The sequence below is a fragment of the Arthrobacter liuii genome, from assembly GCF_014639275.1.
In the GTDB taxonomy this organism is placed as follows: Bacteria; Actinomycetota; Actinomycetes; order Actinomycetales; family Micrococcaceae; genus Arthrobacter; species Arthrobacter liuii.
The window spans coordinates 220,511-277,743 of record NZ_BMFW01000005.1; the positions used below are offsets into that span (position 1 = coordinate 220,511).

General features: G+C 66.8%; 54 protein-coding genes, 2 tRNA genes and 1 riboswitch (2 of these 57 running past the window's edge). Of the genes, 44 read left to right on the forward strand and 12 right to left on the reverse strand.

Translation table 11 applies throughout. The annotated features are described in order from the left end of the window. The 4 genes in view from IEW19_RS08580 to IEW19_RS08595 are tightly spaced (at most 57 nt apart) and all read left to right on the forward strand, a layout consistent with a single transcriptional unit that may run on beyond the window. Positions 1–452 carry the 3' portion of an MBL fold metallo-hydrolase gene (locus tag IEW19_RS08580; RefSeq protein WP_188571227.1) on the forward strand. It extends 370 nt beyond the left edge of the window, so only the last 452 of its 822 coding nucleotides appear in the window; the start codon falls outside the window, past its left edge; the stop codon is at positions 450–452. A 10-nt stretch (positions 453–462) separates the two neighbouring features. After that, positions 463–1,239, forward strand: a complete 777-nt coding sequence (locus IEW19_RS08585; protein ID WP_188571228.1) for a fumarylacetoacetate hydrolase family protein — start codon at positions 463–465, stop codon at positions 1,237–1,239. Between the two features lie 57 nt (positions 1,240–1,296). After that, on the forward strand, positions 1,297–2,811 hold the full coding sequence (gene gltX, locus IEW19_RS08590) for a glutamate--tRNA ligase (protein WP_188571229.1): 1,515 nt from the start codon (positions 1,297–1,299) through the stop codon (positions 2,809–2,811). Continuing rightward, positions 2,811–3,551 (forward strand): HAD family hydrolase, encoded by a 741-nt coding sequence (locus IEW19_RS08595; RefSeq protein WP_188571230.1) that lies wholly within the window; start codon positions 2,811–2,813, stop codon positions 3,549–3,551. The genes gltX and IEW19_RS08595 overlap by 1 nt, the downstream gene beginning before the upstream one ends. A gap of 71 nt (positions 3,552–3,622) precedes the next feature. Here the strand turns inward: IEW19_RS08595 and IEW19_RS08600 are convergent, their stop codons facing one another. After that, positions 3,623–5,173, reverse strand: coding sequence for a hypothetical protein (locus IEW19_RS08600; RefSeq protein ID WP_229748386.1), 1,551 nt, complete (start codon positions 5,171–5,173; stop codon positions 3,623–3,625). 302 nt (positions 5,174–5,475) lie between these two features. On the opposite strand from IEW19_RS08600, the gene IEW19_RS08605 reads away from it, so the two are divergent. Next, positions 5,476–5,547: transfer RNA gene (locus IEW19_RS08605), tRNA-Gln, on the forward strand. Positions 5,548–5,675: 128 nt separating this feature from the next. Then, positions 5,676–5,751 (forward strand) — tRNA-Glu (locus IEW19_RS08610). Positions 5,752–6,012: 261 nt separating this feature from the next. Here IEW19_RS08610 and IEW19_RS08615 read toward each other — a convergent pair. Beyond that, positions 6,013–6,558, reverse strand: a complete 546-nt coding sequence (locus tag IEW19_RS08615) for a DUF1697 domain-containing protein (RefSeq protein ID WP_188571231.1) — start codon at positions 6,556–6,558, stop codon at positions 6,013–6,015. A gap of 42 nt (positions 6,559–6,600) precedes the next feature. Further along, positions 6,601–7,320: an IclR family transcriptional regulator gene (locus tag IEW19_RS08620; protein WP_009356552.1), complete on the reverse strand. Its 720-nt coding sequence runs from the start codon at positions 7,318–7,320 to the stop codon at positions 6,601–6,603. 113 nt (positions 7,321–7,433) lie between these two features. On the opposite strand from IEW19_RS08620, the gene leuC reads away from it, so the two are divergent. The 6 genes from leuC (at position 7,434) to IEW19_RS08650 (ending at position 13,975) form a co-directional block, all read left to right on the forward strand. Further along, positions 7,434–8,906, forward strand: coding sequence for a 3-isopropylmalate dehydratase large subunit (leuC, locus tag IEW19_RS08625; protein WP_188571232.1), 1,473 nt, complete (start codon positions 7,434–7,436; stop codon positions 8,904–8,906). 9 nt (positions 8,907–8,915) lie between these two features. Next, positions 8,916–9,518 carry a 3-isopropylmalate dehydratase small subunit gene (leuD, locus tag IEW19_RS08630; protein WP_188571233.1) on the forward strand — a complete coding sequence of 201 codons (603 nt, stop codon included), beginning with the start codon at positions 8,916–8,918 and terminating at the stop codon, positions 9,516–9,518. 148 nt (positions 9,519–9,666) lie between these two features. Beyond that, a complete protein-coding gene (murA, locus tag IEW19_RS08635; RefSeq protein ID WP_188571234.1) occupies positions 9,667–10,992 on the forward strand; it encodes a UDP-N-acetylglucosamine 1-carboxyvinyltransferase in 1,326 nt (441 codons plus the stop codon). A gap of 9 nt (positions 10,993–11,001) precedes the next feature. Beyond that, on the forward strand, positions 11,002–11,766 hold the full coding sequence (locus IEW19_RS08640) for a lysophospholipid acyltransferase family protein (RefSeq protein WP_188571235.1): 765 nt from the start codon (positions 11,002–11,004) through the stop codon (positions 11,764–11,766). Continuing rightward, positions 11,763–12,824: an NAD(P)H-dependent glycerol-3-phosphate dehydrogenase gene (locus IEW19_RS08645; RefSeq protein WP_229748387.1), complete on the forward strand. Its 1,062-nt coding sequence runs from the start codon at positions 11,763–11,765 to the stop codon at positions 12,822–12,824. The genes IEW19_RS08640 and IEW19_RS08645 overlap by 4 nt, the downstream gene beginning before the upstream one ends. A gap of 2 nt (positions 12,825–12,826) precedes the next feature. After that, positions 12,827–13,975, forward strand: a complete 1,149-nt coding sequence (locus tag IEW19_RS08650; RefSeq protein WP_188571236.1) for a D-alanine--D-alanine ligase family protein — start codon at positions 12,827–12,829, stop codon at positions 13,973–13,975. Between the two features lie 141 nt (positions 13,976–14,116). On the opposite strand, the gene IEW19_RS08655 is transcribed toward IEW19_RS08650, so the two are convergent. After that, complete coding sequence (locus tag IEW19_RS08655) at positions 14,117–14,620, reverse strand: DUF3515 domain-containing protein (protein ID WP_188571237.1); 504 nt, start codon at positions 14,618–14,620, stop codon at positions 14,117–14,119. 69 nt (positions 14,621–14,689) lie between these two features. On the opposite strand from IEW19_RS08655, the gene thiL reads away from it, so the two are divergent. Genes thiL through rsmD form a run of 4 tightly spaced genes read left to right on the forward strand, consistent with a single transcriptional unit; the run spans position 14,690 to position 19,671 of the window. Next, positions 14,690–15,736 (forward strand): thiamine-phosphate kinase, encoded by a 1,047-nt coding sequence (thiL, locus tag IEW19_RS08660; RefSeq protein WP_188571238.1) that lies wholly within the window; start codon positions 14,690–14,692, stop codon positions 15,734–15,736. A gap of 22 nt (positions 15,737–15,758) precedes the next feature. Then, complete coding sequence (locus IEW19_RS08665) at positions 15,759–16,739, forward strand: DAK2 domain-containing protein (RefSeq protein WP_188571289.1); 981 nt, start codon at positions 15,759–15,761, stop codon at positions 16,737–16,739. Continuing rightward, the gene (locus IEW19_RS08670; RefSeq protein ID WP_188571239.1) at positions 16,729–18,999 is read left to right on the forward strand and encodes an ATP-dependent DNA helicase RecG; all 2,271 of its coding nucleotides are present in this window, start codon (positions 16,729–16,731) and stop codon (positions 18,997–18,999) included. Before IEW19_RS08665 ends, IEW19_RS08670 begins: the two co-directional genes overlap by 11 nt. Before the next feature lie 42 nt (positions 19,000–19,041). Then, a complete protein-coding gene (gene rsmD, locus IEW19_RS08675; protein ID WP_188571240.1) occupies positions 19,042–19,671 on the forward strand; it encodes a 16S rRNA (guanine(966)-N(2))-methyltransferase RsmD in 630 nt (209 codons plus the stop codon). Here rsmD and IEW19_RS08680 read toward each other — a convergent pair. Together IEW19_RS08680 and IEW19_RS08685 are read right to left on the reverse strand one after the other, a co-directional pair. Further along, a complete protein-coding gene (locus IEW19_RS08680) occupies positions 19,668–20,456 on the reverse strand; it encodes a spermidine synthase (protein ID WP_188571241.1) in 789 nt (262 codons plus the stop codon). The two genes, rsmD and IEW19_RS08680, sit on opposite strands and share 4 nt — an antisense overlap. After that, a complete protein-coding gene (locus tag IEW19_RS08685) occupies positions 20,456–21,685 on the reverse strand; it encodes an aminotransferase class I/II-fold pyridoxal phosphate-dependent enzyme (RefSeq protein WP_188571242.1) in 1,230 nt (409 codons plus the stop codon). The genes IEW19_RS08680 and IEW19_RS08685 overlap by 1 nt, the downstream gene beginning before the upstream one ends. Positions 21,686–21,728: 43 nt before the next feature. Here IEW19_RS08685 and coaD point away from each other — a divergent pair, with 43 nt between their 5' ends. The 7 genes from coaD to IEW19_RS08720 all read left to right on the forward strand — a co-directional run bounded on the left by coaD (position 21,729) and on the right by IEW19_RS08720 (position 27,262). Next, entirely contained in the window at positions 21,729–22,229 is a 501-nt protein-coding gene (coaD, locus tag IEW19_RS08690; RefSeq protein WP_188571243.1) for a pantetheine-phosphate adenylyltransferase, read from the forward strand. A gap of 164 nt (positions 22,230–22,393) precedes the next feature. After that, positions 22,394–22,876, forward strand: a complete 483-nt coding sequence (locus tag IEW19_RS08695; RefSeq protein WP_229748388.1) for a YceD family protein — start codon at positions 22,394–22,396, stop codon at positions 22,874–22,876. A 36-nt stretch (positions 22,877–22,912) separates the two neighbouring features. After that, positions 22,913–23,116, forward strand: coding sequence for a 50S ribosomal protein L32 (rpmF, locus tag IEW19_RS08700; protein ID WP_009356569.1), 204 nt, complete (start codon positions 22,913–22,915; stop codon positions 23,114–23,116). A gap of 20 nt (positions 23,117–23,136) precedes the next feature. Beyond that, positions 23,137–23,865, forward strand: coding sequence for a ribonuclease III (rnc, locus tag IEW19_RS08705; RefSeq protein ID WP_188571244.1), 729 nt, complete (start codon positions 23,137–23,139; stop codon positions 23,863–23,865). A 6-nt stretch (positions 23,866–23,871) separates the two neighbouring features. Further along, complete coding sequence (gene mutM, locus IEW19_RS08710) at positions 23,872–24,840, forward strand: bifunctional DNA-formamidopyrimidine glycosylase/DNA-(apurinic or apyrimidinic site) lyase (RefSeq protein ID WP_188571245.1); 969 nt, start codon at positions 23,872–23,874, stop codon at positions 24,838–24,840. Between the two features lie 134 nt (positions 24,841–24,974). After that, positions 24,975–26,255 (forward strand): MFS transporter, encoded by a 1,281-nt coding sequence (locus IEW19_RS08715; RefSeq protein ID WP_188571291.1) that lies wholly within the window; start codon positions 24,975–24,977, stop codon positions 26,253–26,255. Then, positions 26,252–27,262, forward strand: coding sequence for a TolB-like translocation protein (locus IEW19_RS08720; protein ID WP_188571246.1), 1,011 nt, complete (start codon positions 26,252–26,254; stop codon positions 27,260–27,262). The genes IEW19_RS08715 and IEW19_RS08720 overlap by 4 nt, the downstream gene beginning before the upstream one ends. On the opposite strand, the gene IEW19_RS08725 is transcribed toward IEW19_RS08720, so the two are convergent. From IEW19_RS08725 to IEW19_RS08735, 3 genes are read right to left on the reverse strand one after another with little or no spacing between them, the layout of a single operon-like run. Beyond that, complete coding sequence (locus IEW19_RS08725; RefSeq protein WP_188571247.1) at positions 27,259–28,230, reverse strand: NAD-dependent epimerase/dehydratase family protein; 972 nt, start codon at positions 28,228–28,230, stop codon at positions 27,259–27,261. The genes IEW19_RS08720 and IEW19_RS08725 overlap by 4 nt on opposite strands. After that, on the reverse strand, positions 28,227–30,917 hold the full coding sequence (locus tag IEW19_RS08730) for an alpha/beta fold hydrolase (RefSeq protein WP_188571248.1): 2,691 nt from the start codon (positions 30,915–30,917) through the stop codon (positions 28,227–28,229). Before IEW19_RS08730 ends, IEW19_RS08725 begins: the two co-directional genes overlap by 4 nt. Continuing rightward, positions 30,911–31,963 carry a 3-oxoacyl-ACP synthase III gene (locus IEW19_RS08735; RefSeq protein WP_188571249.1) on the reverse strand — a complete coding sequence of 351 codons (1,053 nt, stop codon included), beginning with the start codon at positions 31,961–31,963 and terminating at the stop codon, positions 30,911–30,913. Before IEW19_RS08735 ends, IEW19_RS08730 begins: the two co-directional genes overlap by 7 nt. Positions 31,964–32,162: 199 nt before the next feature. On the opposite strand from IEW19_RS08735, the gene smc reads away from it, so the two are divergent. Together smc and ftsY are read left to right on the forward strand one after the other, a co-directional pair. After that, complete coding sequence (smc, locus tag IEW19_RS08740; protein ID WP_188571250.1) at positions 32,163–35,747, forward strand: chromosome segregation protein SMC; 3,585 nt, start codon at positions 32,163–32,165, stop codon at positions 35,745–35,747. A 111-nt stretch (positions 35,748–35,858) separates the two neighbouring features. Beyond that, a complete protein-coding gene (ftsY, locus tag IEW19_RS08745; protein WP_188571251.1) occupies positions 35,859–37,064 on the forward strand; it encodes a signal recognition particle-docking protein FtsY in 1,206 nt (401 codons plus the stop codon). A 9-nt stretch (positions 37,065–37,073) separates the two neighbouring features. Here ftsY and IEW19_RS08750 read toward each other — a convergent pair whose 3' ends face one another. Beyond that, a complete protein-coding gene (locus IEW19_RS08750) occupies positions 37,074–38,315 on the reverse strand; it encodes an MFS transporter (RefSeq protein ID WP_188571252.1) in 1,242 nt (413 codons plus the stop codon). A 225-nt stretch (positions 38,316–38,540) separates the two neighbouring features. Between IEW19_RS08750 and IEW19_RS08755 the strand changes: the two genes are divergently transcribed. Both IEW19_RS08755 and IEW19_RS08760 read left to right on the forward strand, forming a co-directional pair. Then, positions 38,541–39,893: an ammonium transporter gene (locus tag IEW19_RS08755; RefSeq protein WP_188571253.1), complete on the forward strand. Its 1,353-nt coding sequence runs from the start codon at positions 38,541–38,543 to the stop codon at positions 39,891–39,893. Beyond that, positions 39,890–40,228: a P-II family nitrogen regulator gene (locus IEW19_RS08760; protein ID WP_188571254.1), complete on the forward strand. Its 339-nt coding sequence runs from the start codon at positions 39,890–39,892 to the stop codon at positions 40,226–40,228. Before IEW19_RS08755 ends, IEW19_RS08760 begins: the two co-directional genes overlap by 4 nt. A gap of 111 nt (positions 40,229–40,339) precedes the next feature. Here IEW19_RS08760 and IEW19_RS08765 read toward each other — a convergent pair whose 3' ends face one another. Continuing rightward, complete coding sequence (locus IEW19_RS08765) at positions 40,340–41,773, reverse strand: glucose-6-phosphate dehydrogenase (RefSeq protein ID WP_188571255.1); 1,434 nt, start codon at positions 41,771–41,773, stop codon at positions 40,340–40,342. A gap of 84 nt (positions 41,774–41,857) precedes the next feature. On the opposite strand from IEW19_RS08765, the gene ffh reads away from it, so the two are divergent. Then, complete coding sequence (gene ffh / locus IEW19_RS08770) at positions 41,858–43,438, forward strand: signal recognition particle protein (protein WP_188571256.1); 1,581 nt, start codon at positions 41,858–41,860, stop codon at positions 43,436–43,438. Between the two features lie 99 nt (positions 43,439–43,537). Continuing rightward, the gene (locus IEW19_RS08775; protein WP_188571257.1) at positions 43,538–44,272 is read left to right on the forward strand and encodes an alpha/beta fold hydrolase; all 735 of its coding nucleotides are present in this window, start codon (positions 43,538–43,540) and stop codon (positions 44,270–44,272) included. Here the strand turns inward: IEW19_RS08775 and thiC are convergent. Continuing rightward, on the reverse strand, positions 44,269–46,092 hold the full coding sequence (thiC, locus tag IEW19_RS08780) for a phosphomethylpyrimidine synthase ThiC (protein ID WP_188571258.1): 1,824 nt from the start codon (positions 46,090–46,092) through the stop codon (positions 44,269–44,271). The two genes, IEW19_RS08775 and thiC, sit on opposite strands and share 4 nt — an antisense overlap. After that, positions 46,088–46,195: riboswitch (TPP riboswitch) on the reverse strand. Its footprint overlaps the gene before it by 5 nt. Before the next feature lie 79 nt (positions 46,196–46,274). Between thiC and IEW19_RS08785 the strand changes: the two genes are divergently transcribed. From IEW19_RS08785 to dprA, 15 genes are all read left to right on the forward strand, one after another. Further along, positions 46,275–47,357 carry an amidohydrolase family protein gene (locus IEW19_RS08785; RefSeq protein ID WP_188571259.1) on the forward strand — a complete coding sequence of 361 codons (1,083 nt, stop codon included), beginning with the start codon at positions 46,275–46,277 and terminating at the stop codon, positions 47,355–47,357. 99 nt (positions 47,358–47,456) lie between these two features. Next, positions 47,457–48,332, forward strand: coding sequence for a VOC family protein (locus tag IEW19_RS08790; protein ID WP_188571260.1), 876 nt, complete (start codon positions 47,457–47,459; stop codon positions 48,330–48,332). A 141-nt stretch (positions 48,333–48,473) separates the two neighbouring features. After that, positions 48,474–48,929, forward strand: a complete 456-nt coding sequence (locus tag IEW19_RS08795; protein WP_188571261.1) for a hypothetical protein — start codon at positions 48,474–48,476, stop codon at positions 48,927–48,929. Between the two features lie 265 nt (positions 48,930–49,194). After that, entirely contained in the window at positions 49,195–49,617 is a 423-nt protein-coding gene (gene rpsP, locus IEW19_RS08800; RefSeq protein ID WP_018768286.1) for a 30S ribosomal protein S16, read from the forward strand. Between the two features lies 1 nt (position 49,618). Next, the gene (locus IEW19_RS08805; RefSeq protein WP_188571262.1) at positions 49,619–49,861 is read left to right on the forward strand and encodes an RNA-binding protein; all 243 of its coding nucleotides are present in this window, start codon (positions 49,619–49,621) and stop codon (positions 49,859–49,861) included. 116 nt (positions 49,862–49,977) lie between these two features. After that, the gene (gene rimM / locus IEW19_RS08810) at positions 49,978–50,526 is read left to right on the forward strand and encodes a ribosome maturation factor RimM (protein ID WP_188571263.1); all 549 of its coding nucleotides are present in this window, start codon (positions 49,978–49,980) and stop codon (positions 50,524–50,526) included. Further along, entirely contained in the window at positions 50,527–51,339 is an 813-nt protein-coding gene (trmD, locus tag IEW19_RS08815) for a tRNA (guanosine(37)-N1)-methyltransferase TrmD (RefSeq protein ID WP_188571264.1), read from the forward strand. 234 nt (positions 51,340–51,573) lie between these two features. Beyond that, the gene (rplS, locus tag IEW19_RS08820; RefSeq protein WP_188571265.1) at positions 51,574–51,933 is read left to right on the forward strand and encodes a 50S ribosomal protein L19; all 360 of its coding nucleotides are present in this window, start codon (positions 51,574–51,576) and stop codon (positions 51,931–51,933) included. A gap of 85 nt (positions 51,934–52,018) precedes the next feature. Further along, complete coding sequence (gene lepB / locus IEW19_RS08825; protein WP_188571266.1) at positions 52,019–52,693, forward strand: signal peptidase I; 675 nt, start codon at positions 52,019–52,021, stop codon at positions 52,691–52,693. Next, complete coding sequence (gene lepB / locus IEW19_RS08830) at positions 52,694–53,518, forward strand: signal peptidase I (protein ID WP_188571267.1); 825 nt, start codon at positions 52,694–52,696, stop codon at positions 53,516–53,518. A 2-nt stretch (positions 53,519–53,520) separates the two neighbouring features. Then, positions 53,521–54,306: a ribonuclease HII gene (gene rnhB, locus IEW19_RS08835; RefSeq protein WP_229748389.1), complete on the forward strand. Its 786-nt coding sequence runs from the start codon at positions 53,521–53,523 to the stop codon at positions 54,304–54,306. Positions 54,307–54,354: 48 nt separating this feature from the next. Beyond that, positions 54,355–54,681, forward strand: coding sequence for a DUF2469 domain-containing protein (locus IEW19_RS08840; RefSeq protein WP_056335405.1), 327 nt, complete (start codon positions 54,355–54,357; stop codon positions 54,679–54,681). A gap of 99 nt (positions 54,682–54,780) precedes the next feature. Next, positions 54,781–55,137: a YraN family protein gene (locus tag IEW19_RS08845; RefSeq protein ID WP_188571268.1), complete on the forward strand. Its 357-nt coding sequence runs from the start codon at positions 54,781–54,783 to the stop codon at positions 55,135–55,137. Then, a complete protein-coding gene (locus IEW19_RS08850) occupies positions 55,137–56,681 on the forward strand; it encodes a YifB family Mg chelatase-like AAA ATPase (RefSeq protein WP_188571269.1) in 1,545 nt (514 codons plus the stop codon). Before IEW19_RS08845 ends, IEW19_RS08850 begins: the two co-directional genes overlap by 1 nt. A 65-nt stretch (positions 56,682–56,746) precedes the next feature. Beyond that, positions 56,747–57,233 carry the beginning of a DNA-processing protein DprA gene (dprA, locus tag IEW19_RS08855; RefSeq protein ID WP_188571293.1) on the forward strand. The gene runs 689 nt beyond the window's last position, so 487 of the gene's 1,176 nt are visible here — the first part of the coding sequence; it begins with the start codon at positions 56,747–56,749; its stop codon lies off the right edge, out of view.

A 57,233-nucleotide genomic window follows, 5' to 3' on the forward strand; every position in this document is an offset into this window, starting at 1 on the left:
TGCTGGCCACTCCGGGCCACACCTCCGACTCCGTCTGCTTCCACCTGCCGGCGGATGGCCCGCACGGTTCGGTGCTGACGGGCGACACGGTGCTCGGCCGGGGCACCACCGTCCTGGATTATCCGGACGGGACCTTGGGCGACTACCTCGCGTCCCTGGACAGGCTGGAGTTGCTCGGCCCTGCAACCGTCCTGCCGGCCCACGGTCCGGTGCTGCCTTCGCTGGAAGCCATCGCCCGTGACTACCGGACACACCGGGAGGAACGCCTGGCGCAGGTCCGTGCCGCGCTTGCCCTTTTGGGTCGGGACCCCTCCGTAGGCGAGGTTGCCGACGCCGTCTATGCCGACGTCGGCCCTTCCGTCCGGCGCGCCGCCGAACTCTCCGTGGCCGCGCAGCTTTCCTACCTGCGCGGCGGCGGGGGCGAAGGGCAGGCGGCGCCGGCGGGACGGTAGGGTAGGAGCCATGCGTATTGCCAGGTTTGTCGTCGCTTCCGATCCCCTGTACGGCGTTGTGGAAGGTGCACCGGGCAGTGAGGAAATCACTGTCATCCACGGCGACCCCTTCTTTAATGGTGTGGAGCGTACCTCCGTGCGCCACAAGCTGGAGGACGTCCGGCTGCTGGCGCCCATCATTCCCCGGAGCAAGGTGATCGGCGTAGGCCGGAACTTTGTGGAGCATGCCCATGAGTTGGGCAACGAGGTGCCTGCCCAGCCGCTGCTCTTCCTGAAGCCGAACACCGCCGTCGTGGGTCCCAATGATCCCGTGGTGCTGCCGGAATTCTCCGAAGAGGTTTCCTTCGAAGCTGAACTCTGCGTGGTGATCGGCCGCATCTGCAAGGACGTCCCGGAAGACCGCGTGGACGACGTCATCTTCGGGTACACCTGCGGCAACGACCTCACCGCCCGCGACGTCCAGAAGACAGACCTGCAGTGGACCCGGGCCAAGGGCTTCGACACCTCGGCGCCGCTTGGGCCCTGGATCGAAACCGAGCTGGACACGGAAGACCTCCAGATCACCGGCAGACTCAACGGGGAGGTGCGCCAGGACGGAAGCACCAGCCAGATGATCCGCGGCGTGCGCGAACTGGTGTCCGTGGTGTCGCAGGCGTTCACCCTGCTGCCCGGTGATGTCATCATGACCGGTACGCCCGCCGGCGTCGGCCTGGTCACGGAAGGTGACCGCTTCGAGGTGGAAATCGAGGGCATCGGACGGCTCTCCAACCCCATCGTCCGCCGCTAGGCCGCCCCCGCCCGGCGGGAGGCCTGACCCGGCGGGGCGGGTAAAGTTGAAGCCACTATGAGTATCGCTTCTTCGTCACCCGCCGCCGCCATCCCGCCCGTTACCGCCGAAACGCCCGTCAGGGTCCGTTTTTGCCCCTCACCCACGGGCACCCCGCACGTCGGGCTGATCCGGACGGCCCTGTTCAACTGGGCCTACGCGCGGCACACCAAGGGCACGCTGGTGTTCCGGATCGAGGACACGGACGCGGCGCGTGACAGCGAGGAAAGCTACCACCAGCTGCTGGACGCGCTGAAGTGGCTGGGCATCGACTGGGACGAGGGCGTGGAGGTTGGCGGCCCGCACGAACCCTACCGGCAGTCCCAGCGCGGCGACATCTACCAGGACGTGATCAAGCGGCTGCATGAGGCCGGATTCATCTACGAATCCTTCTCCACCCCGGAGGAGATCGAGGCACGCCACCGTGCCGCCGGCCGCGACCCGAAGCTTGGCTACGACGGCTTTGACCGGCACCTGACGGATGAGCAGCTGGCACAGTACCGGGCAGAGGGCCGGCAGGCCGTCCTCCGCTTGCGCATGCCGGACGAGGACATCACCTTCACCGACCTGGTCCGTGGCGACATCACCTTCAAGGCCGGCTCCGTCCCCGACTTTGCCGTGGTCCGGGCCAACGGAGCGCCGCTGTACACGCTGGTCAACCCCGTGGACGACGCGCTGATGGGCATCACGCACGTGCTTCGCGGCGAGGACCTCCTCAGTTCCACGCCGCGCCAGGTGGCCCTGTACCGTGCGCTGTACGCCATCGGCGTCGCCGAGTACATGCCGGAGTTCGGCCACCTGCCCTACGTCATGGGCCAGGGCAACAAGAAGCTTTCCAAGCGGGACCCGGAGTCCAGCCTCTTCCTCCACCGCGAGCGGGGCTTCATTCCGGAAGGGCTGCTGAACTACCTGTCCCTGCTGGGCTGGTCGCTCAGCGCCGATGAGGACATCTTCACCGTTGATCAGCTCGTGGAGCATTTCGACATCCACGACGTCCTGGGCAACCCGGCGCGCTTCGACCTCAAGAAGGCCGAGGCCATCAACGGCACCCATGTCCGGATGCTCAAGCCCACGGTGTTCCGGGACCGGGTGGCCCACTACCTGCGCGAAGCCGGCCTGGTGGGGGAGATCCTGACCGACCGCGAGGAGGAGATCCTCACCGAAGCCGCCCCCCTGGTCCAGGAGCGCATCACCCTTCTGGGCGAAGCGCCCGACATGTTGGCGTTCCTGTTCAAGGCGGACGACGCCGTCGATATTGCCGATGACGCGCGCAAGGGCCTTCCGGCCAACCTCACCGAGGTGCTGGACGCCGCCCTTGCCGCCCTGGAACCACTGGACGATTGGACGGCGGAGGGCATCCAGGCTGCACTTAAGCAGGCACTCGTGGAAGACATGGGCATCAAGCCGCGGCTCGCCTTCGGCCCTGTGCGGACGGCTGTTTCCGGGCGACGGGTTTCGCCGCCGCTGTTTGAGTCCATGGTGATCCTGGGCAAGGAGTCCTCCCTGCGCCGGCTCCGCGCCTTCCGCGGCTGATGACGGCTCCCAGCGAAGCGGCACGCGCCGGCGGGCTGAAGACGCCTTTCGGACTGGTCCGGGGCATCCTGTTCGACATCGACGACACCCTGGTTGACCTCGAATATTCGATGACCACCGCCCTGCGCGAGGTCAGCGAACACCTCCTGCCCAGCCTGGACCAGACCGGCTGGGAACGGTTCGGGCGCATCTTCACCCACGAAACCACGCACTACTACGACCGCTACCTGGCTGGCGAGCTGACGTTCAACGAACAGCGCCTGCTCAGGGGACGGGCAGCCCTGGGGCACTTCGGGGTTGAACTGGCCGACGGCGAAGAGTCCCGCCGGTGGCTGGCGGCCTACATGGAGAAGCAGCCCGCTTACGTGAAGCCATTTCCCGACGTGCTGCCACTGCTGGACCTCCTGGACACTGCAGGCATCCCCTATGGCGCAGTGAGCAACAACGTCCATGACTACCAGCGTGCCAAGCTCGACGGCGCCGGGCTGGACCGCATCACCCACCTGGTGGGCACCGACACGCTTGGCGTGGCCAAGCCAGACCCTGCCATGTACCTCGAAGGCGTCAGGCTCCTGGGCACTGCCCCCGGGGAAACGCTCTATGTGGGCGACAACCGGCTGCTGGATGCGGAGGGTTCGACGGCGGCGGGCCTGGTGGGCGTTTGGCTCAACCGGGTGGGTGAGGTCGTGGAAGGTTTCGAGGGCGGCATGGTGGCTTCCCTGGAGGAACTGCTGCAGTAGGAACCACCCCGCAGTGGCCGCGGCCCTCCTTTGAGGACCGCGGTCACCGAGTGGACGCCGGTGCTCCCGCGTCAGGCCGCTACGGGACGCAGGGCACGCCGGCGGAGGACCAGGTAGGCAGCGACGGCGGCGGAAACCAGCAGTGCCACCAGCAGCAGTGCGATTAGGGGGTTGTCCAGCCAGGACGACGGCGACACGGCCGCCACCTTCGTGTGCAGCTCTTCCGTCCCGGCGGCGATCCTGGCGTTGCCGTCCGCCAGTTTGCCGGCGCCGTCGGCCAGTCTGCCCGAACCATTGTCCAGCTTGCCGTTTCCCTCAGCCAGCTGTCCGGTGCCGTCAGCGAGCTGGGCGGACCCTGACTGCAGCTGGCCGGTTCCGCCGGTGAGCCTGACGGTGCCGTCCGAGAGCGCCTGCGTTCCGGCCAGCAGGCCTGGGTTCGCCGGATCGCCGTCGCCGTTGATGCCGGCGCTGAGCCTGGTGGTGCCGTCCTGGAGGTTGTTGGCTGCGTAGATCAGGCCGGGGTGGTCCGGGTCGCCCGGCACACCGTCCATTCCCACCCGGATTTTCGCGGTGCCCTCAGCCAGCATGGAAGTGCCCAGCACCACGCCGGGGTTCTGCGGGTCCGTTGAGTTGAGCTTTTGTGCCAAGGTGGCGAACCCTGCCTTCAGCCGCCCCGCGCCGTCATCCAGCTGGCCGGCTCCCGTGTTCAGCTTGCCGGTCCCGGCCTTCAACTGCCCCGCGCCGTCGTTCAGCTTTGCCGCTCCCGCGTCGAGCTGCGCTGCCCCTGCGTAGGCCCGGCGGCCGCCGTCGGCCAGCTTGGCAATCTGGTCCTTGATCACGGTGAGTGGAACCAGCCCCTGGGGTCCGTTCGCCGCCGCTTCAAGCTGGTCCAACCCCTGGCTGAGCGCGGCGAGCCCGTCGCCCTTGGTGGGATCGTTGCCTGCGCCGGGGTAACCCTTCAACTGGCCTGTTCCATTCTTCAAGGCCGTAGTCCCGGCGCTCAGGGCAGTGGCGCCTGCGTCGAGTTGCCCGGCGCCGGCAGCCAGTTGGCCTGTCCCTGCTGCAAGCTGCCCCGCGCCGTCGGCTAGGTTATCCGGCGCGGTTCCGGAAGCCGTAGGGGTCAGGGCCGCGGAAAGAGCGACGGCGCCCGCCTGAAGCTTCCGGGCGCCGTCATCCACTTGGTAAACGCCCGGGACGAGTTTGTTCAGGACGTCATTCTGCAGCTTGCTGGTACCGGCATGCAGCTTGTCCACTCCTGGCGCGAGCTGGTCGCGCACTCCGGAGAAGATCCTGCCGGCGCCGGACTGCAGGGCCGTGGCCCCGGCATTCAGTTCAGAGCTGCCGTCCTTGACCTTGACCGCGCCGTCCTTCACCTGCACCGCGCCCTTGTTCGCTGCGCCGGCACCCGTGGCGAGCTGACCCGAGCCGTCCTTGAGCTGGGCAGCACCGGCAGCGGCCTGTTCGGCTCCGTCCATCAACTGGGCGGCGCCATTGGAGATCTGGCCCGTGAGGTAGGTGTAAAAGGCAAGGAAAAGGGTCAGTAACAGGGACAGGGCAATGATTGCTATGGACTGGGACCGGGGTCTGGGCGTGGCTGCTGTGCGGGTTGTCAACGCTGACACTTCCTAACTTTCCGCCGGACGACGCTGCCCGGGGGCGAAAACCGTGGGTGGTAAGGCGTTCCCATTTCCTCGTGGGTGCCCGCATGGGCGGGACAGGGAGATTGTTACTGATGGGTAACTTACTCGAGAGTAACCACATGACTGGAAGGTGGGCAAGGGTTTGGGCGGATTGGTCCGTGCGACTGGCCCGCGCCTCCACCGATCCCGATTTGTGCGAGCCGAAAGTCTCGGGTAAAGTAATTTCTCGTGCTGAGGCGCACGGAGCAGGGAAAATGCCCTGAAAACCGGCCCGAAAGTACCATTGGGATATGGTGTAATTGGCAACACTACGGTTTCTGGTACCGTCATTCTAGGTTCGAGTCCTGGTATCCCAGCTCTGGTTTGAAGGTTGAATTCAGCCGCAAACCAGCAGGTGTCGACTCGGTTATCCGATTTGAAACCACAGCAGAGTGTGTGAAATACTCACTGAGCTTGCGCAGCGGAAACGCTGCTCGAAGTACACGGCCCCATCGTATAGCGGCCTAGTACGCTGCCCTCTCACGGCGGTAACGCGGGTTCGAATCCCGCTGGGGTCACCATCGAAATGGTCCCGGGCAACAGCCCGGGGCCATTTTTGTTTTCTCAGTTTCTGGAATCTCCCCGCTGAATGGACAGAACCCCTCATCGTTACGCGGGGAGTTGGCTCCCCGCGGGGGAATTTCCAGCTCTTGCCGACTCGCCGCGGCGGGCGCTTCATTGCAGCAGGAGCTGGTGGTGGAACCCGTGGAGCGGGAGATTGCCAGGCTGGGGGCATTCAACAAAGCACTGAAGAAAGCTGGTCCGGCATAAAGGGCTGTCGATCAGCCCGCTGCCAGGGCCCGCGCGGCGTCGCCGACCTTTATTAACGTGCGCAGGTTGCGGGTGGTGGTGGCGGCTTTGAACTTCGCCTTGGCACTGATCTTGCTGAACGGACTGTCCAGGGTTCCGCCCACGGGGGCCAGCCAGGCAAGCGCCTCCGGCCCCAGCCGCTGCTGGTCCTGGCGTTCCAGGGCTGCCCCGGCCGCCTCCAGTTCATCAAGGACAGCGGTGTCCGAGGAGAGGGTGATGTAGGTGTGGGTGGCCTTATTGTCTTCAGGGTAGGGACAGGCATCCACCAGGCCGGCCACCCTCCCGGCCTCCAGGACCACCACCCATGCCTCGTAGCCGAAGGCTGCGCGGAGGCACTTTTCGCACTCCTGCTTGACGCCTGCCGCGTCCAGGCTGCTGGAGAGCACCACGTTCCCACTGGCCAACAGGGTTGTCGCGTCCAGGAAACCGCAGCTCTTCAGCGCGTCCCGAAGGTCCGCCATTTTGATATTGATTCCGCCCACATTGATGCCGCGGAGGAACACTGCATAGCTGCCCATGGGCACAGCCTAGCGGCCTGGGCAGCCGCCGGCCGGAAAACCCTAGTCGTTGTTCTTGCGCAGCGCCTCGGTCAGGATGCGTCCTGCATTGCAGACCACTTCCGCGTGCAGGCGTCCCGGCTGGCGGGTCAGGCGCTCGATGGGACCGGAAATGGAGACGGCGGCAATCACCCTGCCGGACGGACCACGCACGGGTGCCGAGACTGACGCGACCCCCGGCTCACGTTCGCCCAGGCTCTGTCCCCAGCCCCGGCGTCGTACTCCTGCCAGGACGGTGGGCGTGAAGCGGGCGGACTGCAGGCCCTCAAGGAGCCGGTCGTGGTCCTCCCAGGCGAGCAGGACCTGGGCAGCGGAGCCTGCCTTCATGGACAGCTGCGTGCCCACGGGGATGGTGTCGCGCAGGCCAATGGGGCGCTCAGCCGACGCGACGCACACGCGCCAGTCGCCCTGGCGCCGGAAGATCTGGGCGCTTTCGCCGGTGGCGTCGCGCAGCTGCATGAGGACGGGCCCTGCGGAGGCGATCAGTCGGTCCTCGCCGGCGGCAGAGGCGAGTTCAACGAGCCTGCTGCCAAGCACGAACCGGCCCTGGATGTCGCGGCTGACCAGCCGGTGGTGGACCAGTGCCAGGGCGAGGCGGTGGACAGTTGGCCGGGCCAGGCCTGTAGCGGCCACCAGCTGCGCCAGCGTGGTGGGTCCCGCCTCAAGGGCATCGAGTACCTGGGCCGCTTTGTCAATGACACCGACTCCACTAGAATTGTCCATGTAATGATATTGCCGTCTCAATATCTGAGATGCAAATCTTTCGGCTGGCGCAGTGCGGAGCCGTCCTGATTCAGTTGGACTCATCAGCCACACAGCAGTGAAGGGAGATGGCCATGGCAAAGACATTGGCCGAGAAAGTCTGGGACGCACACGTGGTGCGCAAAGGTGACGGCGATGGTGCCAACGCCCAGCCAGACCTTCTGTTCATCGACCTCCACCTGGTCCACGAAGTCACGTCCCCGCAGGCGTTCGAAGGCCTGCGGCTGGCCGGGCGAAAGCTCCGCCGGCCGGACTTGACCATCGCCACCGAGGACCACAACACTCCCACCCTGGACATCGACAAGCCCATTGCCGACCTCACCAGCCGTACCCAGATCCAGACCCTGCGCAACAACTGCGCGGAGTTCGGTGTCCGCCTGCACAGCCTGGGCGACGCCGAGCAGGGGATTGTCCACGTTGTGGGTCCACAGCTGGGCCTCACCCAGCCGGGCATGACCGTTGTGTGCGGCGACTCGCACACCTCCACCCACGGCGCTTTCGGGGCCTTGGCCATGGGCATTGGCACCTCCGAGGTGGAACATGTCATGGCCACCCAGACCCTGTCGCTGAAGCCGTTCAAGACCATGGCCATCAACGTCGAGGGCACCCTTCGCCCCGGGGTCACCGCCAAGGACATTATCCTCGCCGTGATTGCCAAGATCGGCACCGGCGGCGGCCAGGGCTACGTCCTGGAATACCGCGGCTCCGCCATCCGGGCACTGTCGATGGAAGCGCGGATGACCATCTGCAACATGTCCATCGAAGCCGGCGCCCGTGCCGGCATGGTGGCGCCGGACCAGACCACCTACGACTACATGGAGGGGCGCCCGCACGCGCCGGAGGGCGCTGAGTGGGACGCCGCCGTCGAATACTGGAACACGCTGAAGACCGACGAAGACGCCACCTTCGACGTCGAGGTGGACCTGGACGCGGACACGCTGGAGCCGTTCGTCACCTGGGGCACCAACCCCGGCCAGGGCGTATCCCTGTCCCAGTCCGTGCCGTCCCCCGAGGACTTCGGTGACGAAAACGCCAAGGCCGCGGCCGAGCGTGCCCTGCAGTACATGGGCCTCGAGGCCGGCACGCCGATGAAGGACATCCGCGTTGACACCGTTTTCCTCGGTTCCTGCACCAACTCCCGGATTGAGGACCTGCGCGCGGCGGCGGACATCATCCGCGGCCGGGAAAAGGACCCGCAGGTCCGCATGCTGGTGGTGCCCGGCTCGGCCCGCGTCCGGCTCGAGGCCGAGGCGGAGGGGCTGGACCGTGTATTCAAGGATTTCGGCGCCGAATGGCGGTTTGCCGGCTGCTCGATGTGCCTGGGCATGAACCCGGACCAGCTGGAACCGGGAGAGCGGTGCGCTTCCACCTCAAACCGCAACTTCGAAGGACGCCAGGGCAAGGGCGGCCGGACCCACCTCGTTTCCCCGGTGGTGGCGGCAGCCACTGCAGTGCGCGGCACGCTCAGCTCGCCGTCGGACCTTGAACCGGCTCCCGAGCCGGTGGTTGAACCTGTCGAAACCCCTTCCGCCAGCCACGCAGCCTAGGACAACACCATGGAAAAGTTCACCAAGCACACCGGCGTTGGCGTCCCGCTGCGCCAGAGCAACGTCGACACCGACCAGATCATCCCCGCGGTGTACCTCAAGCGCATCACCCGGACCGGCTTCGAGGACGCCCTGTTCTCCGCCTGGCGCAAGGACCCCTCCTTCATCCTGAACCAGGAACCGTTCAACGCCGGTTCCGTGCTCGTGGCCGGCCCGGACTTCGGTACCGGATCCTCCCGCGAGCACGCGGTGTGGGCCCTGAAGGACTACGGTTTCAAGGCCGTGCTCTCCTCCCGGTTCGCCGATATCTTCCGGGGCAACTCCGGAAAGCAGGGACTGTTGGCCGCGCAGGTGGCCCAGGATGACATCGAGCTCATCTGGAAGGAACTCGAGAACGCGCCGGGCACCCAGGTCACGGTGGACCTCGAGTCCAAGACCGTGGTCTGCGGCAACATCGTGGCGCCGTTCGAGATCGACGACTACACCCGCTGGAGGCTCCTGGAGGGCCTGGACGACATCGGGCTGACCCTGCAGCACGAATCCGACATCACGGCCTACGAGGCGACCCGTCCCAGCTTCAAGCCCAAGACCCTGCCGGCAAAGCTTTCCTAGCCCAGGGGCCATCATTCCGGCGGCGGGCGCCGGTCCCGCCACGCCCCGCCGCCGTCGCCCCTTATTTCGGTTCGGTAACGCGACCTCCTATGCTTGGTTGGAGCCTTTGCAAGGTTTTGGGGGCTAGTGATCGTGAGGAAACCGGTATATGAGTAGTGTTCTGACAATCCGCGGCGGAGTCCCGCTTACAGGCCGCGTCAGCGTCCGGGGGGCAAAGAATCTTGTCCCCAAGGCAATGGTGGCGGCGTTGCTGGGCAACGAACCCTCGGTGTTGCGGAACGTGCCGGAGATCAAGGACGTGGAGGTAGTCACCTCCCTGCTTCAGCTGCATGGCGTGACTGTGGAGAAGGACCCTGCCACCGGTGACCTCACCCTCGATCCCAAGGCTGCAAAGACGGCGTCGAGCACCGCCATCGATGCCCACGCCGGTGACTCCCGGATTCCCATCCTGCTGTGCGGGCCGCTGATCCACGCGATCGGTGAAGCCTTCATTCCGGACCTGGGCGGCTGCAAGATCGGCGACCGTCCCATCGACTACCACCTGGATGTCCTGCGCCAGTTCGGCGCCGTCGTGGAGAAACGCCCCGGCGGCATCCACATCTCGGCACCCAAGGGCCTGCACGGCGCCAAGATCTCGCTGCCGTACCCGTCCGTGGGAGCTACAGAGCAGGTCCTGCTGAGCGCCACCCGCGCCGACGGCATCACGGAGCTTTCCGGGGCCGCAACGGAACCTGAAATCGTTGACCTGATCGCCGTTCTGCAGAAGATGGGCGCCATCATCAGCGTCCAGACCGACCGGACCATCCGCATCGAGGGTGTCCGCGACCTGGGCGGCTACAACCACCGCGCCCTTTCGGACCGCAACGAATCGGCGTCCTGGGCGTCGGCCGCGCTGGTTACCCGCGGTGACATCTTCGTTGAGGGCGCGTCGCAACGCGACATGATGACCTTCCTGAACACCTACCGGAAGGTGGGTGGCGGAATGGACATCGGCGAGGACGGCATCCGGTTCTACCACAAGGGCGGAAAGCTGAACCCGCTGGTCCTTGAAACGGATGTCCACCCAGGATTCATGACGGACTGGCAGCAGCCGCTCGTGGTGGCGCTGACCCAGGCCGAAGGCGTCTCAATCGTCCACGAAACGGTGTACGAGAACCGCTTCGGCTTCACCGACGCCCTGATCCGCATGGGCGCCAGCATCCAGGTGCACCGGGAGTGCCTGGGCAGCGTTCCGTGCCGGTTCGGCCAGCGCAACTTCCTGCATTCCGCGGTGATTTCCGGCCCCACCCAGCTCAAGGGAACGGATATCGACGTTCCGGACCTGCGCGGCGGATTCAGCCACTTGATTGCCGCCCTGGCCGCCACCGGCACCTCGCGCGTCACCGGCATCGACATCATCAACCGGGGCTACGAGCGGTTCACGGAAAAGCTTGCTGGCCTCGGCGCCGACTTCGACATCACCACCGCGAAGTAGAGCGGAACCGTGAAGGAAACGGCCAAGAGCCACGCCACCTTTGTCATCGTGGCTTCAGTCGTCCGGCCTGCGATGAATCTGCTGATGAACAAGAAGTGGCTGGGCTTGGAAAAGCTCCCCGCCGGCGGCTTCATCGCGGCACCCAACCACTGCACCGAGATCGATCCGCTGGTGTTCGGGCACATGCTCTACAACCAGAAGCGGATGCCGCACTTCCTGGCCAAGGGCAGCCTGTTCAAGGTGCCGGTCCTTCGTTCGGTGCTCCGCAACACCAAGCAGATTCCAGTGGAACGGTCGACGGCGGGCGCGAACCACTCGCTCCAGGTCGCCAAGGAAGTCGTGAATGAAGGCGGTGCAATCATCATTTATCCCGAGGGAACGCTCACCCGGGATCCGGACCTATGGCCCATGAAGGGACACACCGGCGCGGCCAGGATGGCGCTGGAAAGCGGCATCCCGGTGGTCCCGATGGCCCACTGGGGAGCGCACGAAGTCTTTCCGCGCTACGCCAAGCGGTTCCACGTCTTCCCCCGGAAGACATCGCGCGTGATCGTAGGGGATCCGGTGGATTTGAGCGCCTTTTCCGGGCGGCCGCTGGACCGGGCCACACTGGCCGAAGCGACAAACGTCATCATGGATGCCATCACGGAACTGCTCGTGACCCTGCGCGGCGAACAGCCGCCGCTGGTTCGATGGGATCCCGCGGCGCACAACCAGTCCACGCACGGGCGCTTCGTTGAACGTGGCGACGGCCCCGCGGAAGATGCCACGTGACAGCGGAGCTGCCAGGTACGGGCTCCGCCACTTCAGCCGTGGGCGTCGCAGTGCTGGGCGCCGGCTCATGGGGGACCACGTTCGCGAAGATCCTCGCAGACGCCGCCATCGCAGGGGGCACGCCGCGGGAAATCAGGTTGTGGGGCCGCCGCGCCGAAGTGGTGGAAGAGATCAACAGCAGCCACCGCAACAGCGACTACCTCAAGGACATCGTCCTGCCGGGGAACATCACCGCGTCCACCGACGTCCGCGACGTACTGGCAGGAGCTGAGCTCGTAGTGGTGGCCGTCCCGGCCCAGTCCCTGCGCCCGCAGCTGCGGGAATGGAAGGACATGATTGCCCCCGGCGCTGTTGTGGTGTCCCTGATGAAGGGCCTGGAGCTGGGGACGGACGCCCGGATGAGTGAGGTCATCAGCCAGGAACTGGATCTGCCGCTGGAGCGTATCGCTGTCGTCTCCGGGCCCAACCTGGCCATGGAGATTGCGCGGGAGGAGCCCACGGCATCAGTTGTGGCATGCACCGATCCCGCCGTGGCCGGCTGGCTCGCCAGGACGTGCACCGCCCCCTACTTCCGCCCGTACACCACGGCGGATGTCGTCGGCGTCGAGATCGGCGGCATCGTCAAGAACGTGATCGCGCTGGCCGTGGGCATTTGCGAGGGCAAGCAGATGGGGGACAACACCAAAGCCTCGGTGATCACCCGTGGCCTGGCGGAAACGTCGCGCCTCGCACTGGCGCTTGGCGGCGAGGCGAAGACCATGGCCGGGCTCGCCGGGCTCGGCGACCTCGTGGCGACCTGTTCCTCCGCGCTGTCCCGGAACCACACCGCCGGCAGGCTGCTCGGCCAGGGCCTGACGCTGGACGAAGTGGGCCGGAAGATGACCCAGACCGCCGAAGGCATCAAATCCGGCCAGGCCGTCCATGAACTTGCCGGTAAGCTCGGCGTCGAGATGCCCATCACTGCCGCCGTCGTCGCGGTGCTGTCAGGCAAGCTGTCCGTTGACCAACTGGGGCCGGTTCTGCTGTCCCGGGAATTGAAACCTGAAGGCGATTACTGACCATGTCCCAAGACACACCCACCACAGGGGAAACCGCCAACACCAGGAAACCGCGGGTCGCCGTGCTTTTCGGCGGCCGCTCCAGCGAGCATGCCGTGAGCTGCGTAACGGCAGCAGGCGTGCTGGGGGCCATCGACAAGGACAAGTACGAGGTGATCCCCATCGGGATTGCCAAGACCGGCCAGTGGGTCCTCGCGCCGGCTGAAACGGCCCAGTGGTCACTCGCGGCGTCAGCCCTCCCCGAAGTAGTGCCTTCGTCCCGGACCGTCACGCTGGCCGAGATCGGCGGCGAGCACCAGCTGATCGTGGCATCGCCCAACGAGGTACCGCAGGAACTGGGCACCGTCGACGTGGTCTTTCCGCTGCTGCATGGCCCCTTTGGCGAGGACGGCACCATCCAGGGGCTCCTTGAGCTCTCGGACACCCGGTACGTCGGCGCCGGAGTCCTCGCGTCAGCCGTGGGCATGGACAAGCACTATATGAAGGTGGTCTTTGAAGCTGCCGGGCTGCACGTTGGACCCTATGTGGCCGTGACCGACAGGCAGTGGCGCAAGGACCCCGAGGCCGTCCGGAAACAGGTGGACCGGCTGGGGTTCCCCGTCTTTGTCAAGCCGGCACGTGCAGGCTCGTCGATGGGTATCTCCAAGGTCGATTCCCTCGAGGACCTGGACGCAGCCATTGAAGAAGCCCGCCGCCACGACCTTAAGCTCGTGATCGAAGCCGGGATCGTCGGACGCGAAATCGAGTGCGCGGTCCTGGAAGGCAGGGGCACCGACGCCCCCCGGACCTCGATGCCGGGCGAAATCTCGGTAGCAGGAGGAACACACGAGTTCTACGACTTCAATGCCAAATACGTCGAGGACGATGCAGCAGCCCTGAGCTGTCCCGCCAACATCCCCGCGGAAGCGATCTCCCGGGTCCGCGAGCTGGCTGCCACCGCATTCGACGCCGTGGGTGCCGAGGGACTGAGCCGCGTGGACTTCTTCTACACCCCAGAGGGTGAGCTGATCATCAACGAGATCAACACCATGCCCGGCTTTACGCCCAAGAGCATGTATCCGCAGATGTGGGCAGCCTCGGGACTGGGCTACGCCGACCTGATCGACGAACTCATCCACCTGGCCCTGAACCGCAAAACCGGCCTTCGCTAGCCCCACCGGCACCCTAACCTCGCTTCGCTCGGCCGGGGAACCCTGCCGGCGTGGGCCCATCCACCGGCACCCTAACCTTCTCTCCGCCAGGGAACCCTGCCGGCGTGGGCCCTCCACCGGCACCGGCGGAATCTGCCGAAGCTACTGGCTCTTCGGCAGGTACTGCAGGTCTTCCTGGCCCACGCAGCTGCGCGACGGCGGGATCTTTCCGGCCGCTGCCGCCAGGTCCGCGAGGACTGTTGCGGAGCTGATCTTGTCCGGGTCCATCAGGATTTCAGTTGCCGGTTCACGGCCATAGGTGGTCAGCGTCCACACCGGGTCGCCTTCCTTGATGACCCAGTCGACGCCGTTGACGGTGACACACCGGTCCGTCGTAGGCCCCGGCACATTGACGCCGCAGCGAAGAATGACAAGCGAGGGATCGCCCCAGGCGGCGGTGGCCTGGCTGTTGGTCTTCCGCAGTTGCGAATCGCCGATGGCGTCCGGCAGGGCCACCATCATGGGCGCACACGCAGGGTTGGCCGCGTCCTTGGCGGCGGTGACGTCCACTGCAGGGGAACAGGCAGTCAAGGAAAGGGCGGCAATTCCCCCAACCACTGCCATCCTGGCGGCACGGGCGGACAGGGGCAGCTGGGGATGGTGCATGGTTCCAGCCTATCGCCGCCGGCATCCCCACCCGGACACGATGTCGGCCAGGCGCGGTAGCGTAGTGGCGTGCCTGAAGACCTCCGTAACCGCGTTGTCCGCCAGCCTACTGTCGCCGGCCTTTCCGAAGCAGACCTGCTGGCCCGGATCTTCCCGCGCCTTCGGATGGAGGACTCCCACACCTCAAACACGCTGCTGGGGCCCGGCGACGACGCCGCCATCGTCGCAGCCCCGGACGGTAAGGCCGTCATCAGCATCGATACGCAGGTCCAGGACCAGGATTTCCGGCTCCTGTGGCCCAACGGCTACCGCACCACCGGGTTCGACGTCGGATGGAAGGCTGCGGCGCAAAACCTCAGCGACATCAATGCGATGGGCGCACGTGCCACGTCGATGGTGGTCAGCCTCACCCTCCCCGTCGACACGCCGGTCAGCTGGGTGGAGGACCTGGCGGACGGGCTGACAGCCGGCATCCGGGAGCTCGGGGCAAGCCACTGCTCCGTGGCCGGCGGTGATTTGGGGCGCGGCCACGAGATTTCGGTGACGGTGGCGGTCCTGGGAACGCTCGACGGCGGCAGCCCGGTCCTGCGGTCCGGCGCCCGGCCGGGGGACATCATCGCATTGGCCGGAACAGCCGGCCACGCCGCGGCGGGCCTGGCCCTGCTTGAATCCGGCATTGCCGTGGAGACCCTTAGCCCCGCGGGGCGTGCCTTCGTTGACCTGCAGTGCCGCCCGCGTCCGCCATTGGCTGCGGGGCCGGCAGCCCGTGCTGCGGGTGCAACGGCGATGCTCGATATTTCGGACGGACTCCTGCGCGACGGCCAACGGCTTGCCACGGCCAGCAATGTCGCCGTGGCCCTCGATCCAGCGCTGCTGACCCAACTGGCGGATCTCCTGCGCCCGGCGGCGGCACTGCTGGGCGCAGATGCCGCGCAATGGGTGCTGGCCGGCGGTGAGGACCATGGGCTGCTGGCCACATTCCCTGCGGGCGTTCAGCTGCCACCCGGATTCACTGCGATAGGCTCGGTACATGCACTCGGTGCCGACGACGGCCCGGGTGTCCTGATAGCGGGCCGGCCCGCGGACGCCGGGGGATGGGATCACTTTGCACACTAAGGTTGCCGCCAACGCGCTGGCGATGAAGAGGTGGCTGGGCAAGGCTGAAACGGCCCTGGGAAACCACAGCGACCGGCTCAACGCCATCAACATCTTCCCGGTGGCTGACGGCGATACCGGTACCAACCTCTACCTCACCGTCCGCGCAGCAGCCCGTTCGCTGGTGCTCCGCGAGGACCAGCCGGCCCCGGTAGACGTCGGAGAAGTCCTCTCCATGGCCGGGCAGGCAGCCATGGAGGAAGCCAGGGGAAACTCCGGCACCCTCTTTTCGGTGTTCCTGTGCGCCGCGGCCGAGCCACTGGCCGGACACACCCGGTTGACGTCCACCCTCCTGTCGGCAGCACTGAACCGTGCCCAGATCCGCGCCTGGTCTGCGCTGAGTGACCCTGTTCCCGGAACCATGCTTTCGGTCATGGAAGCTGCGGCCCGTGCTGCTGCCGCCGTGGACGCCGGCCAGGACGGCGATGACAGCAACCATGCGCTGGGCCTGGCCCTGGACGCAGCGGTTGAGGCTGCGCTGGCCGCTGTGATCCACACGGAGGAGCAACTCGACGCGCTGCAGTCCGCACACGTGGTGGATGCAGGAGGCGTGGGCATGCTGCTCATCCTCGACTGCCTCCGCTCCGCCGTCCTGGGCGAGGAACTGCAGAGCGAACTCCTCGACGGCCTGCACGGCTACGACGTCTCCGATCCCCACATCCACGCCTCCATGCCCGATGACGACGGCGTGGAAGTCATGTGCACCATCAGTCTTTCGCCGTTGAACGCCGCCACCCTGCGGCAGCGGCTGGATGAGATCGGTGAGTCCGTCATCATGAGCCAGGTGGGCAACGGACCGGACGCCGAAGGCAACTACCGGTGGCGGGTCCACGTGCACGTCCCGGATGCCGGCCCGGCCGTAGGGATCATCCGGTCCCTGGGCGAACCGTCCCAGATCAGCATCAGCGAACTGTCACTGCCGCGGGACCCGGATGCGGTGAACACCGGCGGGCATGAACGCTGAGCTGGAACTGGCCCTGGAGCGGCGGATCGGGAAGCGTTCGGCGGCGGTCATCGAGAAACACCTCGGCATCACCACCGTCGAAGGCCTCCTTACCTACTTTCCCCGCCGCTACCTCATGCGGGGTGAGCTGACACCCATCAGCGAGCTCCCGCTCAACGAGGAAGTCACCCTTATTGCCCGAGTGCTGTCCAGCAGTACCCGGCACATGCAGGCACGTCGCGGGACGATCACAGACGTCATAGTTTCCGACGACGACGGGCAGCAAGGGCTTCGGCTGGTAGGAGGCCGGGACTACCGCGGCAAGGTGCCCGGGACCCTCAAAATCAGCTTCTTCAACGGGTTCAAGGCAAAGAACGAACTCCTGCAGGGCCGCCGGGCCTTGTTTTCGGGAAAAGTTACCAGCTTCAAAGGAAAGCTTGGCCTCACCAACCCCGATTTCCAGCTCCTGGACGAAGATCCGTTCAGCGAAGCCGGCCAGGATCCGGAGAAACTGGCGGCCATGCCCATCCCGGTCTATCCGGCCACGGCCAAGCTGCCCAGCTGGAAGATCCAGAAGGTGATCGCCACCCTGCTTGAAACCGCGGACCTCGGTTCGGTGCCGGACCCGGTTCCAACGGCAGTCGCAGCGAGGGAAGGCTTCCTGCCCGCGGCGGACGCCTACCGGCTCATCCATGCGCCCCAGACAACCGCGGACTGGAAACGTGCCCGGGACCGGTTCCGTTACCAGGAAGCCCTGGTGCTGCAGTCCGCGCTCGCCAGACGGCGGGCGCAGCTCGCCGCGGAGGAAACCACCGCCCGGCGCCCGGTCCCTGGAGGTGTCCTGGCCTTCTTCGACCAAAACCTGCCCTTCACGCTCACTGCCGGGCAGGCCGCCGTCGGCAGGACCCTCGCGGCGGAACTGGCTGAGGATACACCCATGAACCGGCTGTTGCAGGGCGAAGTGGGCTCCGGAAAGACCGTCGTGGCGCTGCGGGCCATGCTCCAGGTGGTGGACTCCGGAGGGCAGGCCGCGCTCCTGGCGCCCACCGAAGTGCTCGCCGCCCAGCACTACGATTCCATCCGCCGCACCCTGGGCCCGCTCTCCAGCGACGGACTCCTGGGCGGCCTGGCCGGGGGCAACGGACCTTCCGTCCAGGTCACGCTGCTGACGGGATCCATGCCCACGGCGGCACGGAAACAGGCCATGGTGGACGCCGCGTCAGGGACGGCAGGAATCGTCATCGGCACCCATGCGCTGCTCAGCGACAATGTATCCTTCTACGACCTCGGCCTGATCGTGGTGGACGAGCAGCACCGCTTCGGCGTGGAACAGCGCGATGCCCTGCGGGCCAAGGCCCGCAAGCCGCCACACCTGCTGGTCATGACCGCCACGCCGATTCCGCGCACCGTGGCCATGACCGTCTTCGGTGACCTGGAGACCTCCACCCTCGACGAACTGCCCAAGGGCCGGGCACCGATCACCACCCACCTCGTTGGCCTTGCCGAGAACCCTGCCTGGGCGGGGCGGATCTGGGCGCGCGCCCGGGAGGAGATTGACGCCGGCCACCAGGTGTACGTGGTCTGCCCCAAGATTGGAACGGACGACGACGGCGACTTCAGCCCCGGGGAGGCCGCACCTCCGGGCGTGGAGGCAGAGGAGGCCCGGGAGCTCGCGTCAGTCACCGGCGTCGTGGACCATCTGCTGGCTGAGCCCTCGCTGGCAGGGGTCCCGCTGGCCCCCCTCCACGGGCGCCAGGACCCGGACCTGAAGACGGACACCATGGCCGGGTTCACCGCCAACAGCATCAAACTGCTTGTCTCCACCACGGTGATCGAGGTGGGGGTGGACGTGCACAACGCCACCCTCATGGTCATCCTGGATGCCGACAGGTTCGGGATCTCCCAGCTTCACCAGCTCCGCGGCCGCGTGGGCCGCGGCGGGCTGCCCGGGACCTGCCTCCTGGTCACGGCCCTCGAACCCGGCCACCCCAGCCGGCGGCGTTTGGACGCCGTGGCAGCAACCACGGACGGTTTTGTCCTCTCGCAGGAGGACCTCAAGCTCCGGCGGGAGGGCGATATCCTTGGCGCTTCCCAGTCCGGCGGCCGGTCCACCCTGAAGCTGCTGCGGGTCCTTGAACACGAAGACGTGATTGCCCGGGCCAGGGAGGACGCCCAGGCAATCGTTGCCGGGGACCCGCTCCTCTCCGGCCATCCGGAACTCGCTGATGCCATCGAGAAGTACCTTAATCCCGAGAAGGAGGCGTTCCTTGAACGCGGATAGCAACGAGAACGCACGGGGCACCTGCGGATTCCGGTGGGTGCCGTGACACGGATTATCGCAGGCGCCGGCGGGGGCACGCCGTTGACGGCGGTCCCGGGGTCCTTGACCAGGCCCACCACCGACCGGGTGAAGGAAGCACTGTTCTCCCGCCTCGACGCCTTTGACGTAATTGCCGGAGCCCGGGTGCTGGACCTCTATGCGGGTTCGGGTTCACTGGGGGTGGAAAGCGGCAGCAGGGGAGCCCAGGCAGTGGACCTGGTGGAATCAGATGCGAAGGCCAGCGGGGTCTGCCAGCGCAACGCCGACCTCATCAACGGGATCCTGGGCCGCAAGACGGTCACGGTGCACCGCTCGAGGGTAGAGCCGTTCCTTGACCGGGCCGCCGAAACCGCAGCCTGGGACCTGGTGTTCCTGGACCCGCCCTATCCGCTGGAAGAGCCGGGCGTTTCCTCCGTACTGCAGAAGCTTGCCGCGCACCTGGCCCCGGGGTCCGTAGTGGTGGTGGAACGCTCCTCGCGCTCCCCGGAGCCGGGGTGGCCGGACGGGATGACGAGGTTCGCGGAGAAGAAGTACGGGGAGACGCGGTTGTGGTTCGCCGAGCCGTTCGTGCCCGATGCGATCGCCGCCGACGACCTTCCGGAAGCTGACGCGCCCGGTTCCCAGGGGGATTAGTCCGAGAAGGGGTCCAGATCCATTCCGGCCACCACCCGCGCCGGGTGGGGGCCCCGCGCAGCCAGTTCAACTGTCCATGATTCCTGCCAGGGGCCCTGGGTCCCCGCCAGGATGATATTGCCCGGATACCTGCCCTCGAACATGCCTTCTTCCGCGAAAGCGGCCACATCCGCCATGGCCGCCCGCATCGCAGCGACCTGGCTCCGGACCAGCGTGAGGGCCGGTTCGTCGCCTACATTGACGATCAGCAGCCCGCCCGGCCCCAGGCGTTCCCTGGCCTCACGGTAGAAGCCGGCGGTAGCAATATGGGCCGGCGCGTCCGGCCCGGAGAAGATGTCAAGGATCACGACGTCGAACGTTAGGCCGGGCTCAAGCGCGCCGAGCGCTTCACGGGCGTCGCCGATGATGGTGGTCAGGTCTGTTCCCTTGGGCATGGGAAGGTTCCGGAGGACAAAGTCCAGCAGCTCGCGTTCCAGTTCAACCGCGTATTGAGTTGAGCCGGGGCGGGTGGCCTGGATGTACCGTGCCAGAGTCAGCGCCCCTGCTCCGAGATGCAAGGCCTTGATCGGTTCGCCGGGCGGTGCCACGAGATCCACCAGGTGCCCGATCCGGCGAAGGTACTCGTAAAAAATCTCCTCCGGGCGGTCCAGGTTCACGTGGGACTGTTCGGCTCCGCCGATGCTGAGCACGTAGCCCCCGTCAGTAAACGCATCGGCCTCGATGGTGGCGTGCCGGCCCGTGGTCCGCAGGAAGCGGCTTGCAGTTCCACCGCTGCTGCCGGACATCAGAGCCTGCCGCGCAGGGTTGCCAGCCGCGCGGCAGCCTCCTCCAGGACTTCCGTCTTTTTGCAGAACGCAAACCGGAGCAGGCTTCGGGTCCGTTCCGCGCCTTCCGCATGGCAGAAAACCGGAACCGGGATGGCCGCGACCCCCACCAGTGCCGGCAGGCGCCGGGCGAGGTCCAGCGCGTCGGTGATGCCCAGCGGCGCGGTGTCCACGTTGACGAAGTAGGTTCCCTGCGGCGTGAACACCTCAAAGCCGGCAGCCCGCAGTCCGGCACTGAGGATGTCGCGCTTCTGCTCCAGGGCAGTGGCGATGCCGGTATAGAAATCGTCCGGCAGGGCCAGGCCCGTGGCGATCGCCGCCTGGAAGGGAGTGCCTGAGCTGTAGGTGAGGAACTGCTTTACCGTTCGGACGGCGGAGACCAACTCCTCGGGGCCGGTCAGCCAGCCGATTTTCCAGCCGGTCAGGGAAAACGTCTTGCCGGCCGAGGAAATCGTGATGGTCCTGCCAGAGGCGCCCGGAAGGGTGGCCACGGGAGTATGGCGCACACCGAAGGTGAGGTGCTCGTACACCTCGTCGGTGATGATGATGCTGCCGTGCTTTTCTGCAAGGTCCACCACGCGCTGCAGGACGGCGGGCGGAAAAACGGCGCCGGTGGGATTGTGCGGGTTGTTCAGCAGCACCACCCGAGTCCGTTCACTGAAGGCCGCCGCCAGTGCCGCAGGGTCCGGCATGAAGTCCGGGGCGGCGAGGGGCACGGTGACGTGCGAGGCGCCGGAGAGCCCAATGACCGCTCCATAAGAGTCATAGAACGGCTCGAACGTCAGGACCTCGTCGCCCGGCCCGGCGAAGGCCAGCAGGGAGGCGGCGATGCCTTCGGTTGCCCCCGTGGTGATGATGACCTCGGTTGCGGGGTCCGGTGCCAGACCGTAAAAGCGTTCCTGGTGCGCGGCCACCGCGTCCCGCAGTTCGGGGAGGCCCTTGCCCGGGGCGTACTGGTTGGCGCCGGCAGCGATGGCTGCCCGGGCTGCCTCCCTGATTTCGGCCGGCCCGTCCTCATCGGGGAAGCCCTGTCCCAAGTTGATGGCGCCGGTCTGGACCGCCAGGGTGGTCATCTCTTCGAAGATGGTGACTCCCAGTCCGCCGTCCGGCGCCAGGAGGTTGGCTCCGAGCGCGGTGCGTTGCCAGGGAGCAGGTGCCAGGGGCGTGGAAAGTTCCCGTGGTGGATGCATCCAGCCATGGTATCCCGGCCTTTCCATGAGGTATGTTCGGAGCATGAGACGCGCTGTGTGCCCCGGATCCTTCGACCCCATCCACAACGGCCATCTCGAAGTCATTGCAAGGGCTGCCGGTCTCTTCGACGAGGTCATCGTGGCCATCTCCACCAACTACGCCAAGAAGTACATGTTCAGCCTCGAAGAGCGGCTGGAGATGGCGCGCGAAACCCTGGCGTCGCTCCAGGGCATCGTGGTGGAACCCGTGGGCGAGGGGCTCCTGGCGGAATACTGCCGCCAGCGCGGCGTGTCCGCCATCGTCAAGGGGCTCCGGTCGTCGTCGGACTTTGACTACGAGCTGCCCATGGCCACCATGAACCGGCAGTTGAGCGGGGTGGAGACGGTCTTCCTTCCGGCCGAGGCGAGCTACCTCCACCTGTCGTCCACCCTGATCAAGGAAGTGGCGGTCCTGGGCGGCAACGTCTCGGACTATGTGCCCCGGTCCGTGCACCGGCGCATGGTTGCCGGCGAGCCTTCGCCGAATCAGCAGCCAAGACGGTAGGCTGGATCGGTACTTCGGCGCTGCCTCCTGCCGGTTTGAGTCCCCAAGGCTCTTCAGGCTAAGATGGTACGTCGGTCATATGTTCAACAGGAGTTCTCATTAACAGAGATGCTGGTTCGCCCCTGGCGTTCGACGTCAGGGACCTCGGGCGCAGCCCGGGAAGCATGCGGACGCTGAAGGAACATGTACCCGCACCGGATGATCTTGGTGTGGCGCTCATTGGTGTTCAGGAAGGCTCGGATGTCGAGCTGGACCTGAGGCTGGAGGCCGTACACGAAGGAATTCTGGTATCAGGAACCGTTATCGCCGAAGTAACCGGCGAGTGCGGCCGATGCCTGGATCCCCTTGCGTATGACCTTGAGGTCAATGTGCAAGAACTTTTCTTCTACGAGGGCGCTGAGTTCTCGGACGGAGAAGAAGATGAAGAGCAACGTCGAGTCGAGCACGATGTAATCGATCTTGAACCGGTGTTGCGGGACGCGGTTGTCACCAATCTGCCGTTCCAGCCGGTGTGCCGGGAAGACTGCCAGGGCCTTTGCTCCGAATGCGGAGTTCGCCTGGAAGACGAGCCGGAGCACCACCACGAGGTCCTGGATCCTCGCTGGGCTGCCCTAGCTGATATGGCTAAGCCTGACCGGCAAAATTGATTTGTACGTGTTTGTCTAGAGAGAAATGAGTTAGCCGTGGCTGTTCCCAAGCGGAAAATGTCTCGCTCGAATACCCGCGCCCGCCGCTCGCAGTGGAAGGCGACCGCCCCCCACCTGGTGAAGACCGTTGAGAACGGCCAGGTCACCTACAGCCTGCCGCACCAGGCAAAGGTCGTTACCGACTCTGCTGGCACTGCGCTGTTCCTTGAGTACAAGGGCCGCAAGGTCGCTGACGTCTAATCGGCCCAACAGGCTGACTGATGTCTTCAACTGAAGAGCTTCTGAAGCGTCTCGGTGTCTCTATTGACGCCGGGACGCTTCGTCTTGCGCTCACCCACCGCTCGTATGCCTACGAGAACGGCGGCATACCCACCAATGAGCGGCTCGAGTTCCTCGGGGACTCCATCCTTGGATTCTCCGTAACCGACGCCCTCTACCGGGACAACCCGGAGCTGCCCGAGGGCGAGCTCGCCAAGCGCCGGTCCGCCGTCGTCAGCACCAGGGCGCTGGCCGGCATCGGGCGCAGCCTGGGCATTGGTGAGTTCATCTACCTGGGCCAGGGCGAAAAGCTCACCCACGGGAAAAACAAGGCCTCCATCCTCGCGGACACCATGGAGGCCCTGATCGGGGCAACCTACGTCTCCAACGACATCGAGACCGCGCGCCAGCTGGTCATGCGACTGGTCGGGCCGCTGCTGAAGGACGCCGCCGTCCTGGGCGCCGGCACCGACTGGAAGACCAGCATCCAGGAACTCGCGGCCAGCCGGCAGCTGGGCAGCATCCACTACGCGGTGGACGGGGCAGGTCCGGACCATGCCCGCACCTTCACGGCCGTCCTCAACATCGGCGGCACGGCGTACGGCAAGGGCTCCGGGCACTCGAAAAAGGAAGCGGAGCAGGAAGCCGCGGCGGACGCCTGGCGGGTGCTTTCCGGGGCCGACACCCAGGGTGCCGCCAGCACTTCCGCAGCCTCCGTAGCCGCCAAGTAGTGGTCCATGCCTGAACTGCCCGAGGTCGAAGTGGTGCGCCGCGGCCTGGTGAACTGGGTCCGCGGCAGGACCATCAGCGCCGTCGAAGTCCTCGATCCACGTTCCGTCCGGCGCCATGCCCTCGGAGCCGGGGACTTCATCGGCAACCTCCAGGGCGCCGCTGTCTCCGACGTCGTGCGCCGCGGCAAATTCCTCTGGATGCCGTTGGTGGACGGCGCCGCTTACGCGCCGGACAACCAGCACGCCGCCCCCGTGCCCGAAGTGGCACTCATGGCGCATTTGGGCATGAGCGGCCAGCTGCTGATGCAGGACCCCGGCGTTCCCGATGAGAAGCACATCAAAGTCCGTATCCGGCTCAGTCCCCGGGAGGGCATGCCGGACCAGCTGCGGTTCGTGGACCAGCGGATCTTCGGAGGCCTCTTCGTCACCGCCTTGGTTCCCACGGACGACGGCGGCCCGGGCGGCCTCGCGGAATCGCCCCTTCCGCTGATCGCCGGCGAAGCAGCACATATTGCGCGCGACCCCCTGGACCCTTCCTTCTCCTTCGACCTCTTTTACCAGCGCCTTCGAAAGCGCAAGACCGGGCTGAAACGGGCACTGCTGGACCAGGGGCTGGTCTCGGGAATCGGAAACATCTATGCCGACGAAGCGCTCTGGCGCGCCCGGCTGCATTACGCCCGGCCCACCGATACCCTCCGCCGGAGTGAGGCCCAGCGCGTCCTCGACAGCTCCCGCGAGGTGATGCTGGACGCCCTGGCGGCCGGAGGAACCAGCTTCGATTCGCTGTACGTCAACGTCAACGGCGCCTCAGGCTACTTCGACCGCTCCCTCAACGCCTACGGCCGCCAGGGCGAACCGTGCAAGCGTTGCGCGGCAGCAGGAATCCAGGCGATCATCCGCCGCGAGCAGTTCATGAACCGTTCGTCCCATACCTGCCCGGTGTGCCAGCCGCGGCCACGCAACGGCCGCTGGTAGGTTTCCACAAAAGGTCTGCGGATTCTTCGGTTCCGCCGGTATGGGCCACACTGCAAGACTGACCGCAACAGAACGTCGGGTGGAGCCTGCTGCAAGTGCACCGCCTGCCCGCCGCCGAGCAGGACGGTCAGCCCTTGTACATATCGATCTCGGACCGCAAAGGCGGCCGGCAAGACCAGCCAACTACAGGTCCCGCCGCCGTACGGCCGGCCTTCCGGTTGTCGCCGGTGATCATTTGGCTCGGCCTGGTGAGCATGATGACGGACATATCCTCCGAGTCGGTTGCTGCCGTACTCCCGCTGTACATCACCGGGTACCTCGGATTGACCACCATCGCGTTCGGAGTCATCGACGGTATTAACCAAGGGGCCAGCGCCATCGTCAGGATCGGCGCCGGCTGGGTCTCGGACCGCACCGGGCACCCGAAATACGTGGCTGTGGCCGGTTATGGGTTGTCCATGCTGGCCCGGATCGGGTTCCTGGCAGCCGGCGGCTTCTGGGCCATCGCCGGGATTGTCACCGGCGACAGGATCGGCAAAGGGATCCGCACAGCGCCCCGCGACGCGCTGATTTCCGCCGAAGCCCAGCCGGAGTACCTTGCGCGGTCCTTCGGCGTCCACCGGATGCTTGACAACATCGGCGCCGCCGCCGGCCCGCTCATCGCCTTCCTGGTCCTGACGCTGATCCCCAACGGCTTCAGCACCGTTTTTGGGGTTTCATTGGCCTTCGCCGTCATCGGCGTCGCGGTACTGCTCCTGGTGGTGCCGGACCGGATCAGCCCGGCGCGGCGGGAACGCAGCACGTCCCGTCGGGCTTTTCGCTGGTCGCAGTTCCGCTGGTCGCGACTCACTGAGCCTGGCCTCGGGCGCCTCATGTTTACGGCCGGTCTGCTGGGCGCCCTCACTATCGGCGACGGCTTCATCTACCTCCTGCTCCGGGACCGCGAGTCATTCGGCATCCAATGGTTTCCCCTCCTGTTCGTCGGAACCAATGCGGCGTTCCTGATGTTCGCCGTGCCGGTCGGCAGGATGGCCGACCGGTGGGGCCGGATACCGGTCTTCCTGGCCGGCCACGTCTCCCTCCTGGCCTGCTGCTTGCTGGCCGGGCTGCCCTTCACCGGGACCGTCGCCACCGCAGGGTGCCTTCTGCTCCTGGGCCTGTTCTACGCCGCCACCGACGGGGTTCTGGCCGCACTGGTCAGCCAACTGGCCCGGCCGGAAAACCTTGGCACGGCCCTTGGCACGGCGCAGACGGTCGTCGCCGTGAGCCGGATGGCGGCCGCGTCCGGATTTGGCGTGCTTTGGTACGCAACCGGCCCGGGCACCGCCGTCGCCATCGTCTCCGGCCTGCTGGCGGCGGCCGTTGCAGTCGCAGCAACCCTGCTTCGCCGCACCGCCCTCGTGGCCGCGCCATGAGGAAACGGCTGCTCCTGCTGCTGGCGGTTGTGGTGGCCACGCTCACCGCCGCCGGGGCCCAGGCATATACTGCCTTCCAACAATCGAACGCCAGCCAGGCGGCGGCTCCGGAGGTAGAGGTCGCCTTTGCCGGCGCACTGCCCGCCGCGCCGTTCGTGATCTTCAGGAACACGGCGGAAGGCCACGGCTTCGGCCAAGCAGCCACGGCAAGCCTGGCAGAACCAAACGGCCAGCGAACCCTGCTTGGGACGTCCTGCGACCGGGTCTACGCGGCCCGGAACCTGATCAGCTGCCTGTCAACAAAGAACGGAATACCCACCACCTTCGAGGCAGCCACGTATAACGGCTCACTCCAACAGCAGGCGGGGTGGGCGCTTGGCGGAATCCCCAACAGGACACGGGTCAGCACTGACGGCTCCCTGGTGGCCACCACAGTCTTTGTAGCGGGCCACTCCTACGCGTCGTCAGGATTCTCCACTCAGACGGTCATCAGCCCCGCGGATGGCAGCGCGCACACCAACCTGGAAGACTATTCACTGATCGACAACGGCGCACGGATCAAGGCCTCCGACCGTAATATCTGGGGCGTGACGTTCAGCCCGGGCAAGCCTAACGAGTTCTACGCCACCGCATCTTCCCAGGGCAACATCTGGCTGGTGCATGGAGACATTACCGCGCGAACGCTCTCCGTTGCGGCCACCGGCGTGGAATGCCCTTCGATCTCACCTGACGGGCAGCGGATCGCATTCAAGAAGAGTACCTCCGGAACACTGGCCGGAAGCAGGGAACCCGCCGTCCTGGACCTCGCTACCGGAAACGTCACGGTCCTCGGGGAGCGGCGCGACCTGGACGACCAGATTGAGTGGCTGGACAACGCCACCATCCTGTACGGCATTCCACGGAATGACGCCGGCAAGGACAGCGATGTCTGGTCCCTTTCCATCGCTGCCGACGCGGCACCGCAACTCTTTATCGAGCACGCCTGGTCGCCCGCCGTCGTCCGTTAGCGGCGGCCGTAGTGTTCGGCCAGCTTTGCCAGGCCTTCGTCGATCGACACAGCCGGGGCCCAGTCAAGAAGCTTCCGGGTCTCCCGCTGGTCGAACCAGTGCGCCGTGGACAGCTGCTCGGCAAGGAACTTCGTCATGGGCGGTTCGTCCTGCTTCCCAAGCGTGAGCCACGCCTTCTCCACCACCGAGCCCGCAATCCGGGCAAGGGTTCCCGGCACGGACCACGACGGAGCGGGCACGCCGCCGGAAGCGCAGATCCCTGCAATCAGTTCGCCTACCGGCCGCGGCTCCCCGTTGCTGACAACCAGCGCCCTGCCGTGGATGTGGCCGATGCGCTCCAATCCGGCCACGATCGCTGCCGCCGCGTTGTCCACGTACGTGGTGTCGATCAGCGCAGCGCCCGCATCCAGCAGCGGCAGGCGGTTGCGGGCCGCCCGTGCCAGCACCCGTTCCACCAATTGGGTGTCACCGGGACCCCAGACCACGTGGGGCCGCACGGCACCCACCCGGAAGCCCGGGGCATCGGCTTCAAGGGCCAGCTGTTCCGCCTTGGCCTTGGTGCGGGAGTAATCGCCATGGGCATGCTCCGGGTCAGCAGGCCCGGCGCCACGTCCTGCGATGGCGGCGCCCGAGTTGGCCACGGACGGGGAAGAGACAAAGACCAGGTCCCGTACCCCGGCTTTGCGGGCGGCGAGGAGCAGCCGCCGGGTGCCCTGGACATTGACCTCGTCAAACTCCGCGGCGCGGCCGGTAAAGGAGACTTTGGCGGCCAGGTGGATGACTGCCTCAGCATCCCTGACCGCAGCCCTGACCGCCGCATCATCCGTGAGGGAGCCGCAGTGGTCCGCTGCGCCGTCGACCCCCGAGGGACGTCGCTGGAAGGTGGTGACGGCATGGCCCCTGCGCACCAGGAGTCCGGCGACTTCCCGGCCCAGCAGGCCGCTGGCACCGGTGACGAGGACTTTCACGGCGTTCCCGGGCGGCCGCCGGCCAGTACCGACGAGGCCCAGCGGGAAAGGCGTGTCCTGTCGATCTTGGCATTGTGGCGGATGTCGGTGGGCTGCGCGGGAACAACCAGGACTGCCGCCACCGACACGCCTGCGCTGCGGGCGGCGTCCCGCACCTTCCCGGCGAGTTGCATGCCGGCCGGCCCGGCTTTGCGGGTGGGCGGGTCGGTTTCGACGACGGCGGCGACGGCCTGCGTGCCTGCCGGACCCACCCCTACGACGGCGGCCATGCGGATACAGTCCAGGCGTTCAATGGCCTGTTCGGCGCCTACCGGGGTCACCAGCGCGTCCGGCGCCGTAACGACGTGCGCAAGGCGCCCTTCCACCCAGAGCCGGCCGTCGACGTCGAAGTGCCCCACGTCGCCTGTGCGGTGCCATCCGGCCGGGCCGGCGCTTACCTGGTCTGTCAGCCATAGCCGGTCGTAAGCCTCCTTGACGTGCGGCGCGCTGACCAGGATCTCTCCCGTTGTCCCGGCCTCCGTCACCGGCGTGGCGCCCGGCGCCGTGCCGTCCGGTGCCAGGGGGATGACAGCTATGCGGGCGCCGTGGACGGGCCAGCCTACGCAGACACCGTTGCCGGCCCCGGGCATCGTTCCGGATTCGGCGTCGGCCGCGGCGGCCTGGATTTGTTCGAGGCTGATATCGGTGACAGGCAGGGCCTCGGTCATTCCGTAGGGGGTATGCAGCGAGGCGGCAGGCAACAGTTGCTGCACTTCGGCAAGGAGCGGTTCCGGGACGGGTGCTCCGGCAGAGAGCAGCAGCTTGATGCGTCCGAGTGCTTCAGTGCCCTCAGCGCTGAGGGCGCTGCGGGTGGCAACGACATTGCGCAGGGCGGCAGGTGAGGCGAAGACCACCGTGGCGTCGATCGCTGCAGCGGCGTCCGCGAGGGCGCGCGCCGTCAGGGTGCGGGGTGCCGTGACATCCATGGCCGGCGTCACGGACACGGTTCCCAGTGCCGGCCCCAGCAAGGCGAAGGGAGCGAATCCCGCCACCAGCCGGTGGCCCGGTTGGATTCCGAAGGTTTCGGCCACGGTGTCCCGCATCGCGGCAAGCTGCCGGTGTGTGTACAGCACGCCTTTGGCAGGACCGGTGGAACCGGAGGTAAACAGCACGGCGGCTGCGGAGTCCGGGTCCGGGTCCGGGCTGAAGGCATTCGCGTCCCTGGACCATACGCCCTGCCCGCCGTCACCCAGCCCCGCGCCGGCCCTGGCCAGGGCGGCGAGGGACGTTTCCACGCCGAGCAGTTGGCGGCGGGCCGCCGGCAGGTCGCGTACGCTGATGAGCCTCGCTGCCCATCCCAGGGCACGGGCAGCCGCCAGGGCCTTGTCGATCCCGATCAGGAAGTCGGGGGTGGCCCCCTTGACTGCCCGGCTCAGCCCCTTGGTGCCAAGGCCGGCATCGGCTACAACCACCACCGCTCCCAGCCGGAGGCAGGCATACAGGGCTACGGTCAGGTCCACCCCTGGGGGAACCATCAGGCTCACCCGGCTGCCGGGCCCGACCCCTGCCTCCCGCAGGCCCGCGGCGAGATGGTCGACGTCCTGTGCCAGCTGCTTCCACGTCAGCGAGCGCGCTGCGCTGCCGTCCGGTGCCATTTCGACGACGGCCGTCCCGCCCGCGGAGGGTCCCTCAGCCAGGTCCCCAAGGGGCGCCCAGAGGGGCTTGAAGCCGGCAGTTTCCCCCGACGTCCGGGCCCCGGGGGCATGGCCCCGGCCGTCCGTGATGCGCGTGGCAAGCCAGTGGAAAACCGCGGGCGCGATGTTCCGGTCTTCCGCCACCAAGTGTCCCGCGCCCTCGTAACGGTGGACGTCCGCGTGGGGGAGGCGGGTGATGAGGTCCTTCAGGTAGCGGTCGGAAAAGATCGGGTCCCGCGGGCCCCAAAGCATCAGGGCAGGGACATCCAGTCCGCGCAAACCTTCGGCGACACCGTCAAGGGCTGCAAAGCTTGGATGCGAAGCGTCAGTGGGGATATCCGCGACAAAGTTGCCCACCCCGGCCCGGCGGGAAGCTCCGCGGTAGGGCGCCATATACGCGTTCCGGACGTCTGGGGGCAGCGGTGGGTGTGCCAGCGAATGCGTCACCCGGAGGAAAGCGTCAGAGGTGGTGGTTCCCCACTGGTGCACGGCGGGATGCAGGGCAAGGCGCAGCGCCGGCGGAATGGGGGAGTGCGCCGGCTGGTGGACGGCGGTGTTGGTCAGCACCACGCCGGCCAGTTGGTGTTGATGGGCCAGCGCCCAGCCCAGGCTGACTACCCCGCCCCAATCGTGGCCCACCGAGACGACCGGCCCGTCCAGGGCCAGTGCGTCGGTGAGGTCGCCCAGGTCGTTGATCCTGTCGGCCAGCCGCCGGAAGGTCCCGGTGCGCTCCGAGAGGCCCATGTCCAGCTGGTCCACGGCCACCACCCGCCACGGGTGCGTGGGATCGGATCCGGCGGCCAGCAGGCTCCGCCACAGGTAGGACCAGGTGGGGTTGCCGTGGACGCACAGCAGTGTTCCGGCGGGCACCATGCCGCGGCGGGTGAGTTCGGGCCCGTTGTCCAACAGATGCCAGCGGCGCAGCGTGCCCGGTGCATCCGTGCCCGAAGTGGAAGTGACATCGACTTCGCGCGACCATCGGGCGTCGACACCCGGCCAGTCCGCGATCACCAAACGATTTCCAGCATGGCGGTGTTCAGGCCGGAGCCCACACCCATGCACAGGACGCGGTCCCCTGTTCCCAGGGACTGCGCCTCGGCGGCGAGCGTCATGGGAAGCGATGCCGGCCCCACGTTGCCCCAGTGCGGGAACGTGATGGGCACCTTGTCCGGGTCCAGGTCGATCGCATCGATGATGGCCTGCGTGTAGGCGTTGCTTACCTGGTGGGTGACGTAGCGGTCCATCGCCGCCCAGTCCCACTCGGGCTGGGCCTCGTGCCAGGCGTCGACGACCAGCCGGAGGCCGCCGTCGAGCAGTCCTCTCGTGTCAGTGTTCATTCCGTCGATGCCGCCTACGCACAATTCGTGGTGCTCGGTGCCGGCACGCATCACCCCGCCCATCACCCGGTGCGCGCCGGGGTGCTCATCAGCGGGTCCCAGGACGGCAGCCGCAGCCCCGGAGCCAAGGGTCAGCGTGGCGAACTCCCGGTTGAAGTCGTCCCGTGTTGTTTCGGGCCGCTGCAGCCGGGCCAGGGTGGCCTCCTGGGTCAGTTGGGCGTCCTCGCCGTTGACGATCACGGCATACCTGATCTGCCCGGAGTCGATCATGTTGGCTGCCAGGGTCAGGGCGTTCACGAACCCCAGGCAGGCGTTGGCAAGGTCGAAGTTCATGGCCGACGACGGCAGGCTGAGGCCGTGGTGGATCTTCACGGCCACGGACGGCTCGAGGTTGCGCCGGGTGACCGAGGTGTTGATCAGCAGGCCGACGTCCGAGGCCTCGATGCCCGCCTCGGCCAGGGCCTTGGCGCCCGCTTCCACGGCAGCGTCGTCGAACGATGTTCCGGGAGCCCACCAGCGGCGGTGCGTGATGCCCGCAACGCGCTCAAGCAGCCGCGGCGGAAACTTCAGCCGCTGCAGGGTTGACGCCAGCCGGCGGTCGAAGTCCGTGGAACTTACAATCCTTGGAGCCTCGACGCTGCTCACCGAGAGCAGCGCGGTGTTGCTGTGGCGGAAGGTTGCATTACCTGCCAATTCAAGCCCCTCTTCGTTTCCGTCCCGCATTCATGCGGTGACCGTACCCACAAAAACGCAGGCTCAAGAGCTTAACTATGCCTTTGTAGGGCTGGAACATGCATATCCATGCGTGGCACCGGCCTCGATTCCCGGGTGCTGCTGCCGGGAAATGTCACCCCTGAGCAGTAGATTGTAGTGAGCCGGATCCAGCAATGTGCCCCACACGCTCCAGGAGACCAGAAAAGCCTTGCACCTCAAAAGCCTCACCGTCCGGGGGTTCAAGTCCTTTGCGTCAGCCACCACCTTTGACTTCGAACCCGGCGTCACCGCCGTCGTGGGTCCCAACGGATCCGGCAAGTCCAACGTGGTGGACGCCCTGGCCTGGGTCATGGGGGAACAAGGGGCAAAGACCCTCCGCGGCGGCAAGATGGAAGATGTCATTTTCGCCGGGACGTCAGGGCGCCCGCCGCTGGGGCGAGCCCACGTTTCCTTGACCATCGACAACACCGATGGCGCCCTCCCCATCGAGTACAGCGAAGTGACCATTTCCCGGACACTGTTCCGGACCGGCGGCTCCGAGTACGCCATCAACGGTGCCGGCTGCCGGCTGCTTGATATCCAGGAACTGCTCTCCGACTCCGGGCTGGGCCGGGAAATGCACGTCATCGTGGGCCAGGGCCAGCTGGACCGCGTGCTGCACGCCACCCCTGAGGACCGGCGCGGCTTCATCGAGGAAGCAGCCGGGATCCTCAAGCACCGCCGCCGCAAGGAAAGGACGGTCCGGAAGCTGGAGGCCATGCAGGCCAACCTCCAGCGCCTCACCGACCTCACCGGGGAGATCCGCCGCCAGCTCACGCCCCTGGGCAAGCAGGCGGAGGTGGCGCGCCGCGCCCAGCGTGTCCAGTTCGACGTCCGGGACGCCCGGGCCCGCCTGCTTGCCGATGACCTCGTCCAGCTGCAGCAGGCGCTGGAGCAGGACGTGGCGGACGAAGCGGCGCTCAAGGCCCGGCGGACCGCCGTCGAGCGGGAACTTGAAGCCGGGCGCAGGCAGCAGGCATCGCTGGAGCAACTGGCGGCCGAGGCCACCCCCCGGCTAAATGCGGCCAGGGACACCTGGTACCGGCTCTCAACTGCGCGGGAGCGGCTCCGGTCGCTGGGCTCGCTGGCCACCGAACGCAGCCGGCTGCTGGGTTCCGACGACGCTGCGCCGTCCTCCGGCAGGGACCCCGAGCAGCTCGAGCGCCAGGCAGCCAGGGTACGGCAGGAACTGGCCGAGGTTGAACAGGACATCCAGGCGAGGCGCAGCACCCTGGACGTGGCCAGCGCCGCTAAGGCGGAAGCGGAGCAGGCTGCATCGGCCGAGGACCAGCGGCTCACGGCGCAGCTCCGCGCGGCAGCCGACCGGCGCGAGGGCCTGGCGCGGCTGGCCGGACAAGTAGCGGCTGCCAGGTCCCGGGTGGAGTCCGCGCAGGCGGAACTGGGACGGCTGCGGGAATCCCTTGCCGCCGGCACGGAACGCCGCGCCCGTGCCCAGGCCGAGTTCACCGCACTGGAGAACCAAGTGGCCGGCGTGGAGGAGGGGGAAGAATCCCTTGACGCGGATTATGAGGCTGCCAGCGAAGTCCTTGACGCGGTTCTCCAGGAGATTGCGGAGCTCAAAGCCGCCGTCAATGAGGGGGTCCGCAAACGGGATGCCCTGGCCGCACGCCTTGACGCACTGAAGCTCGGCCTTGACCGCAAGGATGGCGCCAGGCACGTACTGGAGTCGGGGCTCCCGGGCGTGCAGGGAAGCCTCGCTGCCGGGATCAGCGTCCAGGCCGGTTACGAGGCAGCGATCGCCACTGCCCTGGGGGAAGCGTCCGAGGCAGTGCTGGTCCAGGACGAGGCCACAGCGGGCGCGGTGCTGCGGCGGCTTAAGGATGACGACGCCGGGCGGGCGTCCCTGCTCCTCGCCTCGGCCACGGCGGTTCACCAGGGGGACAGCCAGGAGGGGCTGCCCGACGGCGCACAATGGGCCGCCGACCTCGTCGACGGACCTGCGGGGCACCTCTCCCTGGTCCGGCACCTGCTGTCCGGAACCGCCGTCGTCACAGGCATCGATGCGGCGACCGCGCTGGTGGCCTCGCTGCCCGCGCTCACGGCCGTCACCCGTGAGGGGGACGTGTTCACCGCCGTCTCCGCTGCCGGGGGCACTGCCAAGGCGCCCTCGCTCATTGAGGTGCAGGCGGCAGTGGACGACGCCGACAGGGGACTTTCGGCCGTCACGGCCGACCTGGAGCGGAACAGGTTCGCCCTAGCCGCCGCGGAGGCCCGGCGCGCCGGCGCGCAGGAGGAAGCGGACGCCGCCCTGGACAAGCTGCACGAATCCGATGCCCGCCTCGCCGCCGTGGCCGAACGCCTGGGCCACCTGAACTCGGTCCTGCGCAGCGCCGTTGGCGAGAGCGAACGGCTGGCAGCGTCCCTGGCCAGGGCCGAAGGCAACGTTGCTGCGGAGGAGGAAGCGCTCGCCGCCGTCACCGCCCGACTTGCGGCGGCACAGGAAGCACCCGTCGAAGTGGAGCCCTCCACGGAGCAGCGGGACGCCCTGGCCCGCGCCGCATCTGCCGCCCGTGCAGCCGAGGTGGAGGCGCGGTTGTCCCTGCGCAGTGCCGAAGAGCAGCTGACGGCCACGCGCAACAGGGTGGCCTCCCTGGAACGCGCCGCCGCCACCGAACGCCGCGCCCGCGAGGAGGCGGCGCAGCGCGCCCGGCGGCGGCGCCTCCAGGCCAGGCGGGCAGCCGCCGTGTCCGCGGGGGTTGAAATAGGGCTGGGCTACGTGGATGTCTCCGTGGACGTTGCCCGGCACGAACGCGACCTGGCCGAAGAGAACCGCGAGCTGCGGGAACGGGGGCTGCGGGACGTCCGGGAAGCGAACGATGCCCTGGCCCGTAAACTGGCCCAACTCACCGACAACGTGCACCGGGACGAGCTGGCCCGGGCCCAGCAGCGGGCCAGGATTGAGGCGGTGGAAACCCGGTCCGTGGACGAACTGGGCATCACCCCGGAAGCGCTGGTCACCGAGTTCGGGCCGCATGTTCCGGTTCCCGTTCCGGCGGAGGAATCCGGCGACAAGTGGGCGGCCCTGCGGGCCCCTGTTGATGGGGACGGGGAAGAGATCCGGGACGGTAAGCCCTACGTCAGGCAGGAGCAGGAAAAGCGGCTGCGGAAGGCCGAGCGCGACCTCGCCAGCCTGGGCAAGGTAAACCCCCTGGCACTGGAGGAGTTCGCGGCCCTGGAGGAGCGCCACCAGTTCCTCAGCACCCAGCTCGAGGACCTGAAGGCCAGCCGCCGGGACCTGCTGGACATTATCAAGGAAGTGGACGACCGGGTCCAGCGCGTCTTCGCCGAAGCATTCGAGGACACCCGGGCCCAGTTCACCAGGGTTTTCGAGCGGCTCTTTCCCGGCGGCGAGGGCCGCCTGGTCCTCACCGATCCAGCGGACATGCTCACCACAGGCATCGAAGTGGAGGCCCGTCCCGCAGGCAAGAAGATCAAGCGGCTGTCCCTGCTCTCGGGCGGTGAGCGGTCCCTGACGGCGGTGGCGCTGCTGGTAGCCATCTTCAAGGCGCGGCCTTCGCCGTTCTACGTCATGGATGAGGTGGAAGCTGCCCTGGATGACACCAACCTGGGCCGGCTCATCACCATCTTTGAGGAACTGCGGGAGTCCAGCCAGCTCATCGTCATCACGCACCAGAAGCGCACCATGGAGGTGGCGGACGCGCTGTACGGCGTGACCATGAGGGGCGACGGCGTCTCGACAGTCATCAGCCAGCGCCTCGTTTCGGAGGTATGACGGCAGCGCGCAGGCAGCGCGGAAGTGCAGCGCAGGCGGACGCGCAAACGGGCAGGTCAGGGCCGTTGCGGGGGCCCGAACCCGCCGGGACGTTTGTGAGAAGCTAGGGGAGTGAATGACATCCTTCCCATTGTCCTGTCCATTCTTGTTGCGCTGGTGGTCATCGGCGGCCTGATTCCGGTGCTGCTCAAGACGCGGAGGAACATCACCCGCTACCCAGGCACCCGGGATGCCAACGATCCGGAGATCGGCTCCGGAGGCAGTACTGCCGTGGCGGACCGCGACGGAACCATCGAGCGCAAGGCGCCCGCGGGCGTGGACCTCGAAGGGCTGGACACCACAACGGTTCCGGACAATGCCGCAGGGCTGGAAACCATTCCCGTGGAAACCCCGCTGCCTGTCGCTGGGCGCCTCACCCGCCTCCGTGAGCGGCTGGTCCGCTCCAACAACATCATGGGCAAGGGCCTCCTGGCGCTGCTGTCCAGCGACCGGATCGACGAGAGCGTCTGGGACGAGGTGGAGGAAACCCTCCTGCTCGCAGACCTGGGAACCGAACCCACCATGCAGCTGGTGGATGCCCTGCGGGAGCGGGTCACGGTGCTGGGCACCCGGACCCCCGAACACGTCAAGACCATGCTCCGCGAAGAGCTCATCAAGCTTGTGGATCCCGCGATGGACCGGAGCCTCAACGTCCAGCGGCATGCCGACAGGCCCGCCGTGATGATGGTGGTGGGCGTGAACGGCGTGGGCAAGACCACCACCGTCGGCAAGCTGGCCCGCGTGCTGGTGGCCGAGGACAAGGACGTCCTGCTCGGGGCTGCTGACACTTTCCGCGCCGCCGCTGCGGAGCAGTTGGCCACGTGGGGGCAGCGCGTTGGCGTCCCCACCGTGAAGTCGGACATCGACGGCGCTGACCCCGCCTCGGTCGCCTACGAGGCCGTGAAGGCAGGCATTGAGCAGGAAGTGGACGTGGTCATGATCGACACCGCCGGGCGCCTGCAGAACAAGGTGGGCCTGATGGACGAGCTGGGCAAGGTCAAGCGGGTTGTGGAAAAGCTGGCCGAAGTGGACGAGGTCCTGCTGGTGCTGGACGCCACCACGGGCCAGAACGGCCTGAACCAGGCACGGGTATTTTCGGAGGTGGTCAACATCACCGGCATCGTCCTGACCAAGCTGGACGGTACCGCCAAGGGCGGCATCGTCGTCGCCATCCAGAAAACGCTCGGTGTTCCCGTCAAGCTCATCGGCCTGGGCGAAGGCGCCGACGACCTGGCCCCCTTTGACGCCGAAGGCTTTGTTGACGCCTTGCTGAACTGACCTGGCGACCTAGGAGGCGGCTGTCCGAAGCGTTTCGCGGGTGGGCAGCCACCCAACGGCGGCCAGGAGCATGATGCCGCCGGTCACGCCGAAAGCCCAGCCGAAGCCCAGCCGGTCTGCGAGCAGGCCTGCCACGAGGGGCCCAACGATCGCCCCGACGTCGGAGGTCATCTGGTACACGGCCAGCACCTTGCCGCCGGAGCGTGCGTTGCCAATGACATCGGCGACGGCGGCCTGCTGGGCGGGGCCAAAAAGGCCGGAGCCGACGCCCGCGAGTGTCGATGCCACAAGGAACCAGGGCAGGTCTGAGGTGATGCCGATCGCCGCGGTGGACAGGGCTGCGACCACCAGGCCCGTGATCATCATGGGCTTGCGCCCCACGGAGTCCGCCAGGCGCCCCGAGAACGTCAACGCGGCGGCGTTGCCGGCAGCGAACACGGCCAGTGCAAGGCCGGCCGCCTGCGGGCCTGCTCCGAAGGCGGCCGCCGCGAACAACGGCACGGTTGCCATCCGCACGCCAAAGGTTGCCCAGCCGTTGGCGAAGCTGGAGGCGAGGGCCGACCGGTAGGTGCCGGCACCCAGCGCTTCCCCAAAACGCATGTCCGGTGCCCGGTTCTGTGCTTCGCCCCCTTCCCGGCGTTGGTGGCTGAGCTGGGTCTGGACCACGAATGCTGCCACCAGCAGGGCGGCAGCGTAGGCAAGGAACGGGACCCGCAGGCCCAGCCCGGCCAGCAGCCCGCCCACAATCGGCCCGCAAACGTTCCCGATCAGGAAGGCCGAGGCATAGGCTCCCGAGACCCTGCCCCGGCTCGTGGGCGGCGCCAGCCGGACCACCAGGGCCATCGACGCCACCGTGAACATCACCGAGCCGGCCCCGCCCAGGCCGCGGAAGAGCAGCAGCTGCCAGTAGTTCTGCGCAAAGGCGCAGGCCGCCGTGGACAGCGCCACGATCAACAGCCCGGCGACGTAGATGGGGCGTTCCCCGCGCTTGCCGATCAGCGCGCCGCCGGCCGGGGCGAAAGCCAGCCGCATGAATGCAAAGATCGCCACGATGACGGCGGCCTCAGTGTTCCCCACCCCAAAGGTTGTTGCGAACTGGGGCAATACCGGCGCAACAAGTCCGAATCCAAGGGCGATAAGGAACGCCGCGGCCAGCATCACCTTGATGTCGCGTGGAAGCTTTTCCCGCTGCGGCCTCAGCCGGGCCAAAAACCTCGAAGTGGCGCCGGTTACGCGGGGTGGTGCCGTCATGGTGCGGAAGTCCTTGCTGGAAAGGGAGCCGGGTGGCTGCGCGGGTGCGGAAACATAACCGTAACAAGGCGGATATGCACCATTTACTTCCTAGAGGTTGTTGTAACAGGCCCGCAATCTAAATCCTCCGCGGGCGAAACACGCCGCCCACAAACTCTTTACAGGACGCAAAAGGCGTTGGCAGGCGGAGTACTCCGCAAGATTCGATGAGAGAGGACGTGCACCATGGAACTTACCGCAGGTCACGTTTGGGTCATGGTGGCGGCAGCCCTCGTGCTGTTCATGACACCCGGTCTGGCATTTTTCTACGGCGGCATGACCCGCGCCAAGGCAGCACTGAACATGATGATGATGAGCTTCATTTCCATCGGCATGGTGGGCGTTGTCTGGGTGCTGTGGGGCGCCTCCATGAGCTCCGGTGAAGGATTCCTGGAGATCGTGGGCAACCCGTTCGCCACGTTCGGCCTGGAGGGCATCAACACCCCCGACGGTTTGATCAAGGTGGGCTACGCGGCCACCTTCGCCATCATCACCGTGGCACTGATCAGCGGCGCCATCGCCGACCGCGCCAAGTTCGGCGCCTGGTCCGTCTTTGTTCCCGTGTGGGTCACGCTGGTGTACTGCCCGCTGGCCTACATGGTGTGGGGCGGCGGTCTATTCGGCCCCGAAGGCGCCATCGGCAAGGCACTCGGCCCCGCCATCGACTTCGCCGGCGGCACCGTGGTCCACATCAACGCAGGTGTGGCCGCACTGATCCTCGTCCTGATCATCGGCAACCGCAAGGGCTTCGGCAAGGACCCCAACCACCGCCCGCACAATATCCCGTTCGTCATGCTCGGGGCCGCGATCCTCTGGTTCGGCTGGTTCGGCTTCAACGGCGGTGCAGCCACCACTGCAGAACAGGGCGGCCTGATCTGGATCAACACCCTCGCAGCCCCGGCGGCTGCCATGCTCGGCTGGCTCGTCACTGAGCGCGTCCGCGACGGACACCCCACCTCGCTCGGCGCCGCATCCGGCGTAGTGGCAGGCCTCGTTGCCATCACCCCGGCCTGCGCCAACGTCAGCCCCGTCGGCGCCCTGGGCCTGGGCGTCGTGGCCGGTGTGGCCTCCGCCCTCGCAGTCGGCCTGAAGTTCCGCTGGGGCTTCGATGACTCGCTGGACGTCGTCGGCGTCCACCTCGTCTCCGGCATCATCGGCACCGTGGCCCTGGGCTTCATCGCACTGCCCACCGACGGTGTGGGCGGCGGCCTCTTCTACGGTGGCGGCTTCACCCAGCTCTGGGCACAGCTCGCAGCGGCCGGCACCGCCATCGCCTACTCCGCGGTCCTTACGTCCATCATTGCGCTGGCCATCCACAAGACCATGGGCTTCCGCGTCTCGCAGGAACAGGAAACGGTGGGTGTGGACCTCAGCCTGCACGCCGAGACTGCCTACGAGTTCGGCCTCAGCGGCCACGGGGGCAGCTTCCAGCCGCTGCATGACATGATCACCGGCAAGGGCCAGGGCGAATCGGGCCAGGCGGCATCCGGGGCGCAGAAAGCACAGGCAACAACAGGTAAGGAAAGCGTGGGGGCATGAAACTGATCACTGCAATCGTCAGGCCGGAGAAACTCGAAGCCGTCCGGGAAGGCCTGGAAGCCTACGGCGTCCAGGGCCTGACCGTCAGCGCAGCCAGCGGATACGGCCGGCAGCGCGGCTACACCGAGGTCTACCGCGGAGCGGAATACAACGTGGACCTCCTGCCCAAGATCCGGGTGGAAGTCCTGGCCACGGACGAGCAGGCTGACGACATCCTGGACGTGATCATCGCCAGTTCCAATACCGGCAGGGCCGGGGACGGCAAGGTCTGGACCATGGACGTCCATGAAGCAGTGCGCGTCCGGACCGGGGAGCGCGGCGTGGCCGCCATCTAAGGCATCCGGACGGGCCCGAACCACAAAAGCAGGGCGGGCGGGAATCGAAAGGTTCCCGCCCGCCCTGCTTTTTCCTCTGGAAAATGCTCCGCGCCATCCCAAAGGCGCCCGCTAGTCCCCGCTGTCTGCGCCGGATGTCTCCTGGGTGGGTGCTCGGTTGGTGGGCCAGGACGCGGGGCCTGCCGAGCCGGCGTCGTAATCTTCAAGCGGGACGTCCCCGCGCTCCCACGCCTTGAGCACCGGCTCAACAATCCGCCAGCAGTCCTCCGCAGTGTCGCCCCGTACGGACAGCAACGGGTCCCCGGCCAACACGCCTTCCAGCACTTCGCCGTAGGGCAGGAGGTCTGAGGCGCTCAGTTCTGCCTCCAGGGTGACCCGGCCCAGGCTGAAGATGTTACCGGGACCATTGACATCGACGTCGAACGCCAGCGTGTCCGGACCGAAACCGATCCGCAGCTGGTTGGGGGAGTCCACCCCGGTAAAGCCCTTGGGGAGGTGGGGCACCGGAAGGAACGTGACCACCGCTTCTTTGCGCTTGTCGCCCAAGGCCTTGCCCGAGCGCAGGATGAAGGGGACACCCTGCCAGCGCCAGGTGTCGATGTCCACCTGGATCTCGGCCAGGGTCTCGGTTCCCCTGCCCGGATCCACGCCCTCCTCCCTGGCATAGTCGGGCACGTCCTTGCCGGCCACGGTGCCCGCCGTGTAGCGGGCCCTGTGTGTTGACCCGGTGAACGGGGCACTGACGCTGCTGGCACGAAGGACGGCGGATGCAGCATCGCGGAGGTCCCGCTCGCCGATGGTGGCGGGAGGTTCGATGGCCATGATCGCCATGACCTCCAGGAGGTGGCTCTGGATCATGTCACGCAGCGCGCCGGCGCCGTCGTAGTAGCGGGCGCGGCCTTCCAAGGCCAAGTCCTCGTCGAAGAAGATCTCCACCTTCTCCACATGCTGCCGGTTCCATACCGGCTCCAGGAAGTTGTTGGCGAACCGCAGGCCCAGGATGTTCAGGACGGTGGCCTTGCCCAGGAAATGGTCCACCCGGTGGATGTGGTCTTCCGGGACCAGCCGCCCCAGGGTCAGGTTGAGGGAGCGCGCCGACTCCTCGCTGGATCCGAACGGCTTCTCCATCACCAGCCGGGTGCCTTCCGGGACCTCGGCCGGCTGGAGCGTCTCGCATGCAAGCTGGCTGATCCGGGGCGGCAGTGCAAAATAGACGGCCACCGGGCCTTCCAGTCCCGCGAGCAGGGCTGCGAGGGCGCCCTTGGCCGTGACGTCCACCTGGTGGTACGCCGTCTCCTTTTGCAGCAGTTCGAGGGCGTCTTTCCCCGGTTCATCTGCTGCACCGGCAGCGGCGGCGAACGATGACCGGACGCGCTCCCGCCATTGTTCCGGTGTCCAGGGATCGGAGCCGGCACCCACCAGGTTGAGGCCTTCCGCGCGGCCTGCCGCAACAAGCCGGGCGAGGCCCGGCAGGAGGAGCCGGCCGGTGAGGTCGCCCGAGGCATCGAGGATGAGCAGGGTTTTCACAGTTGTTTGGCTCGTCATTTTGCCAGCATGCCATCTGACGTGCCTGACTTGATACCCTAGATAGTCGAGTCCCGATCATCTCCTGAAAGAAGTTCACGGCGCGTGTTCAATTCACTCTCTGACCGGTTGACAGCAACCTTCAAGAATCTCCGCGGCAAGGGCCGCCTGACGGAGGCCGATGTCGATGCCACCGTCCGCGAGATCCGCCGTGCCCTTTTGGACGCCGACGTCGCCGTTCCGGTGGTCCGTGAATTCACGGGCCGGGTCCGCGAACGTGCGCTGGGCGCCGAGGTCTCGGCCGCACTGAACCCCGGCCAGCAGATCGTCAAGATCGTCAACGAGGAACTCGTGGAGATCCTCGGCGGCGAAACGCGACGGATCCGGCTGGCAAAGAACGGCCCCACCGTCATCATGCTCGCAGGCCTCCAGGGCGCGGGCAAGACCACCCTGGCCGGCAAGCTGTCCAAGTGGCTCAAGGCCCAGGGCCACAGCCCCATCCTGGTGGCCTGTGACCTGCAGCGCCCCAACGCAGTCACCCAGCTCCAGGTGGTGGGCCAGCGCGCCAACGTGCCCGTCTTTGCCCCGCATCCGGGAGCCACCTCCACCGAGCTGGACCAGCCCGCCGGTGACCCGGTCGCCGTCGCACGTGCCGGCGTCGAGGAAGCGCGCCAGAAGCTGCACGATGTGGTCATCGTTGACACCGCCGGCCGCCTGGGCGTGGACGCCGGCATGATGGAGCAGGCCCGCCAGATCCGCCGCGCCATCGTTCCGAACGAAGTCCTGTTCGTCATCGACTCGATGATCGGCCAGGACGCGGTCAACACTGCCATGGCATTCGATGAAGGCGTCAACTTCACCGGCATCGTGTTGTCCAAGCTCGACGGCGACGCCCGCGGTGGTGCCGCGCTTTCGGTCGCGTCGGTCACCGGCAAGCCCGTCATGTTCGCCTCCACCGGCGAAGGCCTGGACGACTTCGAGCTCTTCCACCCGGACCGGATGGCCTCGCGCATCCTTGACCTGGGCGACGTCCTCACGCTCATCGAACAGGCCGAGAAGGCCTGGGACAAGGACGAAGCTGCCCGGATGGCGAAGAAGTTCGCCGACCAGGAAGACTTCACCCTCGAAGACTTCCTGGCCCAGATGCAGCAGATCCGCAACATGGGCTCCATGAAGAAGATGCTCATGATGATGCCGGGCGCGCAGAACATCCGGCAGCAGCTGGAACAGTTCGACGAACGCGAGATCGACCGCGTTGAGGCGATCGTCCGGTCCATGACCCCGCACGAGCGCCTCGCGCCGAAGATCATCAACGGCTCACGGCGTGCCCGCATCGCACGCGGTTCCGGCGTCCACGTCTCCGAGGTCAACGGCCTGCTGGAGCGTTTCGCCCAGGCCCAGAAGATGATGAAGAAGATGGCCCAGGGCGGCATGCCTGGCATGCCGGGGATGCCCGGCATGCCCGGTGCCGGCGGCGCCCGGAAGAACGCCAAGAACGCGCCCAAGAAGAAGGCAAAGTCCGGCAACCCGGCCAAGGCGGCACAGGAGCGCAAGGAGGCGGAAGCCCGCCGTGCCAACGCTGCGAAGGCACTGCCCACCGGCGCTGCCTTCGGCCAGCAGGGCGGCGACTTCGATCCGTCCCAGCTGAACCTTCCCAAGGGCTTCGACAAGTTCCTGGGCAAGTAGCAAACCCAACTGAGTAGCGCCAAGTGTCGGATTGACGGTTCAAAACGACACTTGGCGCTACTTACTTGGGATGTCGGTGCCGTGGAATAGGGTTGGGACATGTTCAAGCAGAGGGTAGTGTTCGTGCACGGCGCCGGAGCATTTGGCGCCGCCGCATGGCCCCGCCAGCACGGCATGGCACTGTCCTTTGACGCCCTGTTCCTCCGCCGGCACGGGTACGATGCCGTCGCGGAGCCGCTGGAGTCCTCCTTCGCGGAAGACACCGCAATCATCCTGCGGTCCCTGGCCGACGACGGCCGCGGCGCCGCCGGAGGGCACGTGGTGGCCCATGCCCAGGGGGCAATCGCTGCCATGATGGCCGCCGTCGAACGCCCGGACCTGGTCTTTTCGCTGACGCTGGTGGAGCCGGCCTGTCTCTCCCTTACAGCGGAACTTCCGGCCACGGCTGCGCACATCAGCCTGATGCAGCCCCTCTTCGACGTGCGCCAGCAGCTCAGCGACGAAGACTTCCAGCGCGAATTCGTCCGGCGGATCTACGCCACGGACCTCCAGCAGCCCGCCACCACCGAGGAAAAAAGGTCCGCCCGCAGGCTGCGGCTCCAAGCTCCATCGTGGGACGCGCCGCTCCACATTGTTCCCGGCGTCCCCACACTTGTCCTGACCGGCGGGTGGGAACCACTCTACGAGGAGATTGCCGGGTACCTTCGGGAGACCGGCGCCCTGCACCGCGTTGCCGCGGGAGGGCACCGGCCCCACGACTCCCCGGACGGGGACCGGGCCATCCGGCAGTTCATCAGCGAGGCCAGCCGGAGCCAGCCCGCCCGGGCGTCCTAGCCTTCCGCGGGAATCCGCAGCTCAGGCAGGTAGACCTTGCCGCCGGCCGCCAGGAACTCCGCGCTCTTTTCCCGCATCCCCGATGCCGCGCCAGCCAGCGCTGCCTGCGCCTCCGCGGACCCAAATTCATCACGGATGTCCTGGCTGATCCGCATGGAGCAAAACTTGGGCCCGCACATCGAACAGAAATGCGCCGTCTTGGCCGGCTCGGCCGGGAGGGTCTCGTCGTGGAACGCCTCTGCCGTCACAGGGTCCAGCGACAGCGCGAACTGGTCCCGCCAACGGAATTCGAACCGCGCCTTGGACAGCGCGTCATCCCGTTCGTGCGCCCCGGGGTGCCTTTTGGCCAGGTCCGCCGCATGCGCAGCGATCTTGTAGGTGATCACACCGCTCTTCACGTCGTCCTTGTTGGGCAGGCCCAGGTGTTCCTTCGGGGTGACGTAGCAGAGCATGGCAGTGCCGTACCGGGCAATCTCGGTGGCGCCGATTGCTGACGTGATGTGGTCATAACCGGGGGCGATATCCGTCACCAGCGGTCCAAGGGTGTAGAAAGGCGCACCCTTGCACAGCTCCTGCTGCCGCTCAACGTTTTCCCTGACCAGGTGGAAGGGAACGTGGCCGGGCCCCTCCACCATCACCTGCACGTCATACTGCCAGGCGCGCTGCGTGAGCTCGGCAAGCGTGTCCAGCTCCGCGAACTGGGCGGCATCGTTGGCATCGGCCGTGGAACCGGGGCGCAAACCGTCACCCAGGGAGAACGCGACGTCGTACTTGGCGAAGATTTCACACAGCTCATCGAAGTGCGTGTACAGGAAGTTCTCCTGGTGGTGGGCCAGGCACCAACCGGCCATGATGGAGCCGCCGCGCGACACAATGCCCGTCACCCGGTTGGCGGTGAGCGGGACATACCGCAGCAACACCCCGGCGTGGATGGTCATGTAGTCCACGCCCTGCTCACACTGCTCAATGACCGTGTCCCGGAAGATTTCCCATGTCAGCGCGTTGGCCTCGCCGTTGACTTTTTCCAGCGCCTGGTAGATCGGAACGGTGCCGATCGGGACGGGGGAGTTGCGGATGATCCATTCGCGGGTGGTGTGGATATCGTCGCCGGTGGAGAGGTCCATGACAGTGTCTGCGCCCCACTGGGTGGCCCACTGCAACTTGTCCACCTCCTCCTCGATGGAACTCGTCACGGCAGAGTTGCCGATATTGGCGTTGATCTTCACCAGGAAGGCCTTGCCGATGATCATCGGCTCGGATTCCGGATGGTTGATGTTGCTGGGAACGATCGCGCGGCCGGCAGCCAGTTCGCTCCTGACCAGTTCCACGTCGCAGTTTTCGCGCAGCGCCACGAACCGCATCTCCTGCGTGATGGTTCCCTGCCGGGCATAGTGCATCTGGGTCACCGTCCTGCCGTCGACGGCGCGGCGGGGCACCGGCTGCGCACCTTTCCACTCCGCCGAGGCGGCGCCACGGCGCACCGCCGACCGCCCGTCGTCGAGCAGGTTGCGCTCCCTGCCGCTGTAGGCCTCGGTGTCCCCGCGTGCCGCGATCCACTGCGAGCGGAGCGGCTGCAGGCCCCGGACCGGGTCACTGCCGGGCCCTGCGGTCCGGTAGGTCCGGAAGGGTGCATTCGGCTGGCCGTTGGGGGAGGTCTCCAGGGCGATTTCCGTTACCGGTACCCTGATCCCGTTTCCGGCATCTTCGACGAATGCCAGTGAATGCGACTTCAGGGACTGGGTGCCCTGTTGTGCGGCTTCGTCTTCCGCGGGTGCGGACGGCATGTCGGCAGGGTCCAACTGGGTGTTTTGCGTACTCAAGGGAATACTCACTTCCTTCGCCGGCATTACCCGGACAGGTTCAACGGTCGCAGGCTGCCTCAGCCCGATCTCAGCCCCTGCAGGGGCACCCGTGTGGTCAGGAACGAAGCTACCACAGCTACCCGGAAGAACCCCGTCACATTCTGTGGTGCTAGCCTGTCCGGGCATTGGAAGGAGCCAGGGTGGCAGAAGTAATCGAGTTCAGCGGTCCCGTTTTGACCGGACCGCAGACGGTGGAGCGCGGAGCCTGGTCGGTAGACGGCCGGCTGACGTTCAGCAGGCCTGCAACGCCTCCAGGCCGCGTCCTGGCCGGCTGGGTCCTGCCCGGCTTCGTGGATGCCCACTGCCACATCGGGCTGGGCCCGTCCGGTCCCGTCGATTCCGGCACGGCCCAGGAGCAGGCAGCGGCCGACCTCAACGCCGGAACCCTCCTGGTCCGCGACGCAGGCTCACCGGCCGACACCCGCTGGATGCAGGGCGGCCGGGACTTCCCGGTGCTCATCCGGGCCGGGCGCCATATCGCCCGGACGCGCCGCTACCTTCGGGGCTTCGCTGAGGAGGTGGAGCCGGACGGCCTCGTGGAAGCCGTGCGCAAGCAGGCGCGCGACGGCGACGGCTGGGTCAAGCTGGTGGGGGACTGGATTGACCGAAGCGCCGGCGACCTGGCACCCTCCTTTCCCGCCGCCGTCGTCCGTGACGCTGTCCAGGCCGCCCATGACGAGGGCGCAAGGGTGACGGCGCACTGCTTCGCCGAGGACACCCTGGACCAGATGCTCGATGCCGGAATCGACTGCATCGAGCACGCCACCGGCCTCCTGCCCCGGCACCTGCCCCGGTTCGCCGAACAAGGCGTACCAATCGTGCCTACCCTCATCAACATCGCCACGTTCCCAGAAATAGCGGCACAGGCGGACCCCAAGTTCCCGCGCTACGCCGCCCACATGCGTGCCCTCTGGGAGCGCAGGCTGGAACGGGTGGCGGAGGCCCATGCGGCGGGTGTGCGTATCTTCGCCGGGACCGACGCCGGCAGCGTGATCCGTCACGGCAGGATCGCAGACGAGATCCTCGCCCTGCACGGCGCCGGCCTGCCCGTGGCCGCGGCGCTGGACTCCGCCTGCTGGGCAGCCCGTGCGTGGCTGGGAGCGGACGGGCTGGAGGAGGGTGCCCGCGCCGACGTCGTCGTATGCCGGGAAGACCCGCGGGCCGTACCGGGAACGATCACGTCGCTGGACCATCTAGTGCTGGGCGGCCGCATCATCCGTTGACGGAATGGCTGCCGGGGACTTGGAATAAATTGAAGCTTCAAGTAATTTTAATATGTGACAGGCCGCCAACGGGACGGCCGCCAATGCAAGGAGCCTTCAATGACCGCATCAGCCAGCAGCCAGGATCTTCTTCCTGCCGACCTCGCCATGGGCACCGTGATGCTCAAAGTGGGTGACATGAAGGTCATGACCGACTACTACCAGCGCGCCCTGGGCCTTGAGATGGTGGCTGAGCAGGACGGCGGGCTCTATCTGGGCCGGCTCGGCAGGCCGCTGGTCCACCTTGCGCCGGCCCCCGGGCTGCACCTTCCCGGCAGGGGAGAGGCGGGCCTGTTCCACACGGCATTGCTGTTCGAGGACCAGGCATCCCTTGCTGCCACCGTCGCCACGGCCGCCCAGTACGAGCCCCGGGCCTTCACCGGCAGCGCCGACCACCTGGTAAGCGAAGCCTTCTACTTCACCGATCCCGAAGGCAACGGCATCGAACTGTACTGGGACCGCCCCCGCAGCAACTGGTCCTGGAACGGGACCGACGTGGTCATGGACAGCCTGGCACTGCCGCCGCAGCGCTACTTGGAGCAGTACCTCACCGAGGAGTCCCTCGAAGGCCAGCGGCAAACAGCCGCCGGCGTGGGCCACGTCCACCTCCAGGTGGGCGATGTCCAGACCGCCCGGGACTTCTACGTGGGAACCCTTGGCTTCGAAAAGACGGCGGGCTGGCACGGGCAGGCCTTGTTCGTGTCCGCGGGCCGGTACCACCACCACATGGCGATGAACGTCTGGAACAGCCGCGGCGCCGGTCCGCGCAAGGACACCCTGGGGCTGGGCGAGGTGCTCATCGAAGTTCCTTCCGGGGACGACGTCGGCGCGCTGGCTGACCGCCTGAAGGTGGCCGGAGTGCCCGCTCACCACACCGGCGCGGAGCTTCGCTTCGAGGACCCGTGGCGCAACCGGATCCGGGTAGCCGCCCGCTGATCACCCCCGCTTCCACGGCATGCCGCGCGAAGCGGGTCGCGCGTGCGCCGGCTGGTCCGCAACTACTAGGCTGATTCCGTACGGCCGGGCGGCAGGCAGCACCCGGCGCGCAGTTCCGCCAACGGAAGAAGGGCACCAGCCATGGGCTTCACCGAGATCTTTGCCGCCACCCATGACGCCGCGCTGAAGCGCGCCGGCATCCTTGACCAAGCAAACAGCTCCTCCGCGGAGGGCGCTCCGGTGGGCCAGGCGGTGCGGATCCAGGGAATCAGCGACTTCGAGGTGGAGCAGCTCGGCGATCTTGCCGGAACTGCCGTCCATGCCGGAGGGGCCGATTATGAGCTGACCATGGTGGACGTGGCCAGCGACTCCCTCCTTGCCGTTCCACCGGCCATGGTCCGCGCCCTGGCAGACCTGCTCACCTACGAAACCGAAGGCGAGGGCAACGTCCTCGATGACGTCGCCGAGCAGTGGGCCAGCCAGGAGGACATGCCCTTTGGCGCCGCCCAGGCGCGGACCTATGTGAAGCAGTTGGCGGAAATTGCCGCCGGAATCAACGATTCGGAACGAACCGGACTTTACGTCTGGTCCGCATGAGACGTCCCCGCCCGTTCGTGGCAAGCCGGCACGGCCTGTCAGCAGCCTGCCGTGGCCTTCAGGCCGCCGGCGGCGCCACAACGCCACACGCGGGAGCGCCAAGTCGAAATAACAGCGCTCATCTGGCACAATAAACAGGTACTCGATCTGCGTGGCCCCTCTCTCCGCGTCCGGATCCTGTCCTTCGAACCCGCAAGTATGGCCCGCCCCACGGGTGCAGAACGCCGGGTTCACCCCTTTTTCTGAAACAGGAGTGACCACAAAAGTGGCCGTAAAGATTCGCCTTAAGCGCTTCGGCAAGATGCGCGCCCCGTACTACCGCATCGTCGTTGCGGACTCACGCACCAAGCGTGACGGCCGTGCCATCGAGGAGATCGGCAAGTACCACCCCACCGAAGAGCCCTCGTTCATCGAGGTCAACTCCGAGCGTGCACAGTACTGGCTCTCCGTCGGCGCCCAGCCGTCCGAGCAGGTTGCCGCGATCCTGAAGATCACCGGTGACTGGCAGAAGTTCAAGGGCCTGCCGGGCCAGGAAGGCACCCTCAAGACCAAGGTCGCGAAGGAAGCTTTCGTTGCTCCGGAGAAGGGCTCGGTCATCATCCCGGAAGCCATCACCAAGAAGGCCTCCAAGTCTGACGCTGCCGAGGCCCCGGCCGACGCCGAAGCTGAGACCACCGAGGCTGAGTAGATTGCTGGCAGAAGCGCTGGAGCACCTGGTCCGCGGAATCGTTGATTCCCCGGATGACGTCAAGGTCAGTTCCAAGAACAACCGCCGCGGGGATACCCTCGAGGTGCGCGTGCACCAGGACGACCTCGGACGGGTGATCGGCCGCCAGGGCCGCACCGCACGCGCACTGCGCACCGTGGTGGCAGCGCTGGCCGGCGGCGATCCGGTGAGGGTCGACGTCGTCGACACCGACCGTCGCCGCTGAGCGTTCGGCAATATTCAGTTTTGCTCCGGCCCCTCCACCATCAGGTGGAGGGGCCGGAGTTCTTTCACAGCACAGTGCTTTGAGCACAAACACCACAACCCGGAACAGAGGAAAAGATGCAGCTGCAGGTGGCACGGATTGGCAAGCCGCACGGCATTCGCGGGGAAGTCACCGTCCAGGTGCTGACCGACGCCCCCGAGGACAGGTTCGTTCCCGGCACGGAGTTCGTGGTTGAGCCTGCCGCGTCCGGTCCCCTGACCGTGAGCAGTGCGCGCTGGAACAAGGACATCCTGCTGCTCGGTTTCGAGGAGGTAGCGGACCGGAACCAGGCCGAAACCCTCCGCGGAGCCAAGCTTTTCATCGAAACCGAAGAGCTGGATGAGGACGACGACGACGAGGGCTGGTACGAGCACGAACTGGTCGGCCTGGAAGCCCGGGTCGGGTCCAAGGTGGTGGGCAAGGTGACGGCACTGAATACCATGCCGGTGCAGGACCTGCTGGTGGTCACCACCCCGAAGGGCGATGAGATCCTTATCCCGTTCGTGGAGCAGATCGTGCCCGAAGTAAACCCTGGCGAAGGCTTCATCCTCCTCACTCCGCCGGATGGCCTCTTCGAAATCAACGCGGACGAAGCCGCCGCCCTGGAAGCGGAAGGCAAGGAATAGATGCGGATCGATGTCGTCAGCATCTTCCCCGAATACCTCGCCCCGCTCGAACTCTCACTGATCGGCAAGGCCCGCCAGGACGGCATCCTTGACCTGCGCGTCCACGACCTGCGCAGCTTCACCACGGACAAGCACCGTTCCGTCGATGACACCCCGTATGGCGGGGGCGCCGGAATGGTCATGAAGCCCGAGCCCTGGGCCCAGGCCCTTTCCGCAGTGGCTGAGGGGCGGCCGGACCCGGACGGAAAGCCGGTCCTGATCGTTCCCTCGCCCGCCGGCGAGCGGTTCACGCAGGCACTCGCTTACGAACTGGCGGAAGAGCAGCACCTGGCGTTTGCCTGCGGTCGGTACGAAGGCATCGACGAACGCGTCATCGAGTGGGCCCAGGAACATTTCACCGTCCGGCCGGTCAGCCTGGGCGACTACGTGCTTAATGGCGGGGAAGTGGCAGTCCTGGCCATGGTGGAGGCCATTGGCCGCCTTCTGCCCGGCGTGGTGGGCAACCCGGAGTCCCTGGTGGAGGAGTCCCACTCCGATGGGCTGCTTGAGTACCCGGTATACACCAAGCCCTCCGTCTGGCGTGACCGGGAAGTGCCCCCTGTGCTCCTCAGCGGCAACCACGGAAAGATCGCACAGTGGCGCCGCCATGAGCAGTACCGCCGCACGTCGGAGCGCCGTCCGGACCTGCTGGAGGGGTTCGACGCCGGCAGCCTTCCGCGTGCGGACCGCACCGAGCTGCACAACCTGGGCTACGACGTCGTGGACGGCCGGCTTGCCCGCCGCCCGGGGACGGCACCCGAACGGCGGGACTAGGGCCGTCCGAATTGGCGTAACCCTGCTGCTGTGGCAAAATTAACCCTTGTGTCTGCTGGGTCCGCACCTGCCACAGGGGGAGCGCGGCCAACAGCCTGACAACCGGCCCCATCAACCCTTGAAGCGGCCGGACACTTTACTTCGGCGGCGAGACCCCGGCTTGCATTCCAGTAGCCGGACTTGCCTGCCGTGACCCAAAGTGAATGACCTGTGGCGTTCACCAGGAGTGCAATCATGCATATTCTCGATTCCGTCGATGCAGCCTCGCTGCGCAACGATGTTCCCGCCTTCCGCGCGGGTGACACCCTCAAGGTGCACGTGAACATCATCGAAGGCAAGAACACCCGTGTCCAGGTCTTCCAGGGCTTTGTCCTGGGCCGCCAGGGCGACGGCGTGCGCGAAACCTTCACGGTCCGCAAGGTCTCCTTCGGTGTCGGCGTGGAGCGTACCTTCCCGGTTCACTCCCCGATCATCGAAAAGATCGAGGTTGTCACCAAGGGTGACGTCCGCCGCGCCAAGCTGTACTACATGCGTGCACTGCGCGGCAAGGCAGCCAAGATCAAGGAAAAGCGCGACTTCAGCACCGCCAAGTAAGTCCCCACCGGACTTACCGCCAGGCTGGAGCGCGGCCGTAACCGGCAAGCGCCCGGAGCAATGCACCAGCGCCAGGATACGGACCATGCACCAGACAAAACGCCAGCCCCGCAAAATGGGCTGGCGTTTTGTTTTTCCGGCCCTGCTCCTTGCCATCGCCATCAGCGGACTGGTGCGGTCCCTGTGGCTGGATGTGTATTACATTCCTTCCGGGTCCATGGAACCGCTCCTGGAAGGCGGGGACCGGATCCTGGTGTCCCGCACCGACTTCCAGGCCGAACCCATCCGGCGCGGGGACGTGGTTGTCTTCGACGGACGCGGAAGCTTCGCGGCCCTGAACAGCGGCAAAGGACCGGTGGTGGACTCGGCAGCAGCCGCGATGCAATGGCTGGGTCTGATCGGCAGCGACACAACCTACGTCAAAAGGGTGATCGGCCTTCCCGGCGATACAGTGGTCTGCTGCGACGCGGGCGGGAAGGTCACTGTCAACGGGGCCGCATTGGATGAACCCTACGTTTTCCCCGGCGACGCGCCCAGCACGCAGAAGTTTAGCGCCGTAGTCCCCGAGGGCAGGCTCTGGCTGCTGGGGGACCACCGATCGGTGTCAGCCGATTCCCGCAGTCTCCTTGGCGCCCCTGGGGGCGGACTTGTTCCGATGGACAGGGTGATCGGCCGGCCGGTCCAGATCCTTTGGCCGCTTGATAGATTTGCTCCAGTAGCACGGCCCGCAGCGGGGCCGACAACACAGAACGGACGGTAAATGCCCGAGAACCACGCGCGGAAACCTGAACCGCGCCACGACGGCGCTTCAGAGACACCGGCCGTTCCAGCTTCCGCCGGGCCTGGTGAAGGGCCGGAGCCGGCAGAACCCGTCCACAGGCGGAACCGGCAAACTTCGAAAGCCGGAAGGTCCGCAGGCAACCCCCTCCTGGGGTGGCTGAAGGAAATCGCCACGGTGGTGGTCATCGCGGTGGTGCTGTCCTTCCTCATCAAGACCTTTCTGTTCCGGGCCTTCTTCATCCCGTCCGAATCCATGGTGAACACCCTGGACGTGGACGACCGGATTTTCGTCAACCTCCTGGTTCCGGAGCCATTTGCGCTCAGCCGCGGGGACGTTGTGGTGTTCCGTGACACCAAGGGCTGGCTGCCGCCGGCACCGCCCAAGACGCAGGGTCCGTTCACGTGGGTCCAGGACGGCCTGACGTTCGTTGGGCTCCTGCCGGACAACTCCGAGCAGCACCTGGTCAAGCGGGTCATCGGCCTGCCGGGGGACCACGTGGTCTGCTGTGACGCGGGCGGTAAACTGACAATTAATGGCACTGCCGTCGACGAGGCGTACATCAACTCTGCCGAAGTCCCGCAGGTCCGCAACTTTGACGTCACCGTTCCGGAAGGCAAGGTGTGGGTGATGGGTGACAACCGGAACCACTCCGCGGATTCTCGTGCCCATATGGAAACCGATGGTGGATTCGTGGACCTCAAAGACCTGGAAGGCAAGGCGGCGGTCATCGCGTGGCCGCTGAACAGGATCAAGACCCTGGACAACTACCCGGACGTGTTCAAGAACGTCCCTGCGGCCCGCTGACCGTGTCCTCCGCAGTGCAGGCGTCCCCGGACGCCAAAGCCCGTCCGGCAACCAAACCCGCTTCCCGCGGAACCAAGGCGCCAACCCTGAAGCATGAGCGCACCTTCAAGGCCCAGGGAATCCGACTGCTGGCCGGCGTCGACGAGGTGGGCCGCGGCGCCCTCGCCGGACCTGTAAGCGTGGGCATCGCCGTCGTGGACCTTGAGCGCCAAAAGCCGCTGGCAGGCGTCCGGGACAGCAAACTCCTCAGCCCGGCCGAGCGCGAACGGCTGGACCCCCTGGTGCGGCGCTGGAGCGTCGCTTCAGCGGTTGGCCATGCCACCGCAGGTGAAATCGATTCGCTCGGCATCATCGCGGCCCTGCGGTTGGCCGGAACCCGGGCCTGGGGCAGTATCCTCGGTGCAGGCGTCATCCCCGAAGCTGTCCTGCTGGATGGAAGCCACAACTGGCTTTCCCCGGCGGAGCAACTGTCCCTGTTCGACCAGCCCGTACTGGAGGCTGCGTGTGAGGCCCCGGTCCACACCAAGGTCAAAGCGGACATGCAATGCCTCAGTGTGGCCGCAGCGAGCGTCATCGCCAAAGTGGAGCGTGACCGGATGATGCGCGAACTTCACACCGAGTATCCCGATTACGGCTGGGACATTAACAAGGGGTACGCCACAGCGGCGCACCGGAACGTCCTGCGCGCAGCCGGACCGACTCCCCACCACAGGGTCAGTTGGCGGCTCCTTGGCGGCGAACTGCAGGGCACCGAATCCCCTGACGAAGAAGCGCAGGACCAAGCCTGAGTCCCGCCTCCGGCGCCGGCGCCGCCGGACATGGTGCAAGATGGAAGCATGAGTGCTGAAGATCTTGAGAACTATGAAACCGACATGGAGCTTCAGCTCTATCGTGAATACCGCGACGTCGTCGGCCTGTTCAGCTACGTTGTCGAGACCGAGCGGCGCTTCTACCTTGCCAACCACGTGGACCTCCAGGCCCGCAGCGCGGACGGCGAGGTCTACTTCGACCTGACCCTCCAGGACGCCTGGGTATGGGATGTCTACCGTTCGGCCCGGTTCGTCAAGAGCGTCAGGGTCCTGACGTTCAAGGACGTCAACGTCGAGGAACTGCCCCGCAACGAGGAGTTGGCGCTGCCGAAGGACGTGGACCTGGGGAACTAGGAACCCCGACTTCCCCTCCACACAGGCCCCCGTCCACATAGGACAGGGGCCTTCTGTTGTCCGCATCCGTCCGGCGCCAGGCTGGTGGCGGAGGTAGAGATGAAATCGAAGGACCTGTTGGGCAGGCGCGGCGAAGACCTCGCTGCGGGCTACCTTGAAGCGCTGGGCATGCTGGTGGTGGAGCGCAACTGGCGCTGCGCCGAGGGCGAGATCGACATCGTCGCCCTGGACGGGGATGCGCTGGTCATCGCCGAAGTCAAAACCCGCCGTTCCCTGGACTACGGCCACCCGTTTGAGGCGGTGGGCCCGGAAAAACTTGCGCGGCTGCACCGCCTGGGTGCCGCATGGTGCCGCGACCGGGAGCTGCGGATGCCGTTGCGCCGCGTGGACGTCATCGCCGTGGTGGACGACGGCGGTGGGGAACCCTTGGTGGAGCACCTCAAGGGGGTGGGGTGATGGCGCTCGGCCGCACCTACTCCATCGCCCTCGTGGGGCTGAACGGCTACATTGTCGAAGTCGAGGCGGACATCGGCCAGACGCTCCCGGCCTTCGTCATCCTCGGGTTGCCCGATGCCGCACTGAACGAAGCCAAAGAGCGCATCCGCTCAGCCGCCAAGAACTCCGGGATCCCGCTCAGCCGCAGGAAGATCACCGCCAACCTCATTCCGGCGTCACTGCCCAAGCGCGGCTCCGGCTTCGACCTTGCAGTGACCATGGCCGTCCTCCGGGCGGCGAATGACATCAAGCCCACCGGGCGCACCGTCTTCATCGCCGAGCTGGGGCTCGACGGCAGGCTGCGGCCCGTGCGGGGAATCCTGCCGGCCGTCATGGCCTCGGTGCAGGCCGGATACCCCGAGGTCGTGGTGGCACAGGCCAACCTGGCTGAGGCCTCCCTGGTGCCGGGCGCCACGGTCCGTGGCTACCGCACGCTTGCGCGGCTGGCCCTCGACTTCGGCGCCGATCCGCAGGAACTCGCCCTGGACTTCGAACCCGATGACACGGATGAAGCCAGCAACGGACCCGCCATTCCGGGCCCGTGCCCGGACATGTCGGATGTCTCCGGCCAGGGCGACGCCCGCAGGGCTCTGGAGGTGGCGGCCGCAGGCGCCCACCATCTGCTGCTCACCGGGCCCCCGGGGGCTGGCAAGACCATGCTGGCAGAGCGGCTGCCCGGTCTCTTGCCCGACCTTGGCGACCATGAGTCGATGGAGGTCACGGCCATCCATTCGCTGTGCGGCCTGCCGTCGTCCGCTGTGCAGCTCCTGCGCCGGCCCCCTTTCGAGAATCCGCATCACTCAGCCACCGCAGCGGCCATTGTCGGCGGCGGTTCGGGCCTGCCAAGGCCGGGCGCGGCGTCCCGCGCCCACCGGGGAGTGCTCTTCCTTGACGAGGCGCCCGAGTACGAACGGCGCGTCCTGGACGCGCTGCGGCAGCCACTGGAGAGCGGGGAACTGGTGATTCACCGCTCGGCCGGGACTGCGGCCTACCCGGCCCGGTTCCAACTGGTGCTCGCAGCCAACCCGTGCCCCTGCGGCAAGGCATCGGGCAAGGGGCTCGACTGCACGTGCACGCCCATGATGCGGCGCCGTTACCTCGCCAGGATGTCAGGACCCCTGCTGGACCGGGTGGACATCCAGCTGCAGGTGGAGCGGGTGTCCTTGGCTGATTTCGGCCAGGCGGGCGCCGAGGAGGACACGGCTTCGGTGGCGCGCAGGGTGCGGGACGCCCGTGCGCGGCAGGTGGAACGCCTGCAGTGCTTTGGCCTCGAAACGAACTCGCAGGTGCCGGGGCGCATCCTGCGCGGCGAATTGCGGCTGGTCCCGGCCGCAACCAGGATCCTGGACCAGTCCCTGGAGCGGGGGGTGCTTACCGCCCGAGGGTACGACCGCGTCTTACGGCTGGCCTGGACCCTCGCGGACCTGGGGCACCGGGAGGTGCCGGACACAAACGACATCGGACAGGCACTGGGCCTGCGGCAGGCTGCGGCGGCCGCGGTATGACAAACCTCAAGGAACAGAACGTACAGAACGAACTGGCGGATTTGCGGGTGGAGAAGGAACTGGACATGGATACGGAACGGTTGGCCCGTGCCGCCCTTTCACGGCTGATGGAGCCACAGGACGCGGCTGGCCTCGCCCTCGTGCAGCTTGCGGGGGCAACGGATGCCCTGCGCATCGCTACCGGCCAGGTGGCGGCCGGACCTGAGCTGGAGCGGGGTATTACCGGGCTGCTGGCAGACAGCGGTTCCGCCGGCTGGGCCGGACTGGCCGCCGCCTTGAAGCGCTGGCAGCCAAGGCTCCCTGACCTTGCGCCCGAACGCGACCTTGCCACCATGGCCCGGCTGGGCGGGAGACTCATCATCCCCGGCGATGAACTGTGGCCTGCGCAGCTGGCGGACCTGGGAATCCAGGAACCAATCTGCCTCTGGTGGCGGGGCCAGGAACAGCAACTGCCGGGAGCGGACAAATCCATCGCCCTGGTGGGGTCCCGGGACAGCACCAGTTATGGTGCGGCGGTCACAGGGGACCTAGCTTACGCGCTGGGGCAGCGTG

Coding starts and splice junctions, on each gene's coding strand:
- IEW19_RS08585 (WP_188571228.1), top strand. CDS start 463: ATGCGTATTGCCAGGTTTGTCGTCGCTTCCGATCCCCTGTACGGCGTT.
- gltX (WP_188571229.1), top strand. CDS start 1,297: ATGAGTATCGCTTCTTCGTCACCCGCCGCCGCCATCCCGCCCGTTACC.
- IEW19_RS08595 (WP_188571230.1), top strand. CDS start 2,811: ATGACGGCTCCCAGCGAAGCGGCACGCGCCGGCGGGCTGAAGACGCCT.
- IEW19_RS08615 (WP_188571231.1), bottom strand. CDS start 6,558: ATGGGCAGCTATGCAGTGTTCCTCCGCGGCATCAATGTGGGCGGAATC.
- IEW19_RS08620 (WP_009356552.1), bottom strand. CDS start 7,320: ATGGACAATTCTAGTGGAGTCGGTGTCATTGACAAAGCGGCCCAGGTA.
- leuC (WP_188571232.1), top strand. CDS start 7,434: ATGGCAAAGACATTGGCCGAGAAAGTCTGGGACGCACACGTGGTGCGC.
- leuD (WP_188571233.1), top strand. CDS start 8,916: ATGGAAAAGTTCACCAAGCACACCGGCGTTGGCGTCCCGCTGCGCCAG.
- murA (WP_188571234.1), top strand. CDS start 9,667: ATGAGTAGTGTTCTGACAATCCGCGGCGGAGTCCCGCTTACAGGCCGC.
- IEW19_RS08650 (WP_188571236.1), top strand. CDS start 12,827: ATGTCCCAAGACACACCCACCACAGGGGAAACCGCCAACACCAGGAAA.
- IEW19_RS08655 (WP_188571237.1), bottom strand. CDS start 14,620: ATGCACCATCCCCAGCTGCCCCTGTCCGCCCGTGCCGCCAGGATGGCA.
- IEW19_RS08665 (WP_188571289.1), top strand. CDS start 15,759: ATGAAGAGGTGGCTGGGCAAGGCTGAAACGGCCCTGGGAAACCACAGC.
- IEW19_RS08670 (WP_188571239.1), top strand. CDS start 16,729: ATGAACGCTGAGCTGGAACTGGCCCTGGAGCGGCGGATCGGGAAGCGT.
- IEW19_RS08680 (WP_188571241.1), bottom strand. CDS start 20,456: ATGTCCGGCAGCAGCGGTGGAACTGCAAGCCGCTTCCTGCGGACCACG.
- IEW19_RS08685 (WP_188571242.1), bottom strand. CDS start 21,685: ATGCATCCACCACGGGAACTTTCCACGCCCCTGGCACCTGCTCCCTGG.
- coaD (WP_188571243.1), top strand. CDS start 21,729: ATGAGACGCGCTGTGTGCCCCGGATCCTTCGACCCCATCCACAACGGC.
- IEW19_RS08695 (WP_229748388.1), top strand. CDS start 22,394: ATGCGGACGCTGAAGGAACATGTACCCGCACCGGATGATCTTGGTGTG.
- rnc (WP_188571244.1), top strand. CDS start 23,137: ATGTCTTCAACTGAAGAGCTTCTGAAGCGTCTCGGTGTCTCTATTGAC.
- mutM (WP_188571245.1), top strand. CDS start 23,872: ATGCCTGAACTGCCCGAGGTCGAAGTGGTGCGCCGCGGCCTGGTGAAC.
- IEW19_RS08720 (WP_188571246.1), top strand. CDS start 26,252: ATGAGGAAACGGCTGCTCCTGCTGCTGGCGGTTGTGGTGGCCACGCTC.
- IEW19_RS08735 (WP_188571249.1), bottom strand. CDS start 31,963: ATGCGGGACGGAAACGAAGAGGGGCTTGAATTGGCAGGTAATGCAACC.
- IEW19_RS08750 (WP_188571252.1), bottom strand. CDS start 38,315: ATGACGGCACCACCCCGCGTAACCGGCGCCACTTCGAGGTTTTTGGCC.
- IEW19_RS08755 (WP_188571253.1), top strand. CDS start 38,541: ATGGAACTTACCGCAGGTCACGTTTGGGTCATGGTGGCGGCAGCCCTC.
- IEW19_RS08760 (WP_188571254.1), top strand. CDS start 39,890: ATGAAACTGATCACTGCAATCGTCAGGCCGGAGAAACTCGAAGCCGTC.
- IEW19_RS08765 (WP_188571255.1), bottom strand. CDS start 41,773: ATGACGAGCCAAACAACTGTGAAAACCCTGCTCATCCTCGATGCCTCG.
- IEW19_RS08775 (WP_188571257.1), top strand. CDS start 43,538: ATGTTCAAGCAGAGGGTAGTGTTCGTGCACGGCGCCGGAGCATTTGGC.
- IEW19_RS08790 (WP_188571260.1), top strand. CDS start 47,457: ATGACCGCATCAGCCAGCAGCCAGGATCTTCTTCCTGCCGACCTCGCC.
- IEW19_RS08795 (WP_188571261.1), top strand. CDS start 48,474: ATGGGCTTCACCGAGATCTTTGCCGCCACCCATGACGCCGCGCTGAAG.
- rimM (WP_188571263.1), top strand. CDS start 49,978: ATGCAGCTGCAGGTGGCACGGATTGGCAAGCCGCACGGCATTCGCGGG.
- trmD (WP_188571264.1), top strand. CDS start 50,527: ATGCGGATCGATGTCGTCAGCATCTTCCCCGAATACCTCGCCCCGCTC.
- rplS (WP_188571265.1), top strand. CDS start 51,574: ATGCATATTCTCGATTCCGTCGATGCAGCCTCGCTGCGCAACGATGTT.
- lepB (WP_188571266.1), top strand. CDS start 52,019: ATGCACCAGACAAAACGCCAGCCCCGCAAAATGGGCTGGCGTTTTGTT.
- lepB (WP_188571267.1), top strand. CDS start 52,694: ATGCCCGAGAACCACGCGCGGAAACCTGAACCGCGCCACGACGGCGCT.
- IEW19_RS08840 (WP_056335405.1), top strand. CDS start 54,355: ATGAGTGCTGAAGATCTTGAGAACTATGAAACCGACATGGAGCTTCAG.
- IEW19_RS08845 (WP_188571268.1), top strand. CDS start 54,781: ATGAAATCGAAGGACCTGTTGGGCAGGCGCGGCGAAGACCTCGCTGCG.
- IEW19_RS08850 (WP_188571269.1), top strand. CDS start 55,137: ATGGCGCTCGGCCGCACCTACTCCATCGCCCTCGTGGGGCTGAACGGC.